The following is a 57,671-nucleotide window of genomic DNA, read 5'->3' on the forward strand; positions in this document are numbered from 1 at the left end:
ATAGCAAACTATGAAAAATGTATTAATTATCGGCTCCACCGGTCAGATCGGTTCGGAACTAACCATGAAATTAAGAAGTATTTATAATGGTAACATCGTAGCTGGATACATTCCCGGTGCCGAGCCTAAAGGGGAATTAAAAGAGTCAGGTCCTTCTGCCATTGTAGATATCACTAATGAACAACAAATCGCCGAGACTGTATCAAAGTACAACATCGACACCATTTACAATCTGGCAGCTTTACTGTCGGCAGTAGCGGAAGCCAAACCTCAACTGGCCTGGAAAATCGGGATGGGAGGATTGTTCAACGTATTGGAAGTGGCACGTGAAATGGGATGCGCCGTATTCACTCCAAGTTCTATCGGTGTATTCGGAAACAACACACCCAAAGACAAGACTCCACAAGATACCATCCGTAATCCGCGCACCATGTACGGGGTGACCAAAGTATCGGGAGAATTACTGAGTGACTACTACCATATCCGTTTCGGCGTAGATACCCGCTCCGTCCGTTTCCCCGGATTAATCTCGTATGTCACACCTCCGGGCGGCGGAACCACTGACTATGCAGTAGATATCTACTACTCGGCTGTAAAAGGTGAAAAATTTGAATGTCCTATCGCAGCCAACACATTCATGGACATGATGTATATGCCTGACGGCTTACGTGCAGCCATTGAAATAATGGAAGCGAATCCCGACAAACTGGTTCATCGCAATTCGTTCAACATTGCGTCTATGAGCTTTGATCCGGAAATCATCTATAACAATATAAAGAAGTATATGCCCGATTTCCAAATGGAATACAAGGTAGATCCGCTACGTCAGGCTATCGCCGAATCATGGCCGAACTCACTGGATGACACTTGTGCCCGTGAGGAATGGGGATGGAAACCGGAATATGACCTGGACAGTATGACACAGGATATGCTTGCCAAATTGAAAGTACGGTTCAATAAATAAACCACTCATATTAAATGAATAAAATGGGGAGTGCCTTTGGAGAGGTACTCCCCATTTTTATATGCAACAAGCCCAGGCATAAGCCGGAACTTGCCCATAACCTGTTTTATACAAGAAAAGGAGATGTGCCATGCTGACACATCTCCCACTTAAAAAAATCACAATTTAAATGACTAATCTCATTCTTCCCATCCCGGGTTCTGAGTCAGATTTTTATTCAGCACCAGCTGGTCTGTAGGCAAAGGATTCAAATAACGCTTGTCATTGGCCGACCATTTGCGTCCGGCATCATCCAATGCTTTTTCGTAGATCTTCAAATAAGTCTTACCACCGATCGTTACCTTACGTCCGTCGAAAGTACCTTCCGGATAGTTGGCCATTGATTCTTCCGAAAGTGTCATGCCGAGATAAGTTTTCGGATTCTCCAATAACTTTCCTGCCTTCCAGCGCACGATGTCACTCCAGCGGAAGCCTTCGGTAGCCAGTTCCACACGGCGCTCGCGGCGAATTTCATAAAGAAGCGGTGAAATGGAATAACCATAGTCAACGCTGTTATCTACAACAGGGTTGATGGACAGATGAGCCATCTCCACACGGTCGCGCAGCAAATTAACCGTCTTGTCCAAATCAGCCTGTGTACATGTGCCCAATTCGGCTTTCGCCTCGGCATAGTTCAACAGAACTTCCGCATAGCGGTAAAGGAACCAGTCGTAAGTACTGCTGTTCGCTTCATTCTGATCGGGTATCGGAGACAAATATTTAGTCAAATTATAGCCCGACACACCCTGATTAGGAGCAATGTTCTGACTTTCCCATACATGCACACCTTCCAAGTCAATCAAAGTGGGACGATGGGGGTTGTTGATAATCTGATACATACGTGGATCTCTGTCCGCCAGTTCCTTTTCCAAGGTGGCATCATCATATTCCTTATGCGCTGAAATGGGCTTTCCGTCTCTGAACAAGAATGTTTCCAGGAAGTCTTTGGAATACCCCAGTCCTTTTTTCGCATAGTCACGCCCCAGCCAATGCATCAGCAAGTCTTTTATATAGATCCGGGGCAGAATACATTCTTTGTTCCCGGTCAAATCTTCCTGAATGAAAAGGTTGCCATAATATAAGGGATATCCCTCGAAAGCCTGCTGTCCGCATCCGGCATCCGTAGCTTTCACAATATCATACAATCCTGACGCCATCACCGCTTCGGCTGCCTTCACGGCTTTCTCCAAAAGCGCCTGTGAAGTAATGCTGCCGCTTTCATTGTGATATTTCATGTGTGTACCTTCGTACAGGCAAACACGCGAAAGCTGGGTATACGCCACATATTTATGTAGTCTTCCGGTCCCTGCCTTATCGGGGGTAGGCAGCCACTGGGCGGCAAATTCCAAATCCTCTATTATTTTACCGATAACAAAATTCCTGGGATCGCGCGCCTTGTAAAGCAATTCCTTGTCATCGGCTTTCAAATCGCTTTCATACCAAGGCACATCGCCAAAGGATTTTACTTTGGAGAAATAATCCAATGCTCTAAAGAAACGCACTTCCGCCACATAACGGTTTATCTCACTCTCAGAACCCACCGCTGTATGGTATCTGTTTAAGAAGAAATTACAAATGCGTATGTTTCCCCAACTCCATCCACCTCCCGAACCGGGCACGGTTACATCATCAAACAGAGTGGCGTTGGCGGTAGTGCTTACACAGTCGTCACTCTGACTGTCCAGGTTATAGTCCGGCCCCGGGAACATGGTGTAAAGGTTGTTCGCATACAGTTTCAAATCCTCTGCTTTACCCCAATAAGACTTGTCAGTCAGTGAATCCTTGGGAGAGATATCGGTAAACTCACAGGAACTCATCAAGGCCATAAAGCCCACTCCTGCTAATAAATATTTATATTTCATCTTTCTATTCTTTTTAGGGGTTAAAACGTAACATTAATACCTACCGAAATTTTACGAGTGATAGGATAGGTCAAATTATTTAAAGTCTCGGGGTCGAAGGACTCGACAAGAGAAGTAAAGGTCAACAGGTTTTCACCATTGGCATACACTCTCACTTTGTTCAAGCCGGCCTTGGTCACCCATGCTTGCGGCAGGGTATATCCCAACGTCACATTCTTCAGGCGAAGATAAGAAGCGTCCTGCAAATAGCGCGAACAAGTCTGACGGTTTCCCCAGTTGCTCCATCCCGGAGCCGGTAAGTAAGCGTCGCGGTTATCTTCGGTCCAGTAGTCCAGTGTCGTTTTCACCGGTACGCCCCATTCGTCCTGGAATCCCCAGAATTGCTCGCCACCCAACATCACGTCTTTTTTGCCGATACCTTGCCATATCATCTCAAAATCGAAGCCTTTATAAGTGAATCCGGCAGTAAACCCGTATTGGTATCTAGGTGTGCTGTTACCGATAATCTTGCGGTCGCCCGGGTCGCCCAAAGTGCTGCTCTTGTAGCTGATTTTTCCATCACCGTCCAAGTCCACATAGCGCACATCCCCCGCTTTCCAGGTTCCTCCCCATACGGCGGACTGGTTGGCTTTGGCCGCTTCTTCATCGCTCTGGAACAAGCCGTCGGACACAAGTCCCCAGATTTCTCCCAGCTTCCGGCCTACATAGTATGATCCCAAAGAGCCTGTTTCGTTACTGAAGCGTGTAATTTCCGAAGTATAATCGGACAGGATCGCCTTTACATAATAATTGAATCCGTTGCCCACGCTGCCATTCCATCCTAAAGAGAGTTCATATCCCGTAGTCTTCATATCGGCCGCATTTTCATTAGGGACTCCCGTACCCAGTACAGAAGGAAGTTCCTGTCCGCGGGTCAGCATATTCTTGGTATCACGACGATACCAGTCGAAAGTCGCTGTAAGGCGGTTGTTGAAGAAAGAAGCGTCAAAACCGAAGTCCATCTGATTGACAGTCTCCCAGGTAAACGAGTTGCTCACCAGTCCTGAAGGTCCGACAGCCACCGGACGCGCCCCTTCCAGGATATAGCCCATATTGGAATTTACTCCATAAGAAGGCAGATAGTAGAAGTTGCCCAGGTCACCGGTCGCCTGATTGCCCAGACTACCGTATGAAGCACGGATCTTCATGTCATTCCATACATTCTTGAGAGGAGTCCAGAAAGCCTCTTCCGAGATTCTCCAGGCTACCGAGCCGGAAGGGAAGAAAGCGTAACGGTCGTCTTTCGGGAAACGGGAAGAACCGTCGTAACGTCCGTTCAATTCCAGCAAATACCGCTGTTTGTAATCATAGTTCAGACGGACAAAGACGCCATTGATGGCCCAGTGTGTTTCCGAGGCACCGACTCCTCTTTCACCGGTCGCCAGGTTCAAGGCCGGATTGTCCGTGTCAATCAGTCCCTGGCGGGAAGCGTTAAATCCACGGCTGTGTTTATATTCTTGGTTATAACCCGCCAGCGCCTTGAAGTTGTGCACCTTGTCCAGGGTAAGCTGGTACTCGGCAAAGGCATTGAATGCCTGATAGTAGTCTTCATTGTTATACATGTTTACGCTGCTGACCTTCGTCCAGGGATACAGTGCTTCGGCTCCCGGTACGGCGCGGTATTCCAAGAAAGGTCTGACATGTCTTTTACCGTTGCGGAACCAGCCGTTGAAGGTGTAGTCTGTAGTGATAGTCAGTCCCTTCACGGGAGTCAGGCGCAATGCTCCTGTAATCCACAAGTCATTCTGACGTATATTTTCCTGTCCTCCCAGCTCCTGTATAGCTACCGGATTAGTTGAATTTCCCTGTCCCGAGTAGTGTCCGTCCGGATGTTTCACCGGCATCAGCGGGCTAAGGTCGTTCTTGAAGTATCCGGTATAGGTTCCCAGCATACTCTGTGACATACCTCCACCGGGGTGTCCTTCTTTCGTATAGGTGTGCATCACCTTGGCCGAGAAGTTCAGCCAGCTGGTAATGTCAGTGGACACATTCAGGTTCATGTTAAACCGTTTGTAGTTATCTTTGTCCGCCTTCAGCAAACCGGTTTGATCGGCAAAGCCCAGCGATGCGTAGTAGGTTGTCTTTTCGGTACCTCCACTTACATTCAGGTTATACTGCTGCGAGAAACTGGCTTTCTTGTAAATTTCGTTCCACCAGTCCGTGTTACCACAATACTGATATCTGGTGGGATCCATGTCCGGATCATAGAACACAGGCTTGTTATTTACCGGATCATCGAAATATTTCTTGGCGTATTCATAAATTTTGGGATTGAAGTAATGCTCACTGCTGCTGCCGTTGTGTTTGTTGGCACGGTCTATCATCTCCAGATATTCCATCGAGTTGATTCCCTCTACCTTGACTACAGGGCTTTGCCAATAGCCGTTGGCAGACAACGAGATTTGAGCCTTTTGCGATTTCTTTCCGTTCTTGGTGGTAATCAGAATCACACCATACGCACCACGGGCACCGTAAATGGCTGCCGACGAGGCATCCTTCAATACGGAGATAGAGGCAATATCTTCGGGGTTAAGCAAGTTGGGGTCCATCTGCACATTATCGACCAAGACCAAGGGAGATCCTCCATTCAGAGAGGTATTACCACGGATATTAAAGCTGGCTCCCTGACCCGGCGCGCCACTGTTCATATTGATGTTAAGGTTAGGGATGACACCCTGCAAGCCGGCACCCACATTGGCCAACGGTCTGTTCTCGAGTACCTCACCCGACACTTGTGCCACCGCACCGGACAGGTTCACCTTTTTCTGTGTTCCATATCCCACTACCACCACTTCTTCCAGTGCCTGTGCATCTTCCTTCAGCGTAACATTGAGAGGGGCACCTTTCCAAACCACTTCTTGAGTTACATAGCCGACAAAAGAAATTTGAATGACATCGCCTTTTTTCACATCGGGCAGCATAAAGCTACCGTCTATGCCGGTAATGGTACCATTCGTAGTTCCTTTCACTACAACAGAGGCTCCGATAACCGTCTCACCGGCCGCATCTTTCACGACACCGGTACACTGGTTCACAGTCTGCTGCGACACATAAACAGACGGAGTTTCGGTCAATGATCCTGCGGCAAAAACCGGAACCGCACATAACAGACAACAACCGGCACCTAGTATTTTGCCATAGTTCACCATCTGGGTTCTTCTTAAATTCTTAATAAGGTTAACTTCCATAATAAAATGTTTTTTATAAATAAATACGAATTCTCAATATAAGGAACCAACTCACTGACTTCGTTCAGAGAACACTTCTCTATACATCAAGAAACGATCAGCATCATTCTCATAGTAAACGTTAGATTTATAATTATTTCCCAGGAATTAAATTATATTGTTTTTGTTGTCGCGAAGGTATAATAAGGCAAGTAAAGAGACTTCATGAATACGTCTCTTTACTTCATTTATCGTTCTTTTTCAAGGAATTTCCTTGAATATAAGTACAAATCAGGAAATTTTGCCCTCCTGGCGGAACTGTCGGGGTGACATTCCCTTTACCTGTTTGAACAGGGTGCTGAAATAGCGGTGGTATTCAAAACCTACTCTCTCGGAAATTTCGGAGATAGGCAGGGAGGAATGAAGCAGCAACTCTACGCTTTTCTCTATTCTCATCCGGTTGATATAATCATTCACCCCCAAATTTGTCAACGCTTTTAACTTGGCATACAGCGGTGTGCGGCTGATGCCCATTTCTTGAGTCAGGAAGGTTACATTCAGTTCTCCTGAGGAGAGATTGTCCAGAATCAATTGATTAAGTTTCTCCAGGAAAAGCTCGTCGGGAGTCATGCCTCCGGCAGGTTGGGCAGGAACCACCCGGATAAACTTCTCCCGGTATTGCTTCTTCAATAATTCGCGGTTCCATAACTGGCTGCGCAGCATCTGCTGAAGCACCTCCATGTCAAACGGCTTTGATACATAGGCGTCGGCTCCCATCCTGTATCCTGTCCCCATGCTGTTTGTATCGCCCAGCGCGGTGAGCAGCACTACCGGTATATGGCTTGACAGCTCATCCGACTTGATCCGCCGGCACAGTTCGTATCCTCCCACATGAGGCATCATGACATCACTGATAACCAGGTCTACCGCCTGTTGGGACAACACTTCCCAAGCCTGCTCCCCGTCATAAGCCGTAAGGACCGCCTTGTAATCGTCCCTCAACGCCTTTTCCAAGAACTCGCACAATTCGCGGTTATCCTCCACAATCAGTATGGAGTACTCGGCAAGATTGAGTTCCGTATGTCCGTCGGTCTCGATGGAAAGAGGCGAAGAAAAAAACGGAGGGACTTCCGGAATCCTCTTTTCCACCTCGTCTTCCTGTACAAGGAGCGGCAGTTCAAAGTAGAAAGTGGCCCCTCCATCGGCATTATTGCAGGCTCCTATCGTTCCTCCATGCTTCTCTACCAACACTTTGCTGTATGCCAGCCCTACACCGGTCCCTCCTTTGGTATGAGCTCCCTGGTAAAACCAGGCAAACAATTTCTCCGGATGGATATCACCCAATCCGGGCCCCTGGTCGGCGACACTGATCCGCAGATACCCGTCATGCCGCATCGTGGAAATAGCTATCCGCCCGCCAACCGGAGAGAACTTCAAAGCATTCATCAGCAAATTGGAAAGAATGATTTCACATTTCCTATCATCAAAACGAAGAGGGGAAGGCAACTCTTCCAGCCGGAAGTCCAGCTCCATGGACTTATCCTCCACCTCATACTTGAACCCCTCGGCAACAGCGTAAATCCACTCATTCACCGCATGAGGCATCAGCTGTAGCTTATACTCCTCGCTATCAATCTTACTGATATCCAAAGTCATGTTTATAATGGACTTCATCCGGTCAGCCGCCCTGTGCACACTGATCAACTGGGTACGTAATTCCTTTCTCTCGTCACCACCCATCTCCGGCTGCTCCAATTTTTCAAGCAGTTTGTGCAAAGGAGAATAGATCAATGTCAAGGGGGTACGCAATTCATGACTCACATTCAACAAGAAGTGCACTTTCTCCTGACTGGTGCTCTCCAGTACCTCCTCCATCTTCTTTTGCGCTTTCGCTTCCTTCTTTTTCAGCATCGCAGCGATCCTCCAATAAAGGAAAGCCACCAGAATGAGCAGCAGGAGTCCTCTGATTCTAGCGTCTCTATACCAAGGAGGCATCACGTCAAACTCCAATAACCGCACCGGTTCACTCCAAACGCCATTAAGAGTATAAAAAGACACCGAGACCGAATAATTGCCCGAAGCCAGCAGGGGCATGGAAAGTACAGGGTCATAAGATTCTATGTCTATACGCTCATGATTGTGATTTACCATATATCGGTAAATGTATTTCCGGTTAATGTCTCTCTCCGCATTTCTTATTTTCAGCTGGAACGATTTGTAATTCCACGGAATTTGAACACCTGTTTCCGCCTGCCTATCCTTACCTAAAGAGACCCCGTCCAGCACAATATCCGCCAGTCGGATCTCAATGCTGTCACTAGCCTGAACAACCTTTTTATTGATCCGTAGCAATCCGTGAATGCCCCCCAGATAAATATATTCTTTATAGGATGGCGGCGCATAGATAGTGGATAACTCATTCGGAAAATAGTCATTCGGACCACCTAAAATAAAAAAAGTCTTCAGCCGGGTGTCATAAGAGAAAAGCATATTCTGCGCGCCAATCCACAATTGGTTGTTATGGTCGGTCTGTATGGCCGATACCCGTTTGAACAGGTTCGTCTCAATCTTCTCGTATCTTTGGGTCACGGGATCCAGCCTTCTCAGCCCATGATCCGTGCCTATCCAGAAAAGGCCTTGATCATCCCTGCTTACCACTTCCACCTGCTCGCCATCGGTTATCCGGTAGAAAACGGAAAGGGTATGATCTGCCAGATCGGCTTTTAATATTTTATTCTTTTGCTGAAAGAACGCCACATCGCCATCCACGCTGACCAATTGAAGCCCTATCAGTGTCTCCCCGTCTTCCCCGCTCCTGAGAAGGCTGAACTTTCCATGCTCTCTATCGTATATATACGGACTGCCCGCCAGAAAGAGGAAACGGCCGGCAGACGCCCTGTAAACCAGAACCAGATAACCCTCCTTGCACATCTGCTCATTGATCTTCGGGTCGACAATGACAAAGGGAGTACACTTTCCCGTCTTCTTATTAAAAAGATAAATTCCGTCATCATAACATGAAATCAGCAGCATATCAGCGGAATACTCGGCAATGGAAACTACTTTCTGATGACGGGTAGAGGGGAAATGAGTAAACACATCCTCCTCCGGATGGTACAGATTAAGCCCGCCTCCATCCGTGCCGATCCATATCATGCCATGTGCGTCCTGACAAATAGACAAGATGGTTTTATTGCTTAAACCATAACGGCTTCCGAAAGGGACTTCCGTATAGGCACGGCTGAAGGTCTGGCTTATTTTTAGCACACCATCGCGCACACTTCCCGCCCAGATATTCTGCAACGCATCTTTATAAAGACAGGTTATTGAATTGGCCGGTAGTGAATTAGGATCTTCCGGAAGATGCCTCAACCTGGTCGTCCAATGAAAGTCCGTCAAATCCAGTACATAAATTCCGTCACCGTCCGTCGCTGCCCATAGCGTTCCATCCTTCTCTTCAAAGTCCAGCACAGTCGTATTAGCCGGGACAGCGTGATGGCTATCCGGCAGTTTTTTCATTTTGCCGTCACTTCCATAAACCACTATACCTCCGTGATAGACTGATAGATAAAGATTTTTCAAGGAGTCCAGATAAGACGCAATCACTCTGTTCTCCGGCTGCCCGAATCCGGCGTCACGACACTCTTTTTTCCTTTCGTTGTACTCTATAATCCGTCCGTTACTCATAACCAGCAGACAAACATCCTTGCTCCATTGATGAATGCCTACAATTCGTGAAGGGCCCGCACAAACATTCCCCAGAGGTATCTCACTGATTTTCTTATCCTTGAATGTATAGCAATAGAGTGACGAGCCACCAAGTAAGATTCTTTCCCCGGTCTTGTGGAAGACAGAGACAAAAAGAGGGGCATCCGGCAGCAACGGAGTAAAGCGGTTCTTCTCCCTGTCATAAGTCGCCAATCCGCCGTCAGTAGACACCCAAATCGTGCCGTATGCATCCTCCGTAACGAAATAGATTCTACTTCCAGGCAACGAGAAAGGATCTCCGTATTCATGAAAATAAGTCCTTATCTGATAGTAATCGTAACAGTTCAGCCCATAAACAGTCCCCACCCATAGCATACCTTGGGAATCAGTACACACATCCGTCACATTCGAATGGGACAACCCGCTTTCCACATCCAGCTTCCAATATGCCTTGTTGTCTATCCGGGCTTGGGAACACACAAAAACAAACATGCATAAGACCAAACTTAATAAATGTCTCATAGAGTTAGTAGATTTTAATGCACAAAGATAGTGAAATGCTTTCACAACCTGATACACAAGCCCCTATTAAAAGAACAGAAATTATATTCTCCGGGACAACATGATATTACCATCAACCGTTTTCACTGCATACAAAGAAGGAAATGCCTCCCCCCCCCAGAAAAAGTTCCGGAACAGGCACAGCCTTATTTTTCTACATTTTTTGCACTTATCTAAAATTTTGGTCGTATCTTCGTACTGATTAACATACTGATTAAAAACGTACGATGAATACAAGAGCTATTACCAGAAACAAGAAAGTCGTTACATTCGGAGAGGTGATGCTAAGACTGACCGCTCCCCATTTCCGACGTTTTTCCCAAACAAACGAATTTATTGCCACTTATGGTGGAAGTGAAGCGAATGTAGCCATATCACTGGCCAACTTTGGCATTCCCACAGAATTCGTCACCCGGCTGCCCGACAATGCAATGGCGCAAGCCTGCGTAGATTCACTCCGAGCCTACGGATTAGGTACAGACGGCATTATTTATGGCGGGAAACGCATGGGATTATATTTTCTGGAGAGTGGTGCCGCATTTCGCAACTCCAATGTAGTGTATGACCGTGAAGGGTCTTCTTTCGCCACTTTACGTCCCGGCATGATAGACTGGGAAAAAATTCTTTCCGACGCCGGCTGGTTTCACTGGTCGGGCATAGCGGCCTCTCTGTCACAGGAAGGAGCGGATGCCTGTCTGGAAGCCCTGCAAACAGCAGACCGCCTGGGGCTGACAATCTCGTGCGATTTGAATTTCCGCAAAAAATTATGGAACTACGGCAAATCCGCTTCAGAGGTCATGCTTCCCCTGGTCCAATATAGTGATGTCATTTTCGGTGCGGAACCCGAATACAAAGAAATATTCGGTATTTCTCCGGTAGGGTTTAAAGCGACAGACACTTCGTATCCATTAGATCTGTCCGGCTTCAAAGCATTCGGTCAGAAAGTATCGGAACAAGTCCCCCGATGCCAGAAAATATTTCTGGAATTACGTAATTCCATCACCTCTAATCACAACCTGCTGGCCGCTGTACTTTATGCAGAAGGCACATTAAAGCATACCGGAATTTACGATATTGTTCACGAGATAGACCGCGTGGGTGCAGGCGATGCATTTGTCGGCGGCATGATTTATGGTCTGCTGACTTACTCCGACAATGACCAAAAAACATTAGAATTCGCTCTTGCCGCATCCGCATTGAAAAATACCATCTATGGAGACTTCAACCAGGTAACGGTAGAAGAAGTGGAAGGGCTGATGCAAGGAAACGCCTCCGGAAGAGTCGTCAGATAACTAATTTTCACAATGATGGCCAGACAAGATTAATCTGCGGAATATAGCGTAAAAAAAGTAAGATAAGTTCATGGACCAAATAAGATAAGTTCATGAGCCAAGTAAGATAAGTTACTTGCCCGATGCACTTAAGTTACTTTTTGAGACCGCCGGAGACATTCATCCCCCTGTTTACCGCCAATCAATGCCACCCTGCTATACCCAAAAAGAGGAGGATGCCCCCTGATGTGAGCATCCTCCTCTTTTTATCTATTCTTAAAAGGAACTTTCTTTTTATGCCTTTGTTTCTTCCGGCATCTTGTTGCCCATAGTCAGGTAAGCGACAGGAGCAGCGATGAAGATAGAAGACAAGGTACCGATCACGACACCCAGAATCATTGCGAAGGCGAAGCTACGGATACTGTCACCACCCAGCACGAAGATACACAACAATACGATCAATGTACTTAATGAAGTATTGATGGTACGGGCCAGCGTAGTATTCAGTGAGTCATTAAACAACTGCATACGGTTACGTTTCGGATACAAGCCGAAGAACTCACGGATACGGTCAAAAATAACCACCTTGTCATTAATAGAATAACCGATAGCGGTCAGAATAGCACCAATGAAAGTCTGGTCAATTTCCAATGAGAACGGAACCCATCCATAACACAAGGAATATGCACCGATAATCAAAGTAGTATCGACAACCAATGCCACAGTCGCACCCACACTATATGCTACATTGCGGAAACGCAACAAGATATACAGACCGATGGCCACCAATGCGAACAATACAGACCAGATAGCCGATGTCTTGATATCATCAGCGATACTGGGACCTACTTTCTGAGAACTGATAATAGAACCACCGGTACGATTATCACGGTCAATAAAGACTTCCAATGTAGTACCTTCGCCCAGCAAGTTACCATCTTTCAAAGACTGATACAGGAACTCTTCGATTTCAGAGTCGATCGTAGGAGAATCTTCATTAATACGGTAGTTGGTTGTGATACGGATAGTCTTCTTGTCTGTACCCAGAGCAATAGCCTGTACATTATCTTCTGTGATTTTCTGCTTCAACAGGTCACGTACTGTTTCCGGCTCAACCTGCTGTTCAAACTGAACCACAAAGTTACGTCCACCGGTAAAGTCGATACTCTGCGCCAGACCACGGATAAAGAATGAAATGACACAAATCACAATGAATGCACCGAATACAGTGAACGAACGCTTCATCATACCCATGAAGTTATAGTTCACATTCTGCATCAAGTTCTTGGAAAGACCTGTTGTGAATGTCAAACCCAGCCACTTGTCTTTATTCATAAAGTGTTCATAAACGATACGAGTCAGGAACACAGCTGTAAAGAATGAACAGAGAATACCGATAATCAATGTAGTGGCAAAACCACGGATCGGACCTGTACCGAAATAGAACAGGATGATACCCGTAATGATTGAAGTCAAGTTAGAGTCAAAGATAGCAGAGAACGCGTTGGCATAACCGTCAGCCAAAGCAGCCTTGACTGTCTTGCCTGCTCTCAGTTCTTCTTTTGTACGTTCATAGATCAACACGTTAGCATCCACAGCCATACCCAATGACAATACCATACCGGCAATACCCGACATTGTCAATGCAGCCTGGAAGGAAGTCAAGATACCCAGTGTGAAGAAGAAGTTAATGACCAACGCACAGTTGGCAACCATACCCGGAATCAATCCGTACATGGCACACATATAAATCATCAGCAGAATCAACGCCACAATAAATGAAACGATACCCTGGTTGATAGATTCCTGACCCAATGACGGACCTACGATATCTTCCTGGACGATACGTGCCGGAGCCGGCATCTTACCGGATTTCAATACGTTAGCCAAGTCCTTTGTCACTTCCGGAGTAAAGTTACCGGTGATCTGGGAATGTCCGCCGGTAATTTCACCGTTTACATTCGGAGCACTGTACACATAACCATCCAATACGATAGCGATAGCCTTACCTACATTATTCTTTGTCAAGACAGCCCAGCGACGTGAACCGTCCGTATTCATAGACATGCTGACACAAGGCTTGTTGAATTGGTCATATTCATCTTTTGCATCCGTAATCACGTCACCTTCCAGCGGAGCACGTCCGTTACGTTCAGTTGACTTGATGGCATACAATTCAAAGACACGTCCCTGCTTGTCAAAGTCTGCCGCCTTCACTCCCCATTTCAAGCGAAGATCTTTCGGCAACATTTCTTTCACTTCTTTCATGGCAAGGTACTGGTTTACCTGGGCTGTATCTTTATAATCAGCATAACCTACCACTGAACCATAACCATTCGGGTTCAATTGAAGGACAGAAGCCAACGGATGTTCTTTCTTCATCTGCTCCATAGCAGCGGAGTTACTTGCTGTCTCGCCTTTCAATGCGGCTGCAAGACTGTCGGCAGCAGAAACTGCGGAAGCTTGTGCGACAGCAACTGTATCTGCAGATTCAGCAGCAGCTCCGTTCTCTACAGCAAGAATATCACGCAGTCTGTTATCTACAGAAGAAAGATAAGGAACAATTTCTTTAGCATCGAATGTTTCCCAGAATTCCAGGTTAGCAGATCCCTGCAACAATTTTCTGACACGTTCCGGTTCTTTGATACCCGGCAGTTCCACCATGATACGGCCCATCTTTCCTTCCAATGCCTGGATGTTAGGCTGTGCCACACCAAAGCGGTCGATACGTGTACGTAATACATTATAAGAGTTGTCGATAGCAGCTTTCACTTCTTCGCGCAATACTTTCTCGACTTCGCTGTCGGAGCTGCGGGTTGTCACTTTGTCTTTCAGCTGCTGAGTAGCAAATAATTCAGCCAATTTGCCATTGGGAGCTTGTTTCTTATACTCTTTTACAAAAAGAGTGATAAAGTCATCCTGACTGGTGATGGATTGTTTTGATGCTTCCGCAACCGCTTTATTAAACGCTTCATCAGTCTTGTTGTCTGCCAGAGCCTTCACAACATCCGGTACAGATACTTCAAGGATAACGTTCATACCACCTTTCAGGTCCAGACCCAGACCAATCTCCATCTCACGACACTGTTTCAGCGTATAACTACCCAAATAAACTTTTTCATTCTGCATAGAATCAAGGTAATGCGCTTCACCTTTCGGGTCTTGTGCCGCTTTGTCCATGTGATAGCGGGTCACAAAAGAGAAGGAAAGATAAAACACACATACAAGGGTGAGTAATACCGCAAAAACCTTTACAAATCCTTTGTTTTGCATGTTACTTTGAAATTTATTATTTTTACTTTTTGATTAATTCTTAGTTTATACAAGGTTGCAAATATAGTTTTTTTTTCACATTCCCACGGTATCAAACACAAATATTTAAAGATCAAAAGAGAAAAAAGGCTGCAAAAGCATTTTTTGCAGCCTAAATTATTCTATCTCACAACCTATTTTACTTCAAGCCTCTATTTTCAAGCAAGGGTTCCAAGCTGGGATCCGCCCCACGGAAAGCCCTGTAAAGAGTCATCGGATCCTCTGTCCCGCCTTTCTCTAAAATATTTTTACGGAAAGAATCTGCGGTATTTTTATCGAACACGCCGTGTTCCTTAAATGCCTCAAAAGCATCCGTGTCAAGAACTTCCGCCCACAGATAGCTGTAATATCCGGCAGCATATCCACCAATAATATGGCTGAAGTAGGTGGCACGATAGCGAGGGGCTATTTCAGGAATCAGTCCCAGTTTGTCCATCGTCTCTTTTTCAAAAGCGACAACGTTCAGATTATCCGTATCGGTCAGGTTATGCAATTCCATGTCAAGCAAAGCGGCGGCCAGCAATTCAGTGGTCATGAAACCTTGGTTAAAAGTGCCCTGGTTCTGAATTTTCGTAATCAGTTCATCCGGAATCACTTCTCTTGTCTCATAATGTCTGGCATAGAGTTTCAGCACTTCAGGCTCTACCGCCCAATGTTCCATAATCTGTGAAGGCAGTTCTACAAAATCCTGTGCCACACTGGTACCGGACACCCCTTTGTAGTTACATCTGGTCAGCATACCGTGTAATGCATGTCCGAACTCATGGAACATGGTTTCCACCTCATCCAGCGTCAGTAAAGAAGGCATATCCCCCGCAGGTTTAGTAAAACTCGCCACATTATAAATCAAAGGACGCACCTCACCGGCCTGTTCACGGAAGTTACTCATCCATGCACCGCCACGCTTGCCTGCACGTGGAAAGTAATCCGCATAGAACAATCCCAGGAACGAGCCATCGGCATCCTTTACCTCATACACTTTCACATCAGACTCATACACCGGTACATTATTCAGTTCTGTCAAGGTAATGCCGTACAGTTTGTTAGCCACAGCATACAATCCGCTACGCACATCTTCCAGACTGAAATAAGGTTTGATTTCATCCTCATTCAAATCATATTTTTCCTGACGCAATTTTTCGGCATAATACCACCAGTCCCATGCAGCCAGCTTTTCTCCCTTGCCTTCCTTATCCATTATTTTCTGCAACTCGGCGGCTTCTCTCTTTGCATTCTTCAGCGAGTACCCCCACAGGTTGTTCAGGAAGTCCATGACTGTCTGCGAATTCTTAGCCATATTCTCATCCAGCACAAAATTGGAATAACAATCGAATCCTAATAATTTAGCCTGTTCCAACCGCAATGCTATGATTTTTCCCAATATTTCCTTATTGTCATTCGCATCATCATGATTTCCCCGGTTGATATAAGCCTCGTAAATATTCTTTCTTAATTCACGGTTCTCTGCATATTGCAAGAAGGGCAAGCGGCTGGAATTCTGCAAAGTGAACAGCCATTTCCCTTCTTTTCCGGCTGCTTTCGCTTCTTCCGCAGCCCCCGTTTTCACCCATTCGGGCAATCCGGCCAAGTCGGCCTCATCCTCGATCACCAATTGATAGGCGTTATTCTCATTTAAAATATGATTGTCGAAAGCAATCCCCAAAGTAGAAAGTTCTTTATTGATTTCTCTCAAGCGAGCTTGTTTTCCGGCATCCAGTCCGGCACCCGAACGGACAAAAGCTTTATAATATTTATCCAGCAACCGGTGTTGCTCCGTAGTAAGCGTTATCTTGCCTTCCTGCTCCTGTTGATGTACATCGGCCACCCGTTTGTACAAATCCTGATTCAAATAGATATTATCACTATGTTCGGAAAGCACAGGAGCCATTCTTTCATTCAAGACCGTCAGCGAGTCGTTTGTGTCCGCCTCGGTCAACGCAAAAAACACCCCGCTTACTCTCGCCAAAATTCCGCCACTCTTATCCAGCGCCACAATGGTATTCTCAAAGGTAGGCTTTTCGGGATTATCAACTATTGCCTTAATTTCCACATTCTGCTCTTCAATTCCTTTCAAAAAAGCAGGTTCATAATGCTCCAGCTTGATTTTAGTGAAATCGGGAGCACCGTACTCGGTCTGGAATTCCGCAAAGAACGGATTCGTTTCTGTTTTTTGTTCACATGCACACATTACACAACACGTCGCTAACGTAAATAATAGTCTTTTCATAAGCTGTCAATTAAAGGTACGTAAAATCACTTTTTCGCCACATAACACCAAATAGGGTAATGATCCGAACTCTTTATTGTGTTATCCACCGTACAACGGTAAGATTTCAAATTCTTGCTCAACAAAATATTGTCTATTCTGAAATAAAAATGATTTTGATTATAAGATATGCCAAAGCCATTCCCCGACTCCACAAAAGCATCCTTCAAACCTTTCCCTATCACCCTGTGAGCGTATGAAATAGGAGAATCGTTGAAATCACCGCACACGATCACGCCTCCCCCTTTGTAACCGGCCACCAAACGGGCTATGGAATCGGCCTGCGGAGCACGTATGGCCGACGCTTCTGCCAGTTTTCTGACCAGCAGGCGGGAACCTTGCGACACCTTCCGCTTATCAGGATCCTTCATCATTTCGCGATAAACCTCCTTATCCTTCTCCGTCAGCTTGTTGGATTCCAAATGATTATTGACAACCAGCAGCGTATCGCCGTTCACGTTGATTTTATAAGCGATGGAGCCATTGTTAGGACTGGCATACTTCACAGGATGTGCGGACAAAATAGGGAAACGGGAGTAACAGCCCAGGCCGTTGGCACCCGATATCTTGTAATAATTCTTATAAGGATACTCTCTCAAAGCGTAATCCACCTCTTTCCGGGTCAGCCGTCCTCCTACGATATATTCCTGCAAGCAGATAATATCTGCACGACTGTTTCTCAAATACTCCAACACAGGATTCGGATTATCCTTGGTGTTCGCCCGGTTCTTTTCAAAAGCCATCGTATTATAGGACAAGACCTTGATGGCACCTTCCGGCACATCAGACGCAAACAGATTGACAGGGAAATAAGTACGGACAGCACTTATGCAACAGATCATTCCTGCCAACGAAAGCAGTGCATATTTACGGTAAATGACCAGCCAGAAGACCAGAAACAGAAGATTGACAATCAAAAAAGCAGGAAAAGCCAGACCGGCGCATGACCCTACCGGATGAGCCACAGGATCAATATAAGGACTGTAAGCGCATACCAGCAACAATACCACCATGCACAGGTTTATGCCCAGCAGTATCCATCCCAAAAAACGACCAATATATTTCATATATCACTTCTTGCTCGCATCAAACAAGCTTTTCTTCTCTTCGGTAGTCAAGCTGTTATAACCGGATTTCTTTAATTTGTCCAGAATGCGGTCTATCTCTTCACTTTGCTGCTTTTTGCGGGCATTGTAATTGTAATCTTTCGCCTTATCACCATAATGAATCTCCATCTTAGGCTTTTTCGACCGACGACGGAACGACAGGCCTCCCGAAAACCAGTCCAAGCCTCGGTTGATCCATGCCGTAGCATCATGTCCGCGTGACAATCCGGAAGCAAACCACCATCCGGCCAAAGCACCTCCCAAATGGGCGATATGACCGCCGGCATTGCCCGATGTCATAAACAGCAAATCAGTCACAACCATGAACAGAGCCACATACTTCAACCGGACAGTCCCGATAAACATAAAGTTCACTCTATATTCCGGCGCACGTACCGCAGTGGCCACTACAATAGCAAGTACGGAAGCTGACGCTCCCAATAAATAAGAATAATACAACGAATCACTGAAATAAGGAAAGACATTGTAAGCGAGCATATATAGCAAACCGCCACAAACACCTCCTAGCAGATAGAGTCCGCGAAAATGCTTTGCCGAGAAAAGAGACAGGAACATCTGCCCGAACCAATAAAGCCATAGCATATTAAACAGCAAATGCAAAATGCCTGCATGCATGAACATGTAAGTCAGCAAAGACCAGGGTTGCTTGACAAACCGGACCGTCCAGGCCGGCAATTCCAGGTATTGAAGCACAGATGCTCCATCCCGGTTGAACAGCATCCATAAAATCCCCAACAAGGAAGTGACAATGAACACCCCTGCATTAACATATATGAACTGGATATATATGCTGCCCTTGTTGAAGCTATTTTTCAAATCAGTAATAAAACTGCCCATTGTCATTCTTTTTCCTCCAATACATTATTAATATAAAGCCAAAAATCATCCCTCCCAAGTGCGCAAAGTGAGCAACGCCATCGCCCGAAGCTCCGAATCCCAGAAATAGCTCCAAAGCGGCATATCCCATCACAAAATATTTAGCCTTGATGGGAACAGGAATAGGGAATACAAACATCTGGCTGTTAGGAAACAGCATACCAAATGCCAGCAAGATACCATAGATCGCACCCGAAGCCCCGACTGTAGTCATCAGATTCAAGTATTCCGCCATCGGAATCACGGCAATCCTCGTATTCACACTGTCATATTGAGACAATTCAGTCACATACTGTATATATTGCACCAACTCCTGCACCAGCCCTGCGCCTATGCCACATATCATGTAATAAGACAAGAAACGTTTCGGCCCCCACACTTGTTCAAGCGTACGGCCAAACATCCACAAAGCAAACATGTTAAAAAAGAGATGCTGGAAACCGCCATGCATAAACATATAAGTGATCAACTGGGCAGGATTAAAATCGGATGCCATAAAAAAGTGTAGTCCCAGCAGGTCGTTCAAGTTCATTCCATATTTCATGGCCACCACGCCTCCAAAGAAACACAACACGTTTATTATCAATAAATTCTTGGTTACTGTAGGTATACTATTCATAAATATTCTTCGTCTTATAAAACATTGATTGTGCGCAAATTTACAATTTTATTCTGTTATATAACAGAAAACTAGAGTTCTCTTACGTTTTTTTGATTTTTGGAGCATCTTTTTTAGGCTATCTATTTGATTTCTAATTTTGAAAGCATATATTTGTCGCTGATTTCGGTAAAACTTTTGTGTTACATTTAATAATTAATCATTTTCGTTATGAATAAGGCAGATCTTGTCAGCGCAATTGCCGCTGAAGCCGGCTTGAGCAAAGCCGATGCAAAAAAAGCGGTTGAAGCTTTCGTTTCAACTGTTACAAAGGCCCTCCAGGAAGGGGACAAAGTATCATTAATCGGATTCGGAACATTCTCTGTTGCTGAAAGAAGCGCAAGAACAGGTATCAACCCATCCACCAAAGCAACGATTACTATTCCTGCTAAAAAAGCAGCCAAGTTCAAACCGGGTGCTGAACTAGCAGACGCAATTCAATAATTGCAATTTTACATAAAAGGACTTAAGGGAAAGGGCGCCGGTTCTAGCTAGCGCCCTTTCCTCTTCATTTTTCTATTTGAACCTATGAAACCTAAAATGACAACCTTATTTAAATGCCTGATCGGCGCCGCAGTATGCGCATTCTCAACGCAAGCTCTTCATGCAGAAGAAACAAAACTACCTTATTGGAAAGATATTCAGACCGTAGCCGTCAACAAAGAATATCCGCGCACCGCTTTCATGACTTACGACAACCGGACTCAGGCACTGACCGGCAAGTATGAAAACAGCCCATACTACAAACTATTAAACGGTACATGGAACTTTTATTATGTAGATGCCTACAAAGATCTGCCCGCCAACATCGTACAACCGGATGCCAATATAGCCTGGAAAGAAATCAAAGTACCCGGCAACTGGGAAGTACAGGGCTACGGAGTGGCCATCTATACCAATCACGGGTATGAGTTCAAACCCAGAAACCCGCAACCGCCACAACTGCCCGAAGCCAATCCGGTCGGCGTGTATCAGCGTGATATCGAAATTCCCGCCGATTGGGACGGACGCGACATATTCCTCCACCTGGAAGGGGCAAAGTCCGGCGTATATGTATATATCAACGGACAAGAGGTGGGATACAGCGAGGACTCCAAGAATCCTGCTGAGTTCTTAATCAACAACTATCTGAAACCCGGAAAGAATTCGCTGGTTCTCAAGATATTCCGCTGGAGCACCGGCTCTTACCTGGAATGCCAGGACTTTTGGCGCATGAGCGGCATTGAACGGGATGTGTTCCTGTTCGCACAGCCCAAGACCCATATCCGCGATTTCAATGTGGTATCCACCCTGGACGAGACTTACAAGAACGGTATCTTCAAACTGGATGTGGACGTAACCAATCATACAGCAACCGGCAAAGAAGTAACCGTAGCATACGAATTGCTGGATGCCGCAAAGAAAGTGGTGGCAGCAGGAAACGCCCCCTGCCCTGTCACAGCGGACGGACAGAAAAATATCTCTTTTGAGACCGCCCTCAACAATGTCCGGACATGGACATCGGAACATCCCAACCTGTACCGGCTACTGATCTCTCTGAAAGACGGAGGAAAAACAACCGAAATCATTCCTTACACAGTCGGTTTCCGCCGTTTCGAAATCAAACCGACCGACCAGACAGCCGGAAACGGCCAGCCATACGTCTGCCTGTTCATCAACGGACAACCCATCAAACTGAAAGGCGTGAATATACACGAGCACAACCCCGAGACCGGACATTACGTTCCCGAGGAGCTGATGCGCAAAGACTTCACCCTGATGAAGCAGAACAACATCAACAGCGTGCGCCTGTGCCACTATCCGCAAGACCGCAAGTTCTATGAATTGTGCGACGAATACGGCATCTATGTGTACGATGAAGCCAATATCGAAAGCCACGGCATGTACTACGACCTCCGCCGGGGCGGATCTCTGGGCAACAACCCCGAATGGCTGAAACCACACATGGACCGCACCATCAATATGTACGAGCGCAACAAGAACCACCCCTCGGTGGCTTTCTGGTCGCTGGGCAACGAGGCCGGCAACGGCTACAACTTCTACCAGACCTACCTGTGGCTGAAAGAACGTGAGGTGAAAGGCATGAACCGCCCGGTCAACTACGAGCGCGCCCTTTGGGAATGGAACACAGACATGTATGTGCCCCAATACCCCAGTGCCGCCTGGCTGGAGGAAATAGGCCGGAAAGGCAGCGACCGTCCCATCGCGCCCTCCGAATATTCACACGCCATGGGAAATTCCAATGGTAATCTGGCTGCACAATGGAGAGCGATCTACAAGTATCCCAACCTGCAAGGCGGCTACATTTGGGACTGGGTAGACCAAGGTATTCTGGAAAAAGATGAAAACGGACGTGACTATTGGACATACGGAGGAGATTATGGTGTCAATGCTCCCAGCGACGGGAACTTCCTATGCAATGGCATCGTGGCTCCGGACCGCACCCCGCATCCGGCTATGACAGAAGTGAAATATGCACACCAGAATGTAGGCTTCGAGGCCATCGACCCTGCTGCCGGCAAATTCCTGGTCAAGAACCGCTTCTACTTCACCAACCTGAAGAAATACATGATCAGCTATACAGTGAAGGCCAACGGCAAAACGGTGAAAGGTGGGAAAATATCATTGGATATCGAACCGCAAGGTTCCAAGGAACTGGACATCAACCTCAACGGACTGAAGCCCAAAGCCGGAACGGAATACTTTGTAGACTTCACAGTGACCACCACAGAACCGGAACCCTTGATCCCCGCAGGACATGATATCGCTTCCGAACAATTCCGTCTGCCCATCGAACCATTGGCAGTAGCCGGACATAAGGCAAGCGGCAAGACTGCCGTCAGCACGGACGGCGACGTTATCACCGTATCCTCACCACGTATGCAGTTCGTTTTCAACAAGAAAAGCGGTCTCGTGACCTCCTACAAAGTAAACGGTACGGAATACTTTGCCGAAGGCTTCGGCATCCAGCCCAACTTCTGGCGCGCACCGACCGACAACGACTATGGCAACGGCGAACCTAAGCGTGAACAAATCTGGAAACAGTCCAGCAAGAATTTCCAGGTGGCGGATGTCACCACAGAGGCAGACGGCAACAAGACCGTGTTAACAGCCAATTACCTACTGGCAGCAGGTAACCTGTACATCATGAAATACACCATCTATCCCGACGGTGTGGTTCATGCAGCCATCACCTTTACTTCCACCGACATGAAGGCCGCCGACACGGAAGTGTCCGAAGCTACTTTAATGGCTACTTTCACACCAGGACAAGACGCCCAGCGCCTGGCCTCTTCCAAACTGAACGTACCACGCATCGGTGTACGTTTCCGTTTGCCATCCGACATGAACCAGGTGGAATATTTTGGCCGCGGACCGGGTGAGAACTACATCGACCGTAACGCAAGCAGTTTCGTTGATCTCTACCGCACTACAGCCGACCAAATGTACACCGGCAATTATGTCCGTCCGCAAGAAAACGGACATCGTACCGACACCCGTTGGGTAGAATTAAGCCGTAAAGGCGGAAAAGGACTGCTCATACGTGCCGACCATACCATCGGATTCAACGCCCTGCGCAACTCCGTAGAGGACTTTGACTCGGAAGAAACCATCAACCGCCCCCGTCAATGGAGCAACTTCACCCCCGAGCAAGTAGCCGACCACGATGAGGAAAAAGCGAAAAACGTGATACGCCGCATGACGCATATCAACGATATCACCCCGCGCAACTTCGTGGAAGTATGTATCGACATGAAACAACAAGGTGTGGCCGGCTATGACAGCTGGGGAGACCGTCCGTTGCCGGAACATACGATGCCCGCCAATAAGGAATACCATTGGGGTTTCACCTTGGTGCCGGTAAAATAAGATCCAATCAAGCCTTAAATAAATAAAGATGAGAAGTAGAAATTATGCAGGCTTTTCCCTGCTTGCCACACTAGCCACTTGCCACAGTGTGGCGGCAGAGGGTGTTCAGAAGAAACACACGCAAGATCCTGAGAAACCGAATGTGATCGTCATCCTGGCAGACGACCTGGGATATGGAGATTTAAAATGCTACGGAGCCAAGAATGTAGAAACTCCGAACGTGGACAGACTGGCTTCCGAAGGAATCCGTTTCACGAATGCCCATGCCACAGCCGCCACCAGCACCCCTTCGCGGTACTCGTTGCTGACAGGGGAATATGCGTGGCGCAGACCGGACACAGACATTGCCGCAGGCGATGCAAAGATGATTATCCGTCCCGAACAATTCACCATGGCAGACATGTTTAAAAGTGCCGGTTACGCTACAGCCGCCATCGGCAAATGGCACCTGGGACTGGGAGACAAGACAGGCGGACAAGACTGGAACGCCCCTCTACCTGCCGCTTTGGGCGACTTGGGGTTTGACTACCATTACATCATGGCCGCTACAGCCGACCGCGTACCTTGTGTATTTATAGAAAACGGGCAGGTGGCCAACTACGACCCGTCTTCCCCCATAGCAGTGAGCTATACCAAGAACTTTCCGGGAGAACCCACCGGAAGAAATAATCCCGAGCTACTGTATAACTTACACCCCAGCAACGGACACGACATGTCCATTGTGAACGGTATCAGCCGCATCGGATTCATGAAAGGCGGTGGAAAAGCGCTTTGGAAAGACGAGAACATCGCCGATTCCATTACCGTTCATGCCATTGACTTCATCAAGCAGCATAAAGACGAACCATTCTTTATGTACTTTGCCACGAATGATGTTCATGTCCCCCGTTTTCCTCATGATCGTTTTCGTGGAAAGAACCCCATGGGGTTGCGCGGTGATGCAATCGCCCAGTTTGACTGGACCGTAGGGCAGATTATGGAGACATTGGACCAACTGGGATTAGCTGAAAACACCCTGATTATCCTGTCCAGCGACAACGGCCCGGTAGTCGACGACGGATATAAAGACCGGGCGGAAGAATTATTGAACGGGCATACCCCTTCCGGCCCGTGGAGGGGAAACAAGTATAGTGCCTTCGAAGGTGGTACCGCTGTTCCGGTCATCGTCCGCTGGCCGCAGAAAATAAAAGAGACAGGAGACTCGGATCTATTAATGTCACAAATTGACTGGCTGGCTTCCTTGGGAGCGTTGATCAATGCCAGGCTGCCCAAAGGCAGCGCTCCGGACAGCTACGACCGTTCGGGCAACCTGACAGGAACGGACAAGACAGACCGTCCCTGGATTATAGAACAGTCCATGAACCACACTTTATCTGTCCGCACCAAAGACTGGAAATACATAGAGCCGAATGACGACCCCACTACCTTTATGAAGGCGGAGAAGGTTGAGACCGGAAACCTGAATGTTCCCCAGCTATATGACATGCAGAAAGTGAACGAACAGGAAAATGTAGCGGAAAAGTATCCGGGAAAAGTCTTTGAATTGCAAAAGGTACTCAGACAAGTACGCAATAAAACGATAAAGATGTAATTGAACGGGAGTCCGCTGTGAAATCCTCAAACAACAAGTTGCCCGCCATTGATAAACCTCACATCAATGGCGGGTTTCCTTTTCAATGGAAACGACCGCTAAATTTCTACTGCCTCACTTTAAAGTTCCGGTAAAAACTTGCCGAAGTATGGACACATGCTGATGTGTAAAGCTTTATCAGTACAGAAGAAACACGAAAAATCGGTCTGACTGCCACCTATCGTTTTCGTACTAGAAAAAAGATCAATAGCCAAGCAGCACAGACAGAACTGTCACACAGCTTCACATGAATGAAAACTAATGTTCATGCAATTATTAAAATAAATCTTTCGTTCCGATGATAATTCAGCATTCAATGCATAGACGATTATCTGTTCATGAACCTGTAGGGATGCCGGGATTATCTTCATTTTGTATGCCACAGCAATAAAAGCCGATTGTTCCTTCCCTCCTTTCACACTTGAAGTCAACCATTTTTAGTAAAAGGAGTGTGGGAACAAAAGCTTACGGGCTGAAACGGGAGTGAGGGGAAGTGGTTTCAGTTTTAACCGGCTGATTGTCTGTGTGTATGGCATAAAATGAAAGGGTGACGGGAGAAAGGGGGATGTCGACTTAGTAGGGGGAATACGATGAACAAGCTAGGCTTGTTCACTGAACAGACTAAGTCTGTACTCGGAACAGGCTAAGCTTGTTCACGGAACATGCTGGCGTATTTTAAAAACGTATAGTTGTTTTAAAAAAAGATGAAGATGTATTTTTTAAAGCTCAAGATGTATTTAAAAAACATAAAGGCGTATTTTACGGCTCCGATAAACGAAAACGAACCACGTTATCATCCCCGTAAAAAACCATACGGCTGCATTAGTAACGTGTAAGTCAAAGTGTTAGTAACATATAAGCCTACACAATAGTAACGTGTAAGCCTACACGTACGCAAGCATCGGGTCACACATACGTAAGCATCAGCCTACACATACGCAAGCATCGGCCTACACATACGTATGTATTGCACCCTATCTCCATCAAATCTTGTCCCAAGTTTCATACCCTATTACCCACCCCTCTTGCCAAACGCCTTTTTTGTTGTATATTTGTAGTTCGCAAACTAAAAAGAAGTAACCCATGAATGTATTCGCCACTCTCAAAACAGTCTTCTTCGGAAGCAAATTCCTGTCAAGCCCTGTTTCCACCGAGGGAACATTACGCCGTGATCTCGTATCCGCCCTCAACGGAGTGTTTGAACGCATGAAGTCCGCCCATCCTTCGGTGATGAGGGGCATGACCGCCTACACCCCAAAAAACACTTTATACTCACTATGAAGACAAACAACAAAGTACTGCTGGGCATGAGCGGAGGAACGGACAGTTCCGTAGCCGCCCTGTTACTGCAAGACGCAGGATATGAAGTGACCGGTGTCACTTTCCGCTTTTACGAGAAAGAGAACGATACCGAATACCTGGAGGATGCACGCACCCTGTGCGGACATCTGAACATTCCACATATTACTTATGATGCCCGTGACATCTTCCGGAAAACCATCATGGATTATTTCATCAACGAATACATGGCAGGACATACCCCCGTCCCGTGCACCCTATGCAATAATTACCTGAAATGGCCTCTTCTGAAGAAAATATCCGATGAAATGGGGATTTATTACTTCGCCACCGGACACTATGTACGCCGGCGCCTCATCAACGGGCATTACCACATCACCACCGGAGCCGACCCGGACAAGGACCAGTCCTTCTTCCTGTGGGGACTTCCGCAGGACATACTGCAACGCATGCTCCTCCCCATGGGGGAACTGACCAAGACCCGGGTACGACAAATAGCAGAAGAACGTGGTTTCCAGAAAGCCGCCCACAAGCGCGACAGTCTGGGAGTCTGCTTCTGCCCCATGGATTACCGCACTTTCCTGCGCCGGGAAGTACCCGAAGGAAATATCCAACCGGGGAAATTTTTCGATGAAATGGGGGATTTCATTGCCCGAAACGAAGGTTATCCCTTCTACACCATCGGTCAGCGGAGAGGACTGGGCATAGACCTCAACCGGGCTGTCTTTGTCAAGGAAATTATCCCCGAAGAGAACAAGGTAATATTGAGCGACCTGAAAGCGTTGGAGAAGACAGAAATGAGACTGAAGGAATGGAACATCACCAACCCTGACCTGCTGTTGGGCCGGGAGGACGTGATCGTGAAAATACGCTACCGCAAACAGGCGAACCGATGCACCGTGACCTTACTGCCGGATCAGACCCTGCACGTAGAACTGCACGAACCGCTTGCCGCCATCGCCCCAGGACAGGCCGCCGCCTTCTACCGGAACGATGTGGTATTGGGAGGCGGAATCATCCTGTGACGGGCTGCACACACTCGCTGGAAAAGGAAGGTGGCTTATTTCTTCTCTTTGACAAACTTATAAAGGACAAAGGTTCTGGGAGCGACTGTCGCATTCAGCACATGACCGTCAACAGCGACAGCACTTTCCTTCGGAGTGATGACCTCCGGATTTCCTACCGTATTATCCTTGTCCAAATCGTCGGACTGCAACAAGATACATTTTCCATCAGCCAATATATCATTCTTCTTCAGTCCGGTGAAAGTCAACGACACCGGTTGTGCCTGATCTGAAGTATTGGCGATCTTCACCATGTACGCCTGTTCATGCTTGTCCCATACGGCACTGGCAAACAAGCCATCCTGACCGCTCACCGCTTTTTTATCCATCGTCAGTGGCAGTACATGCGTTCCTTTGTGATGAGCATAAAGCTGCTGCACATAGTAGCTGCAAGTACGGACGGAGTTCAAGTTATCAAACCAGATCAGATCCGGACGCCACTGCCATCCTTCCACATGAGCAAACAAGGGAGCGTATGTAGCCATGTGCACCACATCGGCATTCCGTTCCAGTCCGGTCATGAAAGCAGCTTCCATTAAGGCAGCGTTGAAATGATTCCACTTCTTGCCTTTCCCGTGACAGGCATACTCTCCGGCAAACACCTTCGGACCTTTGCGGTCATAGTGGTCATAACGGTTGCCCTGTGACAGGAACCAGCTTTCGGGACGATAGAAATGCTCATCCACCAAATCCACTTTCAGGTTTTTCATTTCCGGCCACAGATAATCAAAGTCCTTGCCTTCGGACTGAGGTCCCGAGCTGCCGACGATCTTGATTTCGGGATGCGCCTTACGAAGCACTTCGACAAAGCGTTTCAGACGCTCCGGATATTCCGGCCCCCATTGTTCGTTGCCAATGCCCAGGAACTTCAGATTAAAGGGAGCGGGATGTCCCATATCGGCACGGACTTTTCCCCAAGGGGTTGTGACATCACCATTGGCAAATTCAATCAGATCCAACGCATCCTGTATATACGAATCGAGTTTGGACAGGCTGACCTGCTGGTCGGGAGCGTTCTGATACTGGCAGATCAGCCCGCAGTTCAGAATAGGCAGCGGTTCGGCACCTATATCTTCCGACAACTGGAAATACTCAAAGAAACCCAGTCCGTAAGTCTGGAAATAATCGGGGAAGAAACGATGCTTGAACGTATAGTGCCAACGGTTTTCATTCAACGGACGGTTTTCTACCGCTCCCACAGTCTTCTTCCATTCATAACGGGTAGCCTCATCGGTGCCTTCCACAATACAACCGCCGGGAAAACGGAAAACACCGGGCTTGATATCATATAAAGCCTGAACCAAGTCCTTACGAAGCCCGTTCTTACGTTCCTTCCAAGTATCTACCGGAAAGAGAGACACATGCTCCAGGTCTACTGTACCGGGACTCTCAAGGAAAATGCGGAGATGGGCCTTGGGCTCTGTTCTTGGCGATTTCAATATCACCTCATATTGTTTCCATTCCTTCGAGTTCACCGTCAGTTCTTTGGATTCAAAGGCCTGTCGTTCCTCCATGGTATCATTCCTGATCAATTCAATGCGAAGTTTCTGATTCTCACCGCGTGCCCATACGGAAAAACGATACCCGGCCCCTTCCTTGACACCGATGCCGAAGAAACCTTCGTTTTCAATTCCTGTATGTTTTTCCCTGTGACCGGAATTGCCCAGACGGACATAATGCGGATTACGTTCGAACGGTCCGTCGTCCATCAATGTCACATTGCCGAAAATAGTCCACCCCATAAAACGTTGCGGGAATTCAAAGGAACGGTTCTTTACCAGTTCGGCATACAGGCCTCCGTCGGCTCCGTAATTAATGTCCTCAAAAAACAAGCCATACATGGTGGGCTGTATTTCCGCACCCGGTTTATTAGTCTGTACGACCATGTTGTGCACATTCTGTGCATGTAGCGCTACTCCGGCAGCAAACGCCAATGCTGTAAATAGAGTTCTGTGTAATTTCATGATATGATTAGCTTAAAAATTAAAATTCTCCGAACAAAGATAGAAAAAGATAGTATTTGAGAGGAAAGACAAGATACGATTTATTGTGATAGGCCGCAATTTGAATGATTTGTATACCCTATGTGACTATTTTATTTCCTCAGGACATCAGTTTTATTCTGTAATTTTGCCTCCATCATCAAACCAATAAGATTAAAATCATGAAAACACTCATCAGTTTAGTCATCGGACTAATCACCTCTCTGACGGTTTCGGGACAAAGCGTCACAGCATCCGGGCCAGACGGAAATCTGAAAGTAAATGTATCCGTAAAACAAGGCATCCCCGTTTATTCCGTCACTTATAAGAACAAGACCATTCTGGAAGACTCACCGTTAGGTTTCGTCGCCAATGTGGGAGACTTCAGCCGGGATATGACTTTCACCGGACAAAAAGAGAATAAAATAGATAAAACCTATACGCAAGACCGCATCAAACAATCACAAATACACTACCGGGCCAACGAACTGACCTGTACCTTGGCCAATAAGGAAAAGAAGAATATCCATGTAGTGTTCCGCATAAGCAACAACGATATCGCTTTCCGCTACGAAATGCCTAAATATGGCGACACGGGAAGTATCGTGATAGAAAAAGAGACGACCGGTTTTGATTTTCCCTCTTTCACCACCACTTTCCTCTGTCCTCAAAGCGATGCCATGATAGGCTGGAAACGTACCAAACCCAGCTATGAGGAAGAATACAAAGCCGATGCCCCCATGAATGTACGCTCAGCATACGGACACGGCTACACGTTCCCCTGCCTGTTCCATGTAGGAGAAAACGGCTGGGCGCTTATCAGCGAAACCGGAGTGGACAGTAAATACTGCGCCTCACACCTGAGCGACGCCACCGCCGAAGGGCTCTATACCATCGCTTTCCCCATGCCCGAAGAAAACAACGGTAACGGCACGACAACCCCCGGCCTTGCCTTGCCCGGCTCCACTCCCTGGCGCACGATTACGGTAGGCGAAAACCTGAAGCCCATTGTCGAAACAACCATTCCATGGGATGTAGTGGAACCTCTCTACCCAACAGAACACACCTATAAAATGGGACGCGGCACCTGGAGCTGGATACTCTGGCAGGATGGAAGCATCAATTTCGAAGACCAGAAAAAATATGTGGATCTTGCCGCCGCCATGGGATATGAATATGTATTGATAGACAACTGGTGGGATACGAATATAGGACGCGCCCGCATGAAGGACTTCATAGACTATGCAAACAGCAAAAATGTAGACGTATTTTTATGGTATAGTTCCAGCGGCTACTGGAATGATATCGTGCAAGGTCCCACCAACTACATGGACAACCCCATTGTCCGTAAAAAGGAAATGAAATGGCTGCACAGTCTGGGAGTGAAAGGCATCAAAGTGGACTTCTTCGGAGGCGACAAACAAGAAACCATGCGGCTGTACGAAGCCATCCTGAGCGACGCGGACGACAACGGGCTGATGGTTATTTTCCACGGCTGTACCATTCCCCGCGGATGGGAACGGATGTACCCCAACTACGTAGGCAGCGAAGCCGTACTGGCATCCGAGAACCTGATTTTCCAACAACATTTTTGCGATGAAGAAGCGTTTAACGCCTGTCTGCACCCATTCATCCGCAATACGATTGGTTGTATGGAGTTTGGCGGCACATTCCTCAACAAACGCCTCAACCGCAACAATGACGGCGGAAGCATACGCAAGACCACCGATGTGTTCGAACTGGCGACAGCTGTTTTGTTCCAAAATCCGATCCAGAACTTTGCCTTGGCACCTAACAACCTGACCGACGCCCCCCAAGTGTGCCTGGACTTCATGAAGCAAGTACCCACGACTTGGGATGAAACAAAATTTATTGACGGCTATCCGGGCAAGTACGTAATACTGGCACGCCGCCATGCCGATAAATGGTACATAGCCGGCATCAATGCACAAAAAGAACCGCTGAAATTAAAGTTGAACCTGCCCATGTGTGGGATAGGAGATCAAGTGATGCTTTATCAGGATGATAAAAAGCGAAATCCTCACGCTGAAGAGATAACATTGAAAAAAGAGGGAGAAGTCACCCTCACCATCCAACCGGAAGGTGGAGTTATTCTGGTGAAGTAATTTCATACAAACAGATCAGAATCTGCATATTGTCTCCAAACAATATGCAGATTTTTTGTTAATTATTAGCCAAATACACACTTTAATTTATAACTTTGCAAGCCTAATAGAATGAATTATGGAAAATAAACTAACCATTTACAATACATTGAGCCGCCAAAAGGAACTTTTCGTTCCTTTGCATGCCCCCCATGTAGGTATGTATGTATGCGGCCCTACCGTATATGGCGACGCCCATTTGGGACACGCACGTCCTGCCATCACGTTCGATATCCTGTACCGTTATCTTACTCATTTGGGATACAAGGTACGCTATGTCCGCAACATTACCGATGTCGGCCATCTGGAACATGACGCCGATGAAGGCGAAGATAAAATTGCCAAGAAAGCCCGCCTGGAACAACTAGAGCCCATGGAAGTGGTACAATATTACGTGAACCGCTACCACAAGGCTATGGAAGCCTTGAATGTGCTTCCACCCAGCATCGAACCACATGCATCGGGCCATATCATTGAACAGATAGAGCTGGTAGAAGAAATCCTGAAAAACGGCTATGCATACGAAAGTGAAGGCTCCGTGTATTTCGATGTAGCCAAATACAACAAAGACCATCATTACGGCAAACTGTCCGGCCGCAACCTGGACGATGTGCTGAACACCACCCGCGAACTGGACGGACAAAGCGAGAAGCGCAACCCTGCCGATTTCGCCTTGTGGAAATGTGCACAGCCCGAACACATCATGCGCTGGCCCAGTCCGTGGAGCAACGGATTCCCCGGCTGGCATTGTGAATGTACCGCCATGGGCAAAAAGTATTTAGGTGAACATTTCGATATTCACGGAGGAGGAATGGACTTGATCTTCCCGCACCACGAATGTGAGATCGCACAAAGCGTGGCCTCACAAGGAGATGATATGGTTCACTACTGGATGCACAACAACATGATTACCATCAACGGACAGAAGATGGGTAAATCATACGGCAACTTCATCAATCTGGACGAGTTCTTCCACGGTACTCACCCATTGCTGACACAAGCCTACAGCGCCATGACCATCCGCTTCTTTATCCTTCAGGCACACTACCGCAGCACAGTGGACTTCAGCAACGAAGCGTTACAGGCGGCCGAAAAAGGTTTGGAACGACTGACAGAAGCAGTGAAAGGGCTTGACCGCATCACTCCGGCGACACAAACCACCGGCATAGAGGGAGTAAAAGACTTGCGTGAGAAGTGTTATACAGCCATGAATGATGACTTGAACTCACCGATTGTCATTGCCCATCTGTTTGACGGTGCCCGTATGATCAACACGGTTCTGGATAAAAAAGCGACCCTCTCCGCCGAAGACCTGGAAGAACTGAAAAGTGTGTTCCATCTCTTTATGTATGAAATTCTGGGACTGAAAGAAGAAGCCGCCAATAACGAGGCACGCGAAGAGGCATACGGTAAAGTAGTGGATATGCTGCTGGAACAACGCATGAAAGCCAAAGCCAACAAGGACTGGGCGACAAGTGACAAGATCCGTGATGAGCTGGCCGCTCTTGGTTTCGAAGTAAAAGATACCAAAGACGGCTTCACATGGAGACTGAATAAATAAAATACGTAGAGCGACACTGGTTTTTTCATCACAGATTACCTGTGTAATCTGTGGTGAACCTTTCGAAACGCGCTACTTATTTTAAGCTAACTGCTTTTGCAGAAACTATACAAAACTGTTTTATCGCACAAACCAAATGATAGCAGAGAAAACAATAACTTTAGCGTCCCTGTATAAGATCTTGTTTGAAGAAGAACCCCTGATACTCTCCGGTCCATGTATACAAAAACTGGAAGAGAGTTTCAATTTTCTGAAAACATTCTCCAACGACAAGATCATCTACGGAATCAATACCGGTTTTGGACCGATGGCCCAATATCGTATTGAAGATGAATCCTTGTCACAGTTACAGTACAATATCATCCGCAGCCACGCCACCGGTGCCGGGCAACCTCTGCCTGAACTCTATGTCAAAGCTGCCATGATTGCACGTCTCTATACGTTCCTGCAAGGAAAATCCGGTGTACACAAAGAACTGGCACTGCTCATTACCGAATTTATCAACCGGGGGATCACTCCATACGTACCCGAACACGGCAGTGTAGGAGCCAGCGGCGATCTGGTGCAGCTCGCCCATATCGCCCTCACACTGATCGGAGAAGGAGAAGTCTTTTACCAAGGCAAGAAAAGAGATACGGCATCCGTACTGGCGGAAAACGGATTGCAACCCTTCCAAATGCACATCCGCGAAGGACTTTCAGTGACCAACGGCACTTCGGTCATGACCGGTATAGGCATTGTCAACTTGATCTATGCGCGGCAACTGATGCAGTGGGCGGTGGGAGCATCGGTCATGATGAATGAAATTGCCGCCTCGTATGACGACTTCATGTCCGAACCACTGAACGAAGCCAAACATCACGAAGGACAGCAGGAGATAGCCCGCATGATGCGCCAATGGGTGAAAGGCAGCCAATGTGTGCGCAAAAGAGAAAATGAACTTTACAACGGGAAACACGAAGAGAAAATCTTCACTCATAAGGTGCAGCCTTATTATTCGCTGCGCTGTATCCCACAGATTCTAGGACCGGTTTATGATGAACTGCTCAATGCCGAAAAAGTATTGATAAACGAAATAAACTCCGCTTGTGACAATCCGATAGTGGACCCTGACACACAAAATGTGTATCATGGCGGTAACTTTCACGGAGATTACATCTCATTTGAAATGGATAAACTGAAAATAGCGGTTACCAAACTGACGATGCTTGCCGAACGGCAGATCAATTACCTGTTTCACGACCGCATCAACGGCATTCTGCCACCTTTTGTCAACCTGGGAGTACTGGGGTTGAACTATGGCTTGCAAGCGTCGCAATTTACCGCAACCTCTACTACGGCAGAGTGCCAGACCTTGTCCAACCCGATGTATGTGCACAGCATCCCCAACAACAATGACAATCAGGACATTGTAAGCATGGGTACCAATTCCGCACTGCTGGCAAAGACTGTCATTGAAAATGCTTATCAGGTGATGGCTATCCTGATGATGGGTATTGTACAAGCCATTGATTGCCTGGATATAGCCGGCCGGCTAAGCCCCCGGTCGCAACAAGCATATCAAGAGATACGGGCCTTTTTCCCTGTATTCCGGGAAGATACGCCCAAATATAAAGAGATAGAAGAAATGATCATTTTTTTAAAGAAGAAGCAACCATGAAAAAAATCACCCTATTACTTATAGCTTTGTGCCTGGCAATACACATCAAGGCACAAGGAGAAACGCTGAAAGAACTTGTAGCTGAAGGAAACAAAGCCTATGTAGAGTTTGTCGATGTTAAAAAGAATATTCCGGAAGCCCAAGAAGCTATTCACAATATACTAGTGGGAGAAGAATGGAACCGCTGGCAATTGGTTGATTCTAAGGAAGAAGCTGATTTCATCCTTAAAGTATCAGTAGAGAAAAAAGGGGTGAACCTGCTCAGCTTAGCTTCGGACGGCGCCCGCGTCCGGGTCATTGCCGAGGTAAGCGATTTGAACGGGAAGAGGCTTTGGAAATCCAAGCGTTATCAGGGAAATGCTTCAATCTTCACCGGTTTTTCCGCTCTGGACGATGCTATGCGCAAACTGGTGCGCAGAGCACTGAAAAAAGGATTATTAGAAGAGTCTGAAAAATGAAATACGCATTAGTAACAGGAGGAAGCCGGGGCATCGGACGAGCCATTTGTCTGAAACTGGCCGAAATGGGATATCAGATACTGATAAACTACCAAAGCAACGATACGGAAGCGGAAGCCACTCTGCAACAGATACGTGAACAAGGCTCGGACGGTGAACTGATGAAATTTGACGTGACCGACGCAGCAGCCGCGCACGCCGCACTGAACGGCTGGATGGAGCAGCATCCCGATACCTACATTGAAGTGCTGGTGAACAATGCCGGCATACGCCGTGACAACCTGATGCTGTGGATGGAACAGGATGAATGGAGCCGGGTATTGGATATCAGCCTGAACGGTTTCTTTAACGTGACCCAACCCTTGCTGAAAAATATGCTGGTCAAGCGGTTCGGACGTATTATCAACATCGTCTCCCTGTCGGGCATCAAAGGGATGCCGGGACAAACCAATTATTCGGCAGCCAAAGGCGGAATGATAGCCGCCACCAAAGCACTGGCACAGGAAGTGGCCAGAAAACACGTGACGGTGAATGCCGTAGCACCGGGATTTATCCGTACGGATATGACAGAAGGCATTGATGAAAATGAATGGAAAAAACACATTCCGGCAGGACGGTTCGGCGAACCCGGGGAAGTAGCCGCTCTGGTAGGCTTCCTGGCATCCGAACAAGCCTCCTATATCACCGGAGAGGTAATTTCCATCAATGGAGGAATCTATACATAAGCAGAAAATGAGAAGAGTAGTGATAACAGGCATGGGTATCTATTCGTGCATAGGCAGGAATCAGGATGAAGTAAAAGACGCTTTGTTCCAAGGGCGTTCCGGCATCGGAATTGATCCGGTCCGTAAGGAGATGGGGTATTTTTCCGCATTGACAGGAATTGTCGAACGTCCTGACCTGAAGACGTTACTGGATCGCAAAAAGCGGCATAGCCTCGCCGAACAGGGAGAATACGCCTATATGGCTACCTTGGAGGCATTCCGCCAGGCACAAATAGACGAGGAATTTTTATGGAACCGTGAAGTTGGCATATTGTACGGCAATGACAGTAGTGCCGCCCCGGTAATCAATGCCATTGACGTCATCCGTGCCAAAAAGAATACGGCTATGGTGGGCTCCGGCTCCATCTTCCAGTCCATGAACTCCACAATAACCATGAATCTTTCGGTTATTTTCCATTTAAAAGGAATTAACTTTACCATATCGGGAGCTTGCGCCAGTGGTTCACATGCCATCGGCATGGCGTATCTGCTGATCAAATCGGGACTTCAAGACTGCATTCTGTGCGGAGGGGCACAGGAAGTGAATCCCTATTCCGTGGGTAGTTTCGACGGATTGGGCGCATTCTCCACCCGAGAGGGCGAACCGGAAAAGGCATCACGCCCCTTTGACAAGGGACGGGACGGACTGATTCCCAGCGGAGGAGGTGCCAGTCTGGTACTCGAAAGTTATGAATCTGCCGTTAAGCGCGGAGCTACTATTCTGGCAGAAGTCATAGGATACGGTTTCTCATCAAACGGAGATCATATTTCCGTACCGAATGTGGACGGCCCCAGACGCTCCTTGCAAATGGCAATCAACGATGCGGGCATTCCTTTGGAAGAAATCCAATATATCAACGCACACGCCACCTCCACCCCCGTAGGAGATTTGAACGAGGCAAAGGCGATAGCGGAAGTATTCGGAAATCATCATCCCTACGTCACATCCACCAAGTCACAAACCGGACATGAGATGTGGATGGCGGGCGCCAGCGAGGTGATCTATTCTACCTTAATGATGAATAACGGCTTCATTGCTCCCAACCTTAATTTTGAAGAGCCCGATGAAGCCTCTGTCCTGCTGAATATTCCTACCCGGAGGATAGAAACGGAATTTGATACCTTCCTGTCCAACTCATTCGGATTCGGGGGAACCAATTCCTCACTGATTATCCGTAAATTGAAAGAAAACAATTAATTCAAACCCATATATAGCTTATGACCAACGAAGAAATCATCGAAAAGATCAGAACCACTCTGGCCGAAGAATTTGAGATTGACGTAGAACTGATCCAGCCGGACGCACCTTTGATGCAGACCTTGGAACTGGACAGCCTTGACCTGGTGGATATGGTAGTGCTGATTGACAAGAATTTCGGTTTCACTGTTACCGCCAAGGATTTTGTCGGTATCAGGACCTTCCAGGATTTCTATAATCTGGTAATCTCACGTATACAAAAAGAAGACTGATGTCCGGGACATGGAAAGGTAAGACAAGAGGAGGCACATTCGGATACATGTTCTTTATCTACATGATCCGCTGTCTGGGGATAACTGCGGCCTACGGCTTTCTGACGCTGGTCGTCCTCTACTTCATACCTTTCGCACCGAAAGCAACGGGCAATACCTGGCGTTATGCACGGAACAGGCTGAAATACGGACGGCTTAAATCCGCCGCACTGCTCCTGAAAAACTATTACCGGCTGGGACAGATATTGATTGACAAAGTAGCTATCGGCAACGGAATGACGGATAAATATCACTTCGAATTCGAGAACTATGCTGAATTCTTGAACGTACTGAATGGAGACACCGGAGTGATTATGATAGGCGCCCATGTGGGCAACTGGGAAATAGGCGCTCCTTTCTTCGATGAATATGGCAAAAAGATCAATATCGTCATGTTTGATGCCGAACACCAGCGGATAAAGGAGATTTTGGAAAAGAACGCCTCTACGCGAGACTACAAAATAATTCCGGTGAATGAAGACAGCCTGACACATGTATTCCGCATCACGGAAGCGCTGGACCGCCGGGAGTATGTCTGCTTTCAGGGAGACCGCTATCTGAATAAAGAAAAGTTACTCACGACTTCTTTCATGGGAAAAGAAGCCAAATTTCCGATGGGCCCTTTCCTGTTGGCTTCGAAGCTAAAAGTACCCGTCGTATTCTATTTTGCCATGCGTGAAGCCCAAAGAACGTATCGTTTTCATTTCTTTATAGCCGAGACAGTAGTACGGACGAAAGAGAAACGGGCCGAACAGGCATTATTAGAGCAATATACACAAACGCTGGAAAAGGTTGTCCGGCAGTATCCGGAACAATGGTTCAATTACTACCCGTTCTGGACATAAAAATAAATCTGGTATGATGCATAAAAGATATACAAAAGAACAATGTACGGCTGCCGAAGCGCAAAGACTGGCACAAGAGATAGCTTTCGGTCCTGTGGTATTCCAAGTATCGCGCCTGATGTTGAAATTCGGAATTTTCCAATTATTGGCCGACAAACGGGAAGGATATACGCTGCAAGAAATCAGCGGGCGGACCGGACTGACACGCTATGCGGCACAAGTATTACTGGAAGCATCGCTGACCATCGGAACCATCCTGTTGGAAGAAGACCGTTATGTACTGGCCAAGGCAGGCTGGTTTCTGCTGAACGATAAAATGGCTCGTGTCAATATGGAATTCAATCACGATGTGAACTATCAAGGATTGTTCCATCTGGAAGAAGCTCTTTTAAACGGGCGTCCGGAAGGATTGAAAGTATTCGGAGAATGGCCTACCATTTACGAAGGTCTGTCCCAATTGCCGGAACAGGTACAGAAAAGCTGGTTCGGCTTTGATCATTTCTATTCGGACCAGTCATTCGGCAAAGCATTGGAAATCGTGTTCAGCCATCACCCGAAACGCTTGCTCGATATTGGCGGGAATACCGGCAGATGGGCCACACAATGCGTACAATATAATAAGGAAGTGGAAGTAACCATCGTGGACCTGCCTCAACAACTGGAAATGATGAGAAAGCAAACTGCCGGTTTGCCCGGTGCCGAACGCATACACGGTCACGGCGCCAATCTGCTGGATCGGGACGTGCCCTTTCCCTGTGGTTTTGACGCTGTATGGATGAGCCAGTTCCTGGACTGCTTCTCGGAAGAAGAAGTCACCAGCATCCTGACCCGTGTGGCACAATCCATCGGCAAAGACAGCAAAGTCTATATTATGGAAACATTATGGGACCGCCAACGGTATGAAACCGCGTCTTATTGCCTGACACAAATCAGCCTCTACTTTACAGCAATGGCCAACGGCAACAGTAAGATGTTCCATTCGGACGACCTGATCCGCTGCATTGAAAATGCCGGATTGGAAGTGGAAGAAATTCAAGATAACATAGGACTGGGACACAGCATCCTGCAATGCAGACTGAAATGAGCAGCAAAGAAATCATCTGTCAAGGAGAAGAACTGTTCCGGCTGATTCCCCAACGCCCGCCCATGGTAATGATAGACCGCTTCTATGGGATAGAAGAAGATACATCCTGGTCAGGGCTGACCGTCACTACCGACAACCTGTTCTGCCGGGACGGTGTATTACAGGAAACGGGAATCATAGAGCATATCGCCCAGTCGGCGGCGGCACGTGTAGGTTATATCTATATGCTGCGGAAAGAACCTGTACCATTAGGTTTTATCGGTTCGGTAGAAAAGATGAAACTATTCCGTCTTCCTTCTGCCGGAGCAGAACTATATACCGGTATAACCATCGTTCAGGAAGTATTTGATATCACCCTGATTACCGCCGAGGTAAAAGAAAACGATGAATTGCTGGCCGAATGCCGGATGAAAATATATCTGAAGAAAGAATGAAACGAAAAACAAGTCCACATCAGGCGGCACTGACGGACCGGACCACCATCAAAGTCCGCTTCAGTGAGATCGATTCCATGCAGATAGTATGGCATGGAGAATATGTGCGTTATTTCGAAGACGGACGCGAAGCTTTCGGAAAGCGGTACGGCCTGGACTATATGAGCATCTACCGGGAAGGATATGTAGTACCTATCGTAGATCTGACCTGCCAGTTCAAACAACCGCTGTCTTTTGGTGAGGAAGCGATTGTCGAGACACGGTTTATCCACAGTGATGCCGCCAAAATCCTTTTTGAATACACCATCTACCGGGCATCGGACCAAAACATTGTGGCAACAGGAACCACTACACAGGTATTTCTGAATACAAATAGAGAACTGGAACTGGTTAATCCTGCCTTTTACATAGAGTGGAAAAAGAAATGGAACATCATCTGACTACCTATATCACCCATGATACCCTGATCAGCGCGCTGGGTTTCGGCACACAGGAAAATCTGGAAGCCATCCGGAGCTATCACAGCGGTATCACCCTGCAGACGGACAAACGGATTGCGGACACTCCCCTATTGGCAGCTACTCTCTCGCAAGAGAGATTGCAACAACAGGCGGAAGCCATAGGAGTAAGTGGCTATCCCCGGATGGAACAACTGTTCATACTGACTATCAACGAACTCATCCGTCAGTCCGGACAAACTTTGGAAGACAAAACCTGCGGACTCATCCTCTCCACCACCAAAGGGAACATCGACTTACTGGCCCGCCATACGGGACATCCGGATGAAGCGGTCTTTCTTTGGAAAATGGCAGAAAACATAGCCGGTTATTTCCATGCCGAGAAACGGGTGCATCTCATCTCCAATGCCTGCATTTCAGGAGTGTCAGCCCTCATAGTCGGAAAACGCATGATAGAGAACGGTATCTACCGCCGGGTAATCGTAGCGGGAGGGGATCTTCTCTCTCATTTCATCACCAGCGGTTTCCGGTCTTTCCGGTCTCTCAGCTCCCGCCCCTGCCGTCCGTATGACAGCAGCCGTGACGGATTGAACCTGGGAGAGGCCTGCGGAGCCGTATTATTAAGTACGGAAAAGACACCGGGCAGCATTATCCTCTCCGGAGGTGCCGTAAGCAATGACGCCAACCACATCTCCGGTCCTTCCCGCACAGGAGACGGACTCTATTTCGCCATCCGCCAAGCCATGCAGGAGGCAGGGACAGCCCCTCAGGACATCAGCTTTGTCAATGCACACGGCACAGCTACCGTATACAATGACGAAATGGAATCCAAAGCCCTCACACTGGCTCATCTGGAACAAGTACCCGTCCATAGTTTGAAGCCCTATTTCGGCCATACCCTGGGAGCATCGGGAATCATTGAAAGCATTATCTGTATGCACGAACTGAAACAAGGCATCCTGTTCGGCACTCCGGGTTACGAAACGCCGGGAGTTCCTATGCCGATACCGGTCTATGCAACCCACCAACACATTCCGATGAAACATTGTGTAAAAACCGCTTCGGGATTCGGTGGGTGTAATGCGGCCATTGTCTTGTCTTTACCGGAATATGTTCCGTTCAAGGATGAGGACAACACCTTGCCCGAAATCCGATGTACACGGGAGGTTCGTATTGAAAATAGTTCTGTCTTTCTGGACAACGAACTTATTTTTCATTCCGAAGAACCGGATTTCGGCACATTTATACGTGAGACCTATAAAAAAACAGGCGGAAACAACTTGAAATTCTATAAAATGGATGACCTTTGCAAACTGGGATATGTGGCCGCCGAATACTTGCTGGAAGGTAAGACTTTCGCTCCACTGGAAATGGGGATGTTACTTGCCAATGCCGCTTCCTCTCTGCATACGGACATCAGACACCAGCAACTGATAGACCGGGAAGGGGACCAGGCAGCCAGTCCGGCTGTATTTGTTTACACACTGCCCAATGTCGTATCCGGCGAGATTTGCATCCGCCACAAGATACAAGGGGAAAACACCTTTTTCATCACTGAAGCCTATCAACCGGAAAAACTGGAAAGATACGCACGTATAGTCATGCAAAAAGGCAAACTGAACTATTGTATCATCGGGTGGTGTGAATTATGGAAGAACACCTATAAAGCAGTATTTAAACTGATTGAAAAACAATAAAGAATATGGAAGAATTGATTGAGAAACTGAAAGTTGAATTAATAGAAGCATTGAATCTGGAAGAAATCACTCCGGAGGACATTGACAGTGAAGCACCCTTATTCGGAGATGACGGACTGGGGCTTGACTCGATTGACGCATTAGAGATTATCCTGATTCTGGAAAGGAATTATGGCATTAAAATAGAGAATCCTGCCAAAGGCAAAGAAATATTCTATTCGGTACGTACTCTGGCAGACTACATCACCGCCCATCAGAAATGAGGAAGATCTACGTCACCGGTCTGGGAGTGATTTCGGGAATAGGGAAAGGAGTGAAAGAAAACCTGGATTCCTTAAAAGCCGGGAAACACGGCATGGGGAAAATAACCCTTTTCCCCACCGTGCTTGACGTACCCGTATCCGAAGTGAAACAGAGCAATGAAGCATTAAAGAAACTCTTGTCCCTCCCACCCGGCAAAACTTATTCACGTACAGCCCTGCTAGGCTTGTTGGCAGCCCAAGAAGCAGCCCATGATGCGGAACTCGATTTCACTTCTCCCCGTATCGGGCTCATTTCTTCCACTTCCATCGGAGGAATGGATGCAAGCGAGCGGTTTTATGCCTCTTTCCGGGAAGATAACCGAAAAGGGAGATTGCGTGACATTATCTCCCATGACTGTGGGGCCAGTACCGAAATGATAGCCGCTTATTTGGGAGTAAAAGGAACGGTGACCACCCTCAGCACCGCCTGTTCTTCCGCCGCAAATGCCATTATGCTAGGGGCACGCCTCATCCGGCACGGCCTGCTGGACACTGTCCTCGTAGGCGGAACGGATGCCTTATGCCGTTTCACGCTCAACGGTTTCAATTCACTGATGATATTGGACAAAGAGCACTGCCGTCCTTTCGACCGCACACGTGCCGGATTAAACTTGGGAGAAGGAGCCGGATACCTTGTTCTTCAATCTGATAAATCCCTGACTAAAGCTCCTTATTGTGAACTCAGCGGTTACGCCAATGCCAATGAAGCCTACCACCAGACAGGAAGTTCCCCCGACGGAGACGGGCCTTTCCTTTCCATGAGTCAGGCCATAGCCTCTGCCGGGCTGACAGCCGGAGCCATAGACTATATCAATGTACATGGCACAGGCACTCCCAGCAACGACGCTTCCGAAGGGAAAGCCATCCGGCGTATCTTCGGAACCCGCATCCCTCCCTTCAGTTCGGTCAAAGCATTCATCGGGCACACCCTGGGAGCCTCAGAAGGAATAGAAGCCGTATATTCCGTACTCTCCATTCGTCACGGGCTGATTTACCCTAGCCTGAACTTCCATCTGTCCGATGAAGAAGGCGGCCTCATCCCTGAAACGATTTTCCGGTCGGAACTTCCCATACGACATGTATTATCCAACTCCTTCGGATTTGGCGGCAACAACTCATCTCTCGTATTTTCCACTCTAACCCAATAGCGTATGTGCCCAGTATATATCAACCGTATCGCCTCTATTCATGCGGAAAGCAGAAATGAGAAGCCTTATTTCTCCGCACAGGAACCTGATTATAAAGAAATGATCACCAACGCCAATCTGCGGAGGCGCATGAGCCGCATGATCAAGATGGGAGTAGCCTGCGGACTGGAATGTCTGAAAGATATCTCGCCGGAAAAGATAGATGCCATTATCACCGCTACGGGACTGGGCTGTCTGGCCGATACGGAAAAGTTTATGAACGCCTTAATAGATAACCGGGAACAGATGCTCAATCCCACCGCTTTCATTCAGTCCACCTTTAATACGGTGGGTGCCCAGATAGCTTTGCTACTCAAAATACATGCCTATAATGTTACGTATGTACACCGCGGTTTAAGTTTTGAAAGTGCTCTGATAGATGGCATCATGAGCATTGCCGAAGGCAAACAGCAGGTACTGGCAGGTGCTATGGATGAAATAACCCCTACCAGCCATATCATTCAGCAGCGTTTAGGACTGTTGAAAGGAACGACAGCCGGTGAGGGGGCACAATTTTTCCTGTTAAGCGCACAAAAAGAGGAACAGACCTTTGCCGAACTGAAAGGAGTGGATACTTTTATCACCCGGATGAGTGCTCCGGAAATCAGTAACAGAATGCATCATTTTTTAAAATCTCACGGGCTTGCACCCGAAGACATTGACTGGTTTATCAGTGGCAAGAACGGGCAGGAAGCAACAGATGCCGTTTATACGGATCTGGAACACAGTCTGTTCCCTCATGCCCTGCATAGCAGCTTTAAAGAACAATGTGGAGAATATCAGACTGCTTCATCCTATGCTCTCTGGATGGTGACAAAAGCCTTGAAAGAAGAAGCTTCATCCCGTTACGCATTGATTTATAACCAATATCAAGGTATCAATCACTCAATCATCTTAATCAAGCGATGCACATCCTAGTTTCTGTAGTCATCATAGTAAGCGTTATGGCCTATTAAAAAGATGCTTTTAAGATACTGAAAACAGGAATAATGCTTAACTTTATCCCTCATAAAATAAAAGTAGTAGAAATAATGAAGAAAATAACTGTTACGAATATTGATATATCCATATCTGTAAGACCTGATAATAATGATTATATCTGCCTGACAGACATGGCACATTTCAAAGACAGAGAACGTACTAACTACATTATACAAAACTGGATGCGTCTACGTAGTACGATTGATTTTCTAGGGTTATGGGAAAAACTAAATAATCCAAATTTTAAAGGCATCGAATTCGATGCTTTTAAAATGGAGAGTGGAACAAACAGTTTCACCCTAACCCCCAAACAATGGATAGAAAAAACTAAAGCAATAGGGATTATATCCAAGCCCGGGCGATATGGGGGAACTTTTGCCCATAAAGACATAGCTTTTGAATTCGGGACTTGGCTCAGCCCTGAATTTAAACTATATCTCATCAAAGAATACCAAAGACTTAAAGAAGCAGAATCACACCCATTATTAAGTGAATGGAACGTAAAAAGAATACTTAGTAAAGTAAATTATTCCATACATACGGATGCAATCAAAGACTTTATTATACCTAAAGTAGAAGATTTCAATCAAAAACTTGTTTATGCCGATGAAGCTGATTTGTTAAATCTCGCATTATGGGGATGTACCGCAAGACAATGGCGTGAAGCAAATCCACAATACGCAGATAAGAATATCAATATCAGAGATGTAGCAAGCATAAATGAATTAGTCGTATTATCGAATATGGAATCCTTCAATGCAGAGTTAATCAAACGTAAGGTGGACAAGTCTAAAAGGTTTACTCATCTTCGGCAGATGGCCAAAGAGCAATTAGCACACTTGAATACGATTGATACCGAAAAAAAGTTCAGAATACTGACAGATAATGACAAGCAATTAGAATAATCTCTACAAAATCATTTATTAAAGTATCACTCAATCATCTTAATCAAGCAATGCACATCCTAGTTTCTGTAGTCATCATAGTAAGCGTCATGGCCTTTTTCTTTTACGCTTCTTACAGCATCCGTGCCTGTATTTACATGCGTGTCTTCTGTTGCAAGAAAACCGAAGAGAAAATCATAGCCATCACTTTTGATGACGGACCCGATCCGATACAGACCCCCAAAGTGCTGAAAGTGTTAAGAGAAAAACACATACCAGCCTGCTTTTTTTGCATCGGAAACAAGATAAAAGGCAATGAAGAACTGCTCCGGCAAATCATCAAAGAAGGACATCGCATCGGGAATCATTCCTTCTCCCATTCCGGCTATTTTCCTCTCTATACCTTCAAACGGATGTGCCATGATTTAATAACCTGCCAGCAAGAATTGGAAAAAGTAACCGATCAACCGGTCCTATGGTTCCGGCCGCCTTTCGGAGTGACCAATCCTACCCTGGCCAAAGCAGTGCGCAAGCTGGGATACATCCCCATTGGTTGGAACATCCGCACACTGGACACTCAGCAACCTACTCCTGAAAAAATTATCAAACGCATCAAGAAACGACTCGTTCCGGGCTCCATCCTTCTGCTGCATGACCGGATGCCCGATAGTGACAGGCTGCTGGTACAAGTTCTGGACTTTATAGAAAAAGAGGGGTATACGGTGGTAGCATTAGACAGGCTGATGCAACAGATGTTGAACGCTCATTAACTAAAGACACTTCGGTAGTTTCCAAAAATGTACTATCTTTGCTCCCATTACAAACGGATAAACCACTATAAAGTATGAACTACATAAAAATACTTTTGCTCTTGATGTTCTGTACAGTGCTGCCGATGCAAGCCCAACAAATGAAGAAACTGACCCTTCTGAAAGATTTTGAAACCCGTCTGCTGCAAGAGGCTAAAAATATAGAGTCCATCGAAAGTAATTTCACTCAGATAAAGTATCTGGATGTATTCGATGAGAAAATAACCTCGAAAGGAAAATTCTATTATAAAAAGAGCAATAAAATCTGCATGGACTACGCACAGCCCATGAATTACCTTATCGTGATCAACAACAACCAACTGAAAATAGTATCGGACGGAAAGAAAAGCATCATGGACCTTCACTCCAACAAGATGATGAACCAGATGCAGGATATGCTTACCGCCTGCATGGTGGGCGACCTGTCCAACATGTCGCCCGACTATGCCTTGGAATATTTTGAAGACGCCCGTTACTATCTCATTCAAATCAAGCCTGTCAGCAAAGCGATAAAGGCATATATCAACCAGATTCAAATTTATTTAGACAAAAAAGATATGTCTGTCCACAAACTACGCTTATCGGAAACCGCAACCAACTATACCGAATACGAATTTTCGGACAAGAAATTCAATTCTTTGAAAGATGAGGCAAAGTTTACGATACGCTAGCTGGCTGCTGTTGCTGTTTATCCTGCTCTCCTGCTCACACCGGGTGACAGGGGAAGCTACGGCACTGCCTCCCATCCTGCAGGCAGAAGCACAGTCGCAAAAATACAACCTGCAACTGGATTTCATGAAACATCATTTCAGCGGAATGCTCATTGTCCGCCAAATGCCCGATAACGAAATCCGTATCCTAGGCTCCACTTACTTTGGCCTCAGCCTTTTTGACTTCTCCCTGCACCGAGACACCTTCATAGTGAACAGCTGCATAGAACCGATGAGAAAGAAAAAGATGCTGAAAATACTGGAAACTGACTTCAAGAATCTATTTCTGAAGAGTGAAAAAGCACGTATTAAAAAGAAAAGTAGTACTTTTGAGCAAAGAATCAGTGGCAAAGGATTTGGAAAAACGGTATTCACCTTGTCCGGCTTCGTAAACGGACAGGCGGAGAAAGTACAAATCAAACATCCACTGATACGGCTAAGAATCCAATTGGACAAACTGAACATAAACAACCCTTGATATGCTGCTGGAAAACTTTTATAAAATCATTCATAAAAAGGAAAGAGAAGACGGGAAACAGGAAATAGAGATAGAGCTGAATCCCCGCCATGTGCTCTATCAGGGTCATTTCCCCGGACAGCCGGTGGTTCCGGGCGTCTGTACCTTGCAGATGATAAAAGAGAGTGCCGAACAGATCGCCAACCGGCCTTTGCAGTATGTACAGATTACTTCTTCCAAGTTCCTGTCTGCCATCAACCCGATGGAGACTCCGCTGCTGCAACTGTTTATCCGATTGGAAGAGACGGAAGAGCGCCTTTTCAAGTTGCAGGCAGAAGGCATTTGTAAGGGAAAAGAATTTATCAAGCTGAAAGCGACACTGACTGAAGAAACAAGATGAGTACAAACACAACATCGGTTTGGCGGAAGAAACTAAAGGAACTGGAGATTATCGTCGTTATTCCCACCTACAACAACGGGAAGACACTGGCGGCAGTCATTGAGGAGGTATGCAGGTATGCAGGCGATATCATTGTCGTCAATGACGGCTCTACGGATGATACGGCTAACATTCTGGAACAATATCTGGCTATCCGCACTATTACCCATCCTGTCAATAAAGGAAAAGGAACCGCTTTGAAGCATGGTCTTTCCCAAGCAAAAAAAGAGGGTTTCCGCTATGCCATCACCATCGATTCGGACGGACAGCATTTCGCTTCCGATATTCCCTGTTTTATTGAAGCCATTGAAAAAGAGCCCGACACGCTGCTGGTAGGCGCCCGAAACTTGGCCTCCGACAATATGCCGGGCAAGAATACCTTCGCCAATAAATTCTCTAATTTCTGGTTCAGACTAGAAACCGGGCTGAAACTGGAAGATACCCAGTCGGGATACCGCCTTTACCCTCTGCGCAAAATGAATGTGCAAAGCTGCTGGTATACCGCCAAATACGAATTTGAGTTGGAAGCCATCGTCTTTGCTGCATGGGGAGATGTAGTGGTGAAGAACATTCCCATCCACGTGTATTATCCCCCGCAAGCAGAACGGGTATCCCATTTCCGTCCGTTCCGGGACTTTACCCGCATCAGTGTGCTGAACACGGTGCTGGTACTGATTACCTGTCTTTGGATTGTTCCCCGTAACCTGCTCCGCAAACTGTCATGGAGCAACTGCAAGCGATTCTTTACCGACCATGTGCTGAATACACAGGAATCCAACCTGAAGATTGTACTCGCCATCATGCTGGGGATTTTTATGGGTATCGTTCCGTTATGGGGTTATCAGATGCTGATCACCCTCTTTCTTGCGCATCTGTTCAGACTGAATAAAGTGATTGCCCTTGTCGCCGCCAATATCAGTATTCCACCCATGATTCCCCTATTGCTGTACGGCAGTTACCGGACAGGTTGCATGGTACTGGGTAATCCTCCCGATTTGCATCTCGGAGACCTTTCTCTTGAAAATGTCAAATCAGTTTTAGAGCAATATTTAATAGGAAGCATTATCTTTGCAATGGCTTGCAGTCTGCTGTCGGGGGTAATCTCTGCCGCACTGCTGGCTATATGTAGGAGAAAAAACGGATATGACTAAATTCTTTGTTGGATTATATAACTATTTTGAAAGGCATAAAGTCTTGTTTTACCTGTCCCTCAGCGTATGCATTCTCTTTATGGCCCTTTTTGCCGCCCAAGTCAGGTTCGAGGAAAACGTAACCAGTTTCTTTCCGGATACCAAGGACTCCCAAAATACCATCAACGTATTTGAAAATCTGAAGATAAAGGATAAGATTATGATCATGCTGTCCGGCAAGGACGGTGTGGCGGATGCGGATTCCTTGATTGAAGCAGCCGAGGCAATAAAGCAGGATTTACAACAACAAGCGGAAGGAAGCCTGATTAAAGAGATCTTCTCGAAAGCCGACGAAAACCTGATCAACAGTGCCGGAGATTTTGTTTACGACAACCTGCCCTTGTTCCTTTCCGACGAGGACTACCAACGGCTGGACACCTTGCTTACCGCCGGAAACATCGCCTCCCTGATGCAGAAAAACTATTCCAATCTGATATCTCCGGCAGGATTCGCCCTGAAAAACTACCTTATGCGGGACCCGTTGGGACTGGGTAGCCAGACGCTGAAACACCTGCAAGACTTCCAATTGGAAACTAATTACGAACTGATTAATGAACATATCTTCTCACGGGATGGTTCCACCCTGCTGATGTTCATCACCCCGGTATTCAACACCGGAAGCACGGGCAAAAATGACAAACTCATCCGGCTGATTGAAGACGAGCTGCAAAAAGCGGAAAAGGAACATCCCCAACTGGTTGCCGAATATTTCGGAGGCCCTTCCGTAGGAGTGTACAATGCACGACAGATAAAGAAAGATACGCTGGTCACTTCTTCCATCGCGCTGATTATCATTATTGCCTTCATATCTCTGGTATTCAAGCATAAGAAATCCATTCCGCTTATCATCACCCCGGTGCTGTTTGGAGCTTTATTCGCCTTATGCCTCATCTACTTTATCAAAGGCGGCATTTCAGCCATTGCCGTAGGTGCGGGCTCCGCCGTAATGGGCATTGCCTTGAGCTACTCCATACACATGCTGGCGCATCAGAATCATGTATCATCGGTACAACAATTAATCAGAGAAATCGCCTATCCGCTTACCGTAGGCAGTTTTACCACCATCGGCGCCTTTTTCGGCCTCATCTTTACCAGTTCCAACCTGTTACGAGATTTCGGTCTGTTCGCCTCGCTTGCCTTGATAGGAACCACGCTGTTTTGCCTGGTCTATCTGCCGCATTTCCTGAAAGGGCAGGCACATGTAAAACAAGGGGCAGTACTACGCTTTATCGAGAAACTGAACGCTTATCCATACGAAAAGAACAAAGGATTGGTAGGGGGCATCCTCGTGCTGACCCTAATATGTCTTTTCACCTCGCAGAACGTGCGTTTCAACGAGGACATGATGAGTCTGAATTATGAGCCTGCCCACTTGAAACAATCGGAAAACAAGCTGGCCGAACTCTTTGACAAGAAAGAAAAGACTGTTCTCTTTGTCAGTACAGGCAAAAATATGGGAGATGCTACCGGACAATACGCCGAAACGAACCGTCTGCTCTCCCAACTGAAAGAAGAGGGAAAAATAAAAGATTACGCCTCTGCCGGACAGTTTCTGATACCGGAAGAGGTGCAGGAAGCACGGTTGAAACAATGGCACAACTACTGGACTCCGGAAAAGAAAGCCTGGTTACGCGAAACCATCCGGACAGAGGCTGCCCGTTATCATTTCCGCGAACATGCATTCGAGCCGTTTTTCCAATGGCTCGACCGTCCGTTCCAGCCTTTGGACTACCAGAATGAAATCACTACCCGGCTTCTGAACGAATGGCAGACTTCCGCCGATTCCCTGACCATGCTGATTACTCAGGTGCGGATGAACGAGGCCGACAAGGAAGCGGTGTACCCCCTTTTCCAACCAAAAGAGAAGGTGGTTATCTTCGACCGCGGCTATTTCGCCAACCAATGGGTATCGGCCGTCAATCAGGATTTCTATCTGATTCTTTATATCTCTTCTTTCCTGATTTTCTTTGCCTTATGGATCTCCTACGGACGCATAGAACTGACTCTGATGAGTTTCCTGCCGATGCTGGTCAGCTGGATTATCATTGTGGGGTTAATGGGCATACTGGGTATTGAGTTCAATATCATCAACATCATTCTGTCCACCTTTATTTTTGGAATCGGGGATGATTTCAGCATCTTCATTATGGACGGATTGCAGAACAAATACCGCACAGGACGGCAGTTGCTGAACTCGCACAAGACAGCCATCTTCTTCTCCGCTTTCACCACCGTGATAGGTATGGGTACGTTGGTCTTTGCACGCCATCCGGCATTGCAGTCCATTTCCCTCATCTCCATTTTGGGAATGATTGCCGTCGTACTGGTGGCCTACACGCTGCAACCCATCCTTTTCCGGTTCTTCATCACAGCCCCCGCTTCCAAAGGGTTGCCCCCTTATACATTGACAGGACTGGCAAGAACCGGCGGCTTGTTCCTGCTGTTCTTTATCGGATGCATGTTCCTGCGCTTGCTGATAGCTGTCATGACCTTGCTTCCTATCCGCAAAGCCTATAAGAAACGAGTACTTTGCCAACTGATACATGTCACCTGCAAAGGCCTGATCCATATAGCCACATTTGTACATAAAGAAAAAATAAACCGGACGGGAGAAACGTTTAAAAAGCCTGCCATCCTGATAGCCAATCATCAGTCTTTCATCGACATACTGGTATTATTGGCTCTGACTCCCAAACTGGTCATGGTAACCAATCACTGGGTATGGCACTCTCCTTTCTTCGGAGCCATTATCCGCTATGCCGATTTCTATTACGTAGGAGACGGCTACGAGCTTTACGTGGAGCGAATGCGCCAAAAGGTGAAAGAAGGATATTCCATCGCCATTTTTCCCGAAGGGACACGTACCTACGACGGACGGATGAAGCGCTTCCATAAAGGAGCCTTCTATCTGTCGGAAAAACTGCAACTGGATATCATTCCGGTCATCCTTTACGGCAACTGTAAAATCATAGCGAAAGCACAGCCGTTCAATGTACGGAAAGGCATCATGCTGACAGAGATTCTGCCGTGTATCCCGGCCAACGATGCTACGTACGGAACCACTTATCAGGAACGTACCAAAAGCATCTCCGCACGGATGAAAAAAGAATATGCCCGTATCTGCCGGGAGCAGAGCACAACGGACAATCCCGTCTTTTACGAAAACCTGATACAGAACTATATCTATAAAGGACCGGTAGAGGAATGGTATATACGCATCAAGGTGAAAATGGAGGATAACTACAGGTTATTCAACCGGCTGGTTCCCGTCAAAGGACAGATTACAGATATCGGTTGCGGATTCGGACCGCTTTGCTATATGCTTTCCCAACTTTCCGAGGAACGGGAGATTACAGGGATTGATTATGATGAGGACAAGATAGCAGTGGCGCAACAGGGTTGGCTCCGCACTCCCCACCTGCAATTTGTATGTGCCGACGCCTTGGAGTATCCTTTACCGGAAAGTGACGTATTCATTCTGAATGACATGCTTCATTATATGAGTTATGAGCATCAGCGGACTTTATTGCTCAGATGCGTGGAACGGTTGCGTCCGGAAGGGAAGCTGATTGTGCGGGACGGCAATGCCGCCAATACAGGAAAACACCGGCTGACCCGTTTCACCGAACTGCTGTCTACCGGCATTTTCAACTTTAACAAGACGACAGAACAACTGTGTTTCACATCCGAAGAACAAATAAGAAGTATCGCACAAGCATGTGGGATGCAGCTGGAAATTTTACCTAACGACAGATATACTTCGAATACGATTTATATCTTCCAAAAAAACAAACCGGAGCATGAGTAAGTACGATATCATCATCATAGGCAGCGGACTGGGCGGTCTGGAATGCGGAGCCATCTTAAGCAAAGAGGGCTACCACGTCTGTGTGTTAGAGAAAAACGAATTGTTTGGCGGCTGCTTCCAGACTTACCAACGTGGCGGGCACCGGATGGATACCGGCATTCACTATATCGGCAGTCTGGATGAAGGACAAATCATGAATCAGTATTTCCGCTATTTCGGGATCATGGACAAGCTGTCTATCCAACGGATGGATGAAGAAGGGTTCGACCGGATTTATTATAAAGACGCTATCTATGATTATGCCATGGGGCATGAACGGTTCATGGAAACCCTGTGCCACTCATTCCCCCATGAACGGGAGAACTTAAAACGGTATGTGGCAGCTATCCGGTCGGTGGGAGACCTGATCAGCATAGACCACCTGAAAAAAGGCCGCCTGTCCCAGGAAGGCATGGATTTCTTTGCCACCTCGGCAGCCGGAATGATAGCCTCCGTTACCACGAACAGGGATTTACAGAATGTACTTGCCGCAACCTCCCTGCTCTATGGCGGGATCAAAAATAAATCTACCTTCTATGAGCACGCCATGATTAACAACTCTTATCTGGAGAGCGCCTATCGTTTCACGGAAGGAAGTATGCAAGTCAGTCTGGAATTAATCCAGAACATACGTGCCAACGGTGGCACGGTGCTGAACCGGAAAGAAGTGACCCGTATCCTTGTCAAGGATGAAGCCATACAAGGAGTGGAAGTGAACCATGAAGAGGTGATGGAAAGTACCTGCGTCATATCCAACCTACATCCGCAACTCACCTTATCCCTGCTGGATAAGAACCATTCCATCAAACCGGCTTTTGTGTTTCGCATCAAGTCACTGGAAAACAGTTACGGGATATTCACGCTCAATCTGATGATGAAAAAAGACTGTTTCCCCTATCAGAACCATAATATATACCTGCACGGCAATGAGGAGGTGTGGTATGACAAAGAGACGCACAAAGGGAATATCCCCAGTTGCATGATCTCCATGCAAGTACCCCGTGGCAACAGCAAATTCACAGAGGTGGTTTCCATACTGACCCCCATGTATATGGATGAGGTCAGCAAATGGACGGATACGACTCCCGAACACCGTGGCGAGGCATACCGCCAGTTCAAAGAAGAAAAAACGGAACAGATCTTGCAGTTTCTGAGCCGGTTCGGGTTTCACTGGAGTCATTGCATCGAAAAGATTCATACCACGACTCCGCTGAGCTATCGGGACTATACCGGAACCATAGACGGTTCGGCATACGGTATTGTCAAGAATTACCAATATCCGCAAATCAGTTTTGTTTCTACACGCACCAAACTGAAGAATCTGTTCCTCACGGGGCAGAATCTGAATGTACACGGTGCCTTGGGCGTGACGCTAACAGCCATGCTCACTTGTTCGGAATTTGTAGGTCAGGAATATTTAGCAAAGAAAGTAGGCAATGCATAAGATTCTGAAGAAAACCATCAAGTACGGGGCAGCTATCCTGTTGACGCTGATAGCGGTGATCCTGACAGGAATCGGCTATCTCTATTTATCTGCCGATATGATGACTCCGCAATTCGCGTCTACCCCTGAAACGGATCGTGTGATACGGAAAGACAGTCTCCGGCAATACGGCGAAAACTACCTGCGGCACAGTGAGAGCGGACTTTGGGAACTGAAAGTCAGCGGACCTGCCTACGAAAGAGGCAAAGCCATCGGCAAACTGACTTCCGACTTGCTTTATTTTCAAGAGAAAGTATTTGTGGACCAGATAAAAGAGATAGTCCCTTCTGAAAGTTACCTTAAATTCCTCCGTTTCTTCATTGTCCTTTTCAACCGGAATCTGGGGAAAAATGTGCCGGAAGAGTATCGGGACGAGATTTATGGCATCTCCCTCTCCTGCACCCATGAGTATGATTTCATCGGCACCCCCTACGAGCGTCAGTTGAATTACCACTCCGCCCACGACTTGGGACATGCCATGCAGGACTATATGCTGGTAGGATGCAGTTCATTTGCTTGCTGGGGTGAGAACAGTGCCGATTCTTCCCTTATCATCGGCCGTAATTTCGATTTCTACATGGGTGACGCCTTTGCACGCAACAAGCTCGTTTCGTTTTACCAACCCGAAAACGGATATCGCTTCGCATCCGTGGGATGGGCCGGAATGACCGGTGTCCTTTCCGGCATGAATGAAACGGGGCTGACGGTCACCATCAATGCCGCCAAATCGGATCTGCCTGCCGCATCCGCCACCCCTATTTCCATCCTGACGAGGGAAATATTGCAATATGCCTCTACCATTGAGGAAGCATACGCTATCGCCCGGAAACGGAAAACATTTGTCTCGGAATCCATATTAGTCGGTTCGGCCCAAGATGGCAAGGCTGCGATTATAGAGAAATCACCGGAGAAAATCGCTCTTTTCACAGGAAACGGACAACAGATCATCTGCACCAACCACTATCAGTCGGAAACATTCAGCCATGACAAACGTAACCGGGAAAACATAGAAACTTCGGACAGTCCCTACCGCTTTGCCCGTTTGCAGGAGCTGCTGAAAGAAAACATCCCCCTAGATGCTTCGAAAGCCGCAACCATCCTCCGAAACCGGAAAGGAGTGGGAGAAGCGGAACTGGGACTTGCCAACGAAATGGCCATCAATCAATTCATCGCCCATCATTCCGTTATTTTCCAACCGGAGAAAAAGCTGATGTGGGTATCCACCTCTCCCTGGCAATGCGGCAAGTACGTGGCATACGACCTGAACAGGATTTTCAGTGATTCCATCGATTTCAACCATGAAATCTATACCGAAGACCTGACCCTGCCTGCGGACTCCTTCCTGCAACAACAGGAATACCAACAACTGATGACTTACAAAAGACTGATTCCTGTACTACGGAAGCAGATTAAAAAGAAAGAACGGCTGGACGAACAGACACTGCATGCCTTCCAACATGCCAACCCTCATTTCTTTTATGTGTACGAGTTACTGGGAGATTACTATCATGCCACGGGACAGCAGGACAAAGCCCTGCGCAATTGGAAGAAAGCCCTCTTACTTCCTATCCCCAAGCGAAGTGAATCAGAACGTATAGAACATAAAATAAACAACTAAGATGAATAAGAATCCGGAAATACAATTCCGTTCCCCTGAGGAAATCAAAGCCTATCAGGAAAGCCGGCTGGCTGAGGAACTGCTTTATTTGCAGAATCATTCACGATTCTACCAACGTCTGTTCCAAGTACATCACATCGATATACAACAGATAAAAACCATCGAAGACTTGCAACAAATACCTGTCACAACCAAGACAGACCTGCAACTTCATAATGAAGATTTTATCTGTGTGAGCCGCGATGAGATTATTGACTATGTCACCACATCGGGCACCTTGGGCGACCCCGTCACTTTTGTATTGACTTCCGAGGACCTTGACCGGCTGGCCTACAACGAATATCTGTCATTCACCACCACCGGATGCAGCAGACAAGACGTACTGCAACTGATGACCACTATCGACAGACGTTTCATGGCGGGTCTAGCCTACTATATGGGAGCCCGTGAGCTGGGTATGGGAGTAGCCCGCGTGGGAAACGGCATTCCCGAACTGCAATGGGACACTATCCGGCGCATCCATCCCACTTGCGGCATGGTAGTCCCTTCCTTTCTGATCAAGCTGATTGAATTTGCCGAAAAGAACCATATTGATTACCATCACTGCTCCATGCAGAAATGCGTATGCATAGGCGAAGCACTACGCAATCCCGATTTCACCCTGAACACACTGGGTAAGCGGATACACGAGAAATGGGATTCCCTGCAACTTTACTCCACCTACGCATCTACCGAAATGCAATCCTCGTTTACCGAATGTAATGAATTTCACGGTGGTCATCTCCAGCCGGAACTGATTATCGTAGAGTTTCTGGATGACAACAACCAGCCTGTAAAAGAAGGGGAAGCAGGCGAAGTGACCATTACGACTTTGGGAGTAAGAGGAATGCCGCTACTCCGTTTCAAGACCGGAGATATCTGTTACCATTATACCGAGCCTTGCGCCTGCGGACGTAACACCATCCGTCTCAGCTCCATACTGGGCCGTAAAGGACAAATGATAAAATATAAAGGTACGACCCTTTACCCACCCGCTTTATTTGATATTCTGGATAACATCCCCCATATCAAGAATTACATTGTAGAGGTTTATACCAATGAACTGGGAACGGATGAAATACTGATCCGTATCGGAAGTGAAAACCGCAGCGAAGCTTTCGCTAAAGAAATCAAAGATCTGTTCCGTTCCAAAGTACGGGTGGCTCCGAGTATCAATTTTGAATCGGCAGAGTATATCGCGAAAATACAAATGCCGCCCATGAGTCGAAAAATAGTTAAATTTATTGATTTGAGATAATATTTTTCTACCTTTGGCAGCAACAAAACAACACTAAAAAAGAACTAATATGAAACAGTTACTCGTTTTATTATTCCTTGTAAGCAGCATGGCTTGCTTCGGGCAAAACAAAGATGCCTTGAAAGACGTCTCCTCTG

42 protein-coding genes (1 of these 42 running past the window's edge) are annotated in these 57,671 nt (G+C 46.9%); 33 read left to right on the plus strand and 9 right to left on the minus strand.

Features of this window, described 5'->3' with window-relative positions:
- Nucleotides 1–10 precede the first annotated feature (10 nt).
- Nucleotides 11–964 carry an NAD-dependent epimerase/dehydratase family protein gene (locus tag ACYQ0C_RS20105; protein WP_016274613.1) on the plus strand — a complete coding sequence of 318 codons (954 nt, stop codon included), beginning with the start codon at nucleotides 11–13 and terminating at the stop codon, nucleotides 962–964.
- 179 nt (nucleotides 965–1,143) lie between these two features.
- Here ACYQ0C_RS20105 and ACYQ0C_RS20110 read toward each other — a convergent pair whose 3' ends face one another.
- The 3 genes from ACYQ0C_RS20110 to ACYQ0C_RS20120 all read right to left on the minus strand — a co-directional run bounded on the left by ACYQ0C_RS20110 (nucleotide 1,144) and on the right by ACYQ0C_RS20120 (nucleotide 10,301).
- Nucleotides 1,144–2,865 carry a RagB/SusD family nutrient uptake outer membrane protein gene (locus ACYQ0C_RS20110; RefSeq protein ID WP_016274615.1) on the minus strand — a complete coding sequence of 574 codons (1,722 nt, stop codon included), beginning with the start codon at nucleotides 2,863–2,865 and terminating at the stop codon, nucleotides 1,144–1,146.
- A 20-nt stretch (nucleotides 2,866–2,885) separates the two neighbouring features.
- Nucleotides 2,886–6,092 (minus strand): SusC/RagA family TonB-linked outer membrane protein, encoded by a 3,207-nt coding sequence (locus tag ACYQ0C_RS20115; protein ID WP_016274616.1) that lies wholly within the window; start codon nucleotides 6,090–6,092, stop codon nucleotides 2,886–2,888.
- 270 nt (nucleotides 6,093–6,362) lie between these two features.
- Nucleotides 6,363–10,301: a hybrid sensor histidine kinase/response regulator transcription factor gene (locus ACYQ0C_RS20120; protein WP_016274617.1), complete on the minus strand. Its 3,939-nt coding sequence runs from the start codon at nucleotides 10,299–10,301 to the stop codon at nucleotides 6,363–6,365.
- 266 nt (nucleotides 10,302–10,567) lie between these two features.
- Between ACYQ0C_RS20120 and ACYQ0C_RS20125 the strand changes: the two genes are divergently transcribed.
- On the plus strand, nucleotides 10,568–11,632 hold the full coding sequence (locus tag ACYQ0C_RS20125) for a sugar kinase (RefSeq protein WP_016274618.1): 1,065 nt from the start codon (nucleotides 10,568–10,570) through the stop codon (nucleotides 11,630–11,632).
- A 273-nt stretch (nucleotides 11,633–11,905) separates the two neighbouring features.
- Here ACYQ0C_RS20125 and secDF read toward each other — a convergent pair whose 3' ends face one another.
- The 5 genes from secDF to ACYQ0C_RS20150 all read right to left on the minus strand — a co-directional run bounded on the left by secDF (nucleotide 11,906) and on the right by ACYQ0C_RS20150 (nucleotide 19,811).
- A complete protein-coding gene (secDF, locus tag ACYQ0C_RS20130; protein ID WP_016274619.1) occupies nucleotides 11,906–14,884 on the minus strand; it encodes a protein translocase subunit SecDF in 2,979 nt (992 codons plus the stop codon).
- A gap of 178 nt (nucleotides 14,885–15,062) precedes the next feature.
- A complete protein-coding gene (locus ACYQ0C_RS20135; RefSeq protein ID WP_016274620.1) occupies nucleotides 15,063–17,150 on the minus strand; it encodes a M3 family metallopeptidase in 2,088 nt (695 codons plus the stop codon).
- Between the two features lie 26 nt (nucleotides 17,151–17,176).
- Nucleotides 17,177–18,256 (minus strand): endonuclease/exonuclease/phosphatase family protein, encoded by a 1,080-nt coding sequence (locus ACYQ0C_RS20140; protein ID WP_016274621.1) that lies wholly within the window; start codon nucleotides 18,254–18,256, stop codon nucleotides 17,177–17,179.
- A 3-nt stretch (nucleotides 18,257–18,259) separates the two neighbouring features.
- Nucleotides 18,260–19,153: a rhomboid family intramembrane serine protease gene (locus ACYQ0C_RS20145; RefSeq protein ID WP_016274622.1), complete on the minus strand. Its 894-nt coding sequence runs from the start codon at nucleotides 19,151–19,153 to the stop codon at nucleotides 18,260–18,262.
- A complete protein-coding gene (locus ACYQ0C_RS20150; RefSeq protein ID WP_016274623.1) occupies nucleotides 19,134–19,811 on the minus strand; it encodes a rhomboid family intramembrane serine protease in 678 nt (225 codons plus the stop codon). Before ACYQ0C_RS20150 ends, ACYQ0C_RS20145 begins: the two co-directional genes overlap by 20 nt.
- Nucleotides 19,812–20,021: 210 nt before the next feature.
- Here ACYQ0C_RS20150 and ACYQ0C_RS20155 point away from each other — a divergent pair, with 210 nt between their 5' ends.
- From ACYQ0C_RS20155 to mnmA, 5 genes are all read left to right on the plus strand, one after another.
- Nucleotides 20,022–20,294 carry an HU family DNA-binding protein gene (locus tag ACYQ0C_RS20155; RefSeq protein ID WP_016274624.1) on the plus strand — a complete coding sequence of 91 codons (273 nt, stop codon included), beginning with the start codon at nucleotides 20,022–20,024 and terminating at the stop codon, nucleotides 20,292–20,294.
- An 84-nt stretch (nucleotides 20,295–20,378) separates the two neighbouring features.
- Nucleotides 20,379–23,720: a glycoside hydrolase family 2 TIM barrel-domain containing protein gene (locus ACYQ0C_RS20160; protein ID WP_032941291.1), complete on the plus strand. Its 3,342-nt coding sequence runs from the start codon at nucleotides 20,379–20,381 to the stop codon at nucleotides 23,718–23,720.
- Nucleotides 23,721–23,748: 28 nt separating this feature from the next.
- Entirely contained in the window at nucleotides 23,749–25,311 is a 1,563-nt protein-coding gene (locus ACYQ0C_RS20165) for a sulfatase family protein (RefSeq protein WP_016274626.1), read from the plus strand.
- Nucleotides 25,312–26,433: 1,122 nt separating this feature from the next.
- A complete protein-coding gene (locus tag ACYQ0C_RS20170) occupies nucleotides 26,434–26,631 on the plus strand; it encodes a hypothetical protein (RefSeq protein ID WP_016274628.1) in 198 nt (65 codons plus the stop codon).
- A complete protein-coding gene (mnmA, locus tag ACYQ0C_RS20175) occupies nucleotides 26,628–27,674 on the plus strand; it encodes a tRNA 2-thiouridine(34) synthase MnmA (RefSeq protein WP_016274629.1) in 1,047 nt (348 codons plus the stop codon). Before ACYQ0C_RS20170 ends, mnmA begins: the two co-directional genes overlap by 4 nt.
- Nucleotides 27,675–27,709: 35 nt before the next feature.
- On the opposite strand, the gene ACYQ0C_RS20180 is transcribed toward mnmA, so the two are convergent.
- Nucleotides 27,710–29,677, minus strand: a complete 1,968-nt coding sequence (locus ACYQ0C_RS20180; protein ID WP_016274630.1) for an alpha-L-arabinofuranosidase C-terminal domain-containing protein — start codon at nucleotides 29,675–29,677, stop codon at nucleotides 27,710–27,712.
- 200 nt (nucleotides 29,678–29,877) lie between these two features.
- On the opposite strand from ACYQ0C_RS20180, the gene ACYQ0C_RS20185 reads away from it, so the two are divergent.
- From ACYQ0C_RS20185 to ACYQ0C_RS20310, 26 genes are all read left to right on the plus strand, one after another.
- Complete coding sequence (locus ACYQ0C_RS20185; RefSeq protein WP_244964563.1) at nucleotides 29,878–31,821, plus strand: glycoside hydrolase family 97 protein; 1,944 nt, start codon at nucleotides 29,878–29,880, stop codon at nucleotides 31,819–31,821.
- Nucleotides 31,822–31,939: 118 nt separating this feature from the next.
- On the plus strand, nucleotides 31,940–33,421 hold the full coding sequence (gene cysS, locus ACYQ0C_RS20190) for a cysteine--tRNA ligase (protein WP_016274632.1): 1,482 nt from the start codon (nucleotides 31,940–31,942) through the stop codon (nucleotides 33,419–33,421).
- 136 nt (nucleotides 33,422–33,557) lie between these two features.
- Nucleotides 33,558–35,081, plus strand: coding sequence for a flexirubin biosynthesis tyrosine ammonia-lyase FlxA (gene flxA / locus ACYQ0C_RS20195; protein ID WP_016274633.1), 1,524 nt, complete (start codon nucleotides 33,558–33,560; stop codon nucleotides 35,079–35,081).
- Nucleotides 35,078–35,539, plus strand: a complete 462-nt coding sequence (locus ACYQ0C_RS20200; protein ID WP_016274634.1) for a hypothetical protein — start codon at nucleotides 35,078–35,080, stop codon at nucleotides 35,537–35,539. The genes flxA and ACYQ0C_RS20200 overlap by 4 nt, the downstream gene beginning before the upstream one ends.
- Nucleotides 35,536–36,264, plus strand: coding sequence for a flexirubin biosynthesis SDR family reductase FlxB (flxB, locus tag ACYQ0C_RS20205; protein ID WP_016274635.1), 729 nt, complete (start codon nucleotides 35,536–35,538; stop codon nucleotides 36,262–36,264). Before ACYQ0C_RS20200 ends, flxB begins: the two co-directional genes overlap by 4 nt.
- 7 nt (nucleotides 36,265–36,271) lie before the next feature.
- Complete coding sequence (locus tag ACYQ0C_RS20210) at nucleotides 36,272–37,501, plus strand: beta-ketoacyl-[acyl-carrier-protein] synthase family protein (RefSeq protein WP_016274636.1); 1,230 nt, start codon at nucleotides 36,272–36,274, stop codon at nucleotides 37,499–37,501.
- Nucleotides 37,502–37,521: 20 nt separating this feature from the next.
- Entirely contained in the window at nucleotides 37,522–37,773 is a 252-nt protein-coding gene (locus tag ACYQ0C_RS20215; protein ID WP_016274637.1) for an acyl carrier protein, read from the plus strand.
- Nucleotides 37,773–38,657, plus strand: a complete 885-nt coding sequence (locus ACYQ0C_RS20220) for a lysophospholipid acyltransferase family protein (RefSeq protein WP_016274638.1) — start codon at nucleotides 37,773–37,775, stop codon at nucleotides 38,655–38,657. Before ACYQ0C_RS20215 ends, ACYQ0C_RS20220 begins: the two co-directional genes overlap by 1 nt.
- Before the next feature lie 13 nt (nucleotides 38,658–38,670).
- Nucleotides 38,671–39,741: a FlxJ family methyltransferase gene (locus tag ACYQ0C_RS20225; RefSeq protein ID WP_016274639.1), complete on the plus strand. Its 1,071-nt coding sequence runs from the start codon at nucleotides 38,671–38,673 to the stop codon at nucleotides 39,739–39,741.
- The gene (locus tag ACYQ0C_RS20230) at nucleotides 39,738–40,175 is read left to right on the plus strand and encodes a hotdog family protein (RefSeq protein WP_005850196.1); all 438 of its coding nucleotides are present in this window, start codon (nucleotides 39,738–39,740) and stop codon (nucleotides 40,173–40,175) included. The genes ACYQ0C_RS20225 and ACYQ0C_RS20230 overlap by 4 nt, the downstream gene beginning before the upstream one ends.
- Nucleotides 40,172–40,615 carry an acyl-CoA thioesterase gene (locus tag ACYQ0C_RS20235; RefSeq protein WP_005850194.1) on the plus strand — a complete coding sequence of 148 codons (444 nt, stop codon included), beginning with the start codon at nucleotides 40,172–40,174 and terminating at the stop codon, nucleotides 40,613–40,615. The genes ACYQ0C_RS20230 and ACYQ0C_RS20235 overlap by 4 nt, the downstream gene beginning before the upstream one ends.
- The gene (locus tag ACYQ0C_RS20240; RefSeq protein WP_016274640.1) at nucleotides 40,600–42,330 is read left to right on the plus strand and encodes a beta-ketoacyl synthase N-terminal-like domain-containing protein; all 1,731 of its coding nucleotides are present in this window, start codon (nucleotides 40,600–40,602) and stop codon (nucleotides 42,328–42,330) included. The genes ACYQ0C_RS20235 and ACYQ0C_RS20240 overlap by 16 nt, the downstream gene beginning before the upstream one ends.
- Nucleotides 42,331–42,335: 5 nt before the next feature.
- A complete protein-coding gene (locus ACYQ0C_RS20245) occupies nucleotides 42,336–42,593 on the plus strand; it encodes a phosphopantetheine-binding protein (RefSeq protein ID WP_007833804.1) in 258 nt (85 codons plus the stop codon).
- Complete coding sequence (locus ACYQ0C_RS20250) at nucleotides 42,590–43,780, plus strand: beta-ketoacyl-[acyl-carrier-protein] synthase family protein (protein WP_016274641.1); 1,191 nt, start codon at nucleotides 42,590–42,592, stop codon at nucleotides 43,778–43,780. Before ACYQ0C_RS20245 ends, ACYQ0C_RS20250 begins: the two co-directional genes overlap by 4 nt.
- 3 nt (nucleotides 43,781–43,783) lie before the next feature.
- The gene (locus ACYQ0C_RS20255) at nucleotides 43,784–44,737 is read left to right on the plus strand and encodes a beta-ketoacyl synthase chain length factor (RefSeq protein WP_016274642.1); all 954 of its coding nucleotides are present in this window, start codon (nucleotides 43,784–43,786) and stop codon (nucleotides 44,735–44,737) included.
- 113 nt (nucleotides 44,738–44,850) lie between these two features.
- Nucleotides 44,851–45,705, plus strand: coding sequence for a KilA-N domain-containing protein (locus ACYQ0C_RS20260; protein WP_005850183.1), 855 nt, complete (start codon nucleotides 44,851–44,853; stop codon nucleotides 45,703–45,705).
- A 50-nt stretch (nucleotides 45,706–45,755) separates the two neighbouring features.
- Entirely contained in the window at nucleotides 45,756–46,454 is a 699-nt protein-coding gene (locus tag ACYQ0C_RS20265; protein WP_016274643.1) for a polysaccharide deacetylase family protein, read from the plus strand.
- 74 nt (nucleotides 46,455–46,528) lie between these two features.
- Nucleotides 46,529–47,164, plus strand: coding sequence for a flexirubin biosynthesis/transport protein LolA2 (gene lolA2, locus ACYQ0C_RS20270; protein ID WP_016274644.1), 636 nt, complete (start codon nucleotides 46,529–46,531; stop codon nucleotides 47,162–47,164).
- The gene (lolB2, locus tag ACYQ0C_RS20275) at nucleotides 47,139–47,681 is read left to right on the plus strand and encodes a flexirubin biosynthesis protein LolB2 (RefSeq protein ID WP_016274645.1); all 543 of its coding nucleotides are present in this window, start codon (nucleotides 47,139–47,141) and stop codon (nucleotides 47,679–47,681) included. The genes lolA2 and lolB2 overlap by 26 nt, the downstream gene beginning before the upstream one ends.
- Before the next feature lies 1 nt (nucleotide 47,682).
- Nucleotides 47,683–48,060, plus strand: a complete 378-nt coding sequence (locus ACYQ0C_RS20280; protein ID WP_016274646.1) for an ApeI family dehydratase — start codon at nucleotides 47,683–47,685, stop codon at nucleotides 48,058–48,060.
- Nucleotides 48,057–49,250, plus strand: a complete 1,194-nt coding sequence (locus ACYQ0C_RS20285) for a DUF2062 domain-containing protein (RefSeq protein WP_016274647.1) — start codon at nucleotides 48,057–48,059, stop codon at nucleotides 49,248–49,250. The genes ACYQ0C_RS20280 and ACYQ0C_RS20285 overlap by 4 nt, the downstream gene beginning before the upstream one ends.
- Nucleotides 49,243–53,097, plus strand: a complete 3,855-nt coding sequence (locus ACYQ0C_RS20290; protein ID WP_016274648.1) for a trifunctional MMPL family transporter/lysophospholipid acyltransferase/class I SAM-dependent methyltransferase — start codon at nucleotides 49,243–49,245, stop codon at nucleotides 53,095–53,097. Before ACYQ0C_RS20285 ends, ACYQ0C_RS20290 begins: the two co-directional genes overlap by 8 nt.
- Nucleotides 53,090–54,580: a phytoene desaturase family protein gene (locus ACYQ0C_RS20295; RefSeq protein WP_016274649.1), complete on the plus strand. Its 1,491-nt coding sequence runs from the start codon at nucleotides 53,090–53,092 to the stop codon at nucleotides 54,578–54,580. The genes ACYQ0C_RS20290 and ACYQ0C_RS20295 overlap by 8 nt, the downstream gene beginning before the upstream one ends.
- Nucleotides 54,573–56,237 carry a C45 family autoproteolytic acyltransferase/hydrolase gene (locus ACYQ0C_RS20300; RefSeq protein ID WP_016274650.1) on the plus strand — a complete coding sequence of 555 codons (1,665 nt, stop codon included), beginning with the start codon at nucleotides 54,573–54,575 and terminating at the stop codon, nucleotides 56,235–56,237. The genes ACYQ0C_RS20295 and ACYQ0C_RS20300 overlap by 8 nt, the downstream gene beginning before the upstream one ends.
- Nucleotide 56,238: 1 nt before the next feature.
- Nucleotides 56,239–57,534 (plus strand): flexirubin biosynthesis putative acyl-CoA ligase FlxY, encoded by a 1,296-nt coding sequence (gene flxY, locus ACYQ0C_RS20305; protein ID WP_016274651.1) that lies wholly within the window; start codon nucleotides 56,239–56,241, stop codon nucleotides 57,532–57,534.
- 49 nt (nucleotides 57,535–57,583) lie between these two features.
- A protein-coding gene (locus tag ACYQ0C_RS20310; protein ID WP_016274652.1) for a hypothetical protein crosses the window boundary here: on the plus strand, nucleotides 57,584–57,671 show its start. It continues 488 nt past the right edge of the window; 88 of the gene's 576 nt are visible here — the first part of the coding sequence; the start codon lies at nucleotides 57,584–57,586; its stop codon lies beyond the right edge, outside the window.

Source organism: Phocaeicola sartorii JCM 17136 = DSM 21941, assembly GCF_054653615.1.

Coding starts and splice junctions, on each gene's coding strand:
- ACYQ0C_RS20105 (WP_016274613.1), top strand. CDS start 11: ATGAAAAATGTATTAATTATCGGCTCCACCGGTCAGATCGGTTCGGAA.
- ACYQ0C_RS20110 (WP_016274615.1), bottom strand. CDS start 2,865: ATGAAATATAAATATTTATTAGCAGGAGTGGGCTTTATGGCCTTGATG.
- ACYQ0C_RS20115 (WP_016274616.1), bottom strand. CDS start 6,092: ATGGAAGTTAACCTTATTAAGAATTTAAGAAGAACCCAGATGGTGAAC.
- ACYQ0C_RS20120 (WP_016274617.1), bottom strand. CDS start 10,301: ATGAGACATTTATTAAGTTTGGTCTTATGCATGTTTGTTTTTGTGTGT.
- ACYQ0C_RS20125 (WP_016274618.1), top strand. CDS start 10,568: ATGAATACAAGAGCTATTACCAGAAACAAGAAAGTCGTTACATTCGGA.
- secDF (WP_016274619.1), bottom strand. CDS start 14,884: ATGCAAAACAAAGGATTTGTAAAGGTTTTTGCGGTATTACTCACCCTT.
- ACYQ0C_RS20135 (WP_016274620.1), bottom strand. CDS start 17,150: ATGAAAAGACTATTATTTACGTTAGCGACGTGTTGTGTAATGTGTGCA.
- ACYQ0C_RS20140 (WP_016274621.1), bottom strand. CDS start 18,256: ATGAAATATATTGGTCGTTTTTTGGGATGGATACTGCTGGGCATAAAC.
- ACYQ0C_RS20145 (WP_016274622.1), bottom strand. CDS start 19,153: ATGGGCAGTTTTATTACTGATTTGAAAAATAGCTTCAACAAGGGCAGC.
- ACYQ0C_RS20150 (WP_016274623.1), bottom strand. CDS start 19,811: ATGAATAGTATACCTACAGTAACCAAGAATTTATTGATAATAAACGTG.
- ACYQ0C_RS20155 (WP_016274624.1), top strand. CDS start 20,022: ATGAATAAGGCAGATCTTGTCAGCGCAATTGCCGCTGAAGCCGGCTTG.
- ACYQ0C_RS20160 (WP_032941291.1), top strand. CDS start 20,379: ATGAAACCTAAAATGACAACCTTATTTAAATGCCTGATCGGCGCCGCA.
- ACYQ0C_RS20165 (WP_016274626.1), top strand. CDS start 23,749: ATGAGAAGTAGAAATTATGCAGGCTTTTCCCTGCTTGCCACACTAGCC.
- ACYQ0C_RS20170 (WP_016274628.1), top strand. CDS start 26,434: ATGAATGTATTCGCCACTCTCAAAACAGTCTTCTTCGGAAGCAAATTC.
- mnmA (WP_016274629.1), top strand. CDS start 26,628: ATGAAGACAAACAACAAAGTACTGCTGGGCATGAGCGGAGGAACGGAC.
- ACYQ0C_RS20180 (WP_016274630.1), bottom strand. CDS start 29,677: ATGAAATTACACAGAACTCTATTTACAGCATTGGCGTTTGCTGCCGGA.
- ACYQ0C_RS20185 (WP_244964563.1), top strand. CDS start 29,878: ATGAAAACACTCATCAGTTTAGTCATCGGACTAATCACCTCTCTGACG.
- cysS (WP_016274632.1), top strand. CDS start 31,940: ATGGAAAATAAACTAACCATTTACAATACATTGAGCCGCCAAAAGGAA.
- flxA (WP_016274633.1), top strand. CDS start 33,558: ATGATAGCAGAGAAAACAATAACTTTAGCGTCCCTGTATAAGATCTTG.
- ACYQ0C_RS20200 (WP_016274634.1), top strand. CDS start 35,078: ATGAAAAAAATCACCCTATTACTTATAGCTTTGTGCCTGGCAATACAC.
- flxB (WP_016274635.1), top strand. CDS start 35,536: ATGAAATACGCATTAGTAACAGGAGGAAGCCGGGGCATCGGACGAGCC.
- ACYQ0C_RS20210 (WP_016274636.1), top strand. CDS start 36,272: ATGAGAAGAGTAGTGATAACAGGCATGGGTATCTATTCGTGCATAGGC.
- ACYQ0C_RS20215 (WP_016274637.1), top strand. CDS start 37,522: ATGACCAACGAAGAAATCATCGAAAAGATCAGAACCACTCTGGCCGAA.
- ACYQ0C_RS20220 (WP_016274638.1), top strand. CDS start 37,773: ATGTCCGGGACATGGAAAGGTAAGACAAGAGGAGGCACATTCGGATAC.
- ACYQ0C_RS20225 (WP_016274639.1), top strand. CDS start 38,671: ATGATGCATAAAAGATATACAAAAGAACAATGTACGGCTGCCGAAGCG.
- ACYQ0C_RS20230 (WP_005850196.1), top strand. CDS start 39,738: ATGAGCAGCAAAGAAATCATCTGTCAAGGAGAAGAACTGTTCCGGCTG.
- ACYQ0C_RS20235 (WP_005850194.1), top strand. CDS start 40,172: ATGAAACGAAAAACAAGTCCACATCAGGCGGCACTGACGGACCGGACC.
- ACYQ0C_RS20240 (WP_016274640.1), top strand. CDS start 40,600: ATGGAACATCATCTGACTACCTATATCACCCATGATACCCTGATCAGC.
- ACYQ0C_RS20245 (WP_007833804.1), top strand. CDS start 42,336: ATGGAAGAATTGATTGAGAAACTGAAAGTTGAATTAATAGAAGCATTG.
- ACYQ0C_RS20250 (WP_016274641.1), top strand. CDS start 42,590: ATGAGGAAGATCTACGTCACCGGTCTGGGAGTGATTTCGGGAATAGGG.
- ACYQ0C_RS20255 (WP_016274642.1), top strand. CDS start 43,784: ATGTGCCCAGTATATATCAACCGTATCGCCTCTATTCATGCGGAAAGC.
- ACYQ0C_RS20260 (WP_005850183.1), top strand. CDS start 44,851: ATGAAGAAAATAACTGTTACGAATATTGATATATCCATATCTGTAAGA.
- ACYQ0C_RS20265 (WP_016274643.1), top strand. CDS start 45,756: ATGCACATCCTAGTTTCTGTAGTCATCATAGTAAGCGTCATGGCCTTT.
- lolA2 (WP_016274644.1), top strand. CDS start 46,529: ATGAACTACATAAAAATACTTTTGCTCTTGATGTTCTGTACAGTGCTG.
- lolB2 (WP_016274645.1), top strand. CDS start 47,139: ATGAGGCAAAGTTTACGATACGCTAGCTGGCTGCTGTTGCTGTTTATC.
- ACYQ0C_RS20280 (WP_016274646.1), top strand. CDS start 47,683: ATGCTGCTGGAAAACTTTTATAAAATCATTCATAAAAAGGAAAGAGAA.
- ACYQ0C_RS20285 (WP_016274647.1), top strand. CDS start 48,057: ATGAGTACAAACACAACATCGGTTTGGCGGAAGAAACTAAAGGAACTG.
- ACYQ0C_RS20290 (WP_016274648.1), top strand. CDS start 49,243: ATGACTAAATTCTTTGTTGGATTATATAACTATTTTGAAAGGCATAAA.
- ACYQ0C_RS20295 (WP_016274649.1), top strand. CDS start 53,090: ATGAGTAAGTACGATATCATCATCATAGGCAGCGGACTGGGCGGTCTG.
- ACYQ0C_RS20300 (WP_016274650.1), top strand. CDS start 54,573: ATGCATAAGATTCTGAAGAAAACCATCAAGTACGGGGCAGCTATCCTG.
- flxY (WP_016274651.1), top strand. CDS start 56,239: ATGAATAAGAATCCGGAAATACAATTCCGTTCCCCTGAGGAAATCAAA.